Source organism: Pectobacterium atrosepticum (assembly GCA_019056595.1).
Lineage (GTDB): Bacteria > Pseudomonadota > Gammaproteobacteria > Enterobacterales > Enterobacteriaceae > Pectobacterium > Pectobacterium atrosepticum.
Genome location: CP036163.1, coordinates 1,845,489 through 1,903,159 on the forward strand (window position 1 = coordinate 1,845,489; position 57,671 = coordinate 1,903,159).

The 57,671-nt window shown below is 50.8% G+C and carries 58 protein-coding genes and 2 pseudogenes (1 of these 60 only partly in view); 32 read left to right on the plus strand and 28 right to left on the minus strand.

Translation table 11 applies throughout. The annotated features are described in order from the left end of the window. Positions 1-68: 68 nt before the first annotated feature. Positions 69-1,736, plus strand: coding sequence for an indolepyruvate decarboxylase (ipdC, locus tag DCX48_08970; protein ID QXE14617.1), 1,668 nt, complete (start codon positions 69-71; stop codon positions 1,734-1,736). 102 nt (positions 1,737-1,838) lie between these two features. Beyond that, positions 1,839-2,504, plus strand: coding sequence for an iron-sulfur cluster repair protein YtfE (gene ytfE, locus DCX48_08975; GenBank protein QXE14618.1), 666 nt, complete (start codon positions 1,839-1,841; stop codon positions 2,502-2,504). A gap of 108 nt (positions 2,505-2,612) precedes the next feature. Here the strand turns inward: ytfE and DCX48_08980 are convergent, their stop codons facing one another. Further along, positions 2,613-3,233: a peptidylprolyl isomerase gene (locus tag DCX48_08980; GenBank protein QXE14619.1), complete on the minus strand. Its 621-nt coding sequence runs from the start codon at positions 3,231-3,233 to the stop codon at positions 2,613-2,615. Between the two features lie 402 nt (positions 3,234-3,635). Between DCX48_08980 and DCX48_08985 the strand changes: the two genes are divergently transcribed. Then, positions 3,636-4,349: an Opacity-associated protein A gene (locus DCX48_08985; protein ID QXE14620.1), complete on the plus strand. Its 714-nt coding sequence runs from the start codon at positions 3,636-3,638 to the stop codon at positions 4,347-4,349. Here DCX48_08985 and DCX48_08990 read toward each other — a convergent pair. From DCX48_08990 to DCX48_09015, 6 genes are all read right to left on the minus strand, one after another. Continuing rightward, complete coding sequence (locus DCX48_08990; protein ID QXE14621.1) at positions 4,346-4,708, minus strand: DUF488 family protein; 363 nt, start codon at positions 4,706-4,708, stop codon at positions 4,346-4,348. The two genes, DCX48_08985 and DCX48_08990, sit on opposite strands and share 4 nt — an antisense overlap. Positions 4,709-4,835: 127 nt before the next feature. Further along, positions 4,836-5,288 carry a 50S ribosomal protein L9 gene (locus DCX48_08995; GenBank protein QXE14622.1) on the minus strand — a complete coding sequence of 151 codons (453 nt, stop codon included), beginning with the start codon at positions 5,286-5,288 and terminating at the stop codon, positions 4,836-4,838. Between the two features lie 41 nt (positions 5,289-5,329). After that, the gene (rpsR, locus tag DCX48_09000; protein ID QXE14623.1) at positions 5,330-5,557 is read right to left on the minus strand and encodes a 30S ribosomal protein S18; all 228 of its coding nucleotides are present in this window, start codon (positions 5,555-5,557) and stop codon (positions 5,330-5,332) included. Positions 5,558-5,561: 4 nt separating this feature from the next. Next, positions 5,562-5,882: a primosomal replication protein N gene (priB, locus tag DCX48_09005; GenBank protein ID QXE14624.1), complete on the minus strand. Its 321-nt coding sequence runs from the start codon at positions 5,880-5,882 to the stop codon at positions 5,562-5,564. A gap of 5 nt (positions 5,883-5,887) precedes the next feature. After that, a complete protein-coding gene (locus tag DCX48_09010) occupies positions 5,888-6,280 on the minus strand; it encodes a 30S ribosomal protein S6 (GenBank protein QXE14625.1) in 393 nt (130 codons plus the stop codon). A 181-nt stretch (positions 6,281-6,461) separates the two neighbouring features. Beyond that, positions 6,462-7,214, minus strand: a complete 753-nt coding sequence (locus DCX48_09015; protein QXE14626.1) for an esterase — start codon at positions 7,212-7,214, stop codon at positions 6,462-6,464. A 294-nt stretch (positions 7,215-7,508) separates the two neighbouring features. Here DCX48_09015 and DCX48_09020 point away from each other — a divergent pair, with 294 nt between their 5' ends. The 3 genes from DCX48_09020 to prfH all read left to right on the plus strand — a co-directional run bounded on the left by DCX48_09020 (position 7,509) and on the right by prfH (position 11,425). Next, positions 7,509-9,449, plus strand: a complete 1,941-nt coding sequence (locus DCX48_09020) for a methyl-accepting chemotaxis protein (protein ID QXE14627.1) — start codon at positions 7,509-7,511, stop codon at positions 9,447-9,449. 234 nt (positions 9,450-9,683) lie between these two features. Then, positions 9,684-10,805, plus strand: coding sequence for an RNA ligase RtcB family protein (locus tag DCX48_09025; GenBank protein ID QXE14628.1), 1,122 nt, complete (start codon positions 9,684-9,686; stop codon positions 10,803-10,805). Beyond that, entirely contained in the window at positions 10,802-11,425 is a 624-nt protein-coding gene (prfH, locus tag DCX48_09030; GenBank protein QXE14629.1) for a peptide chain release factor H, read from the plus strand. Before DCX48_09025 ends, prfH begins: the two co-directional genes overlap by 4 nt. 36 nt (positions 11,426-11,461) lie before the next feature. On the opposite strand, the gene DCX48_09035 is transcribed toward prfH, so the two are convergent. Beyond that, entirely contained in the window at positions 11,462-11,923 is a 462-nt protein-coding gene (locus tag DCX48_09035) for a hypothetical protein (GenBank protein ID QXE14630.1), read from the minus strand. After that, positions 11,904-12,239: a hypothetical protein gene (locus tag DCX48_09040; protein ID QXE14631.1), complete on the minus strand. Its 336-nt coding sequence runs from the start codon at positions 12,237-12,239 to the stop codon at positions 11,904-11,906. Before DCX48_09040 ends, DCX48_09035 begins: the two co-directional genes overlap by 20 nt. Before the next feature lie 177 nt (positions 12,240-12,416). Here DCX48_09040 and bsmA point away from each other — a divergent pair, with 177 nt between their 5' ends. Beyond that, the gene (bsmA, locus tag DCX48_09045) at positions 12,417-12,725 is read left to right on the plus strand and encodes a biofilm peroxide resistance protein BsmA (protein QXE14632.1); all 309 of its coding nucleotides are present in this window, start codon (positions 12,417-12,419) and stop codon (positions 12,723-12,725) included. A 63-nt stretch (positions 12,726-12,788) separates the two neighbouring features. On the opposite strand, the gene DCX48_09050 is transcribed toward bsmA, so the two are convergent. The 4 genes from DCX48_09050 to nsrR all read right to left on the minus strand — a co-directional run bounded on the left by DCX48_09050 (position 12,789) and on the right by nsrR (position 16,971). Further along, the gene (locus DCX48_09050) at positions 12,789-13,187 is read right to left on the minus strand and encodes a DUF350 domain-containing protein (protein ID QXE14633.1); all 399 of its coding nucleotides are present in this window, start codon (positions 13,185-13,187) and stop codon (positions 12,789-12,791) included. A gap of 23 nt (positions 13,188-13,210) precedes the next feature. Next, the gene (gene rlmB, locus DCX48_09055) at positions 13,211-13,945 is read right to left on the minus strand and encodes a 23S rRNA (guanosine(2251)-2'-O)-methyltransferase RlmB (protein QXE14634.1); all 735 of its coding nucleotides are present in this window, start codon (positions 13,943-13,945) and stop codon (positions 13,211-13,213) included. A gap of 102 nt (positions 13,946-14,047) precedes the next feature. After that, the gene (locus tag DCX48_09060; protein QXE14635.1) at positions 14,048-16,504 is read right to left on the minus strand and encodes a ribonuclease R; all 2,457 of its coding nucleotides are present in this window, start codon (positions 16,502-16,504) and stop codon (positions 14,048-14,050) included. 41 nt (positions 16,505-16,545) lie between these two features. Further along, on the minus strand, positions 16,546-16,971 hold the full coding sequence (gene nsrR, locus DCX48_09065) for an HTH-type transcriptional repressor NsrR (GenBank protein QXE14636.1): 426 nt from the start codon (positions 16,969-16,971) through the stop codon (positions 16,546-16,548). Between the two features lie 296 nt (positions 16,972-17,267). On the opposite strand from nsrR, the gene DCX48_09070 reads away from it, so the two are divergent. Both DCX48_09070 and DCX48_09075 read left to right on the plus strand, forming a co-directional pair. Then, positions 17,268-18,839 (plus strand): HAMP domain-containing protein, encoded by a 1,572-nt coding sequence (locus DCX48_09070; GenBank protein ID QXE14637.1) that lies wholly within the window; start codon positions 17,268-17,270, stop codon positions 18,837-18,839. 530 nt (positions 18,840-19,369) lie between these two features. After that, a complete protein-coding gene (locus DCX48_09075; protein QXE14638.1) occupies positions 19,370-21,202 on the plus strand; it encodes a sensor domain-containing diguanylate cyclase in 1,833 nt (610 codons plus the stop codon). Here DCX48_09075 and DCX48_09080 read toward each other — a convergent pair. Continuing rightward, a complete protein-coding gene (locus DCX48_09080) occupies positions 21,171-22,187 on the minus strand; it encodes a type IV pilus twitching motility protein PilT (GenBank protein QXE14639.1) in 1,017 nt (338 codons plus the stop codon). The genes DCX48_09075 and DCX48_09080 overlap by 32 nt on opposite strands. 21 nt (positions 22,188-22,208) lie before the next feature. Between DCX48_09080 and DCX48_09085 the strand changes: the two genes are divergently transcribed. From DCX48_09085 to DCX48_09120, 8 genes and pseudogenes are all read left to right on the plus strand, one after another. Next, positions 22,209-22,922, plus strand: coding sequence for a YggS family pyridoxal phosphate-dependent enzyme (locus tag DCX48_09085; protein ID QXE14640.1), 714 nt, complete (start codon positions 22,209-22,211; stop codon positions 22,920-22,922). A 93-nt stretch (positions 22,923-23,015) separates the two neighbouring features. Continuing rightward, a complete protein-coding gene (locus tag DCX48_09090; GenBank protein QXE17198.1) occupies positions 23,016-23,837 on the plus strand; it encodes a pyrroline-5-carboxylate reductase in 822 nt (273 codons plus the stop codon). A gap of 50 nt (positions 23,838-23,887) precedes the next feature. Further along, the gene (locus DCX48_09095; GenBank protein ID QXE14641.1) at positions 23,888-24,442 is read left to right on the plus strand and encodes a YggT family protein; all 555 of its coding nucleotides are present in this window, start codon (positions 23,888-23,890) and stop codon (positions 24,440-24,442) included. Continuing rightward, positions 24,439-24,729: a YggU family protein gene (locus DCX48_09100; GenBank protein QXE14642.1), complete on the plus strand. Its 291-nt coding sequence runs from the start codon at positions 24,439-24,441 to the stop codon at positions 24,727-24,729. The genes DCX48_09095 and DCX48_09100 overlap by 4 nt, the downstream gene beginning before the upstream one ends. Positions 24,730-24,746: 17 nt before the next feature. Next, entirely contained in the window at positions 24,747-25,340 is a 594-nt protein-coding gene (gene rdgB / locus DCX48_09105; protein ID QXE14643.1) for an RdgB/HAM1 family non-canonical purine NTP pyrophosphatase, read from the plus strand. After that, positions 25,333-26,472, plus strand: coding sequence for a radical SAM family heme chaperone HemW (gene hemW / locus DCX48_09110; protein QXE14644.1), 1,140 nt, complete (start codon positions 25,333-25,335; stop codon positions 26,470-26,472). Before rdgB ends, hemW begins: the two co-directional genes overlap by 8 nt. 231 nt (positions 26,473-26,703) lie before the next feature. Continuing rightward, positions 26,704-26,964: a type II toxin-antitoxin system ParD family antitoxin gene (locus DCX48_09115; protein ID QXE14645.1), complete on the plus strand. Its 261-nt coding sequence runs from the start codon at positions 26,704-26,706 to the stop codon at positions 26,962-26,964. Next, positions 26,915-27,097 (plus strand): annotated as a pseudogene (locus tag DCX48_09120) (type II toxin-antitoxin system RelE/ParE family toxin). Before DCX48_09115 ends, DCX48_09120 begins: the two are co-directional and overlap by 50 nt. A gap of 120 nt (positions 27,098-27,217) precedes the next feature. Here DCX48_09120 and DCX48_09125 read toward each other — a convergent pair. Then, on the minus strand, positions 27,218-28,135 hold the full coding sequence (locus DCX48_09125) for a LysR family transcriptional regulator (GenBank protein QXE14646.1): 918 nt from the start codon (positions 28,133-28,135) through the stop codon (positions 27,218-27,220). A 103-nt stretch (positions 28,136-28,238) separates the two neighbouring features. On the opposite strand from DCX48_09125, the gene DCX48_09130 reads away from it, so the two are divergent. Both DCX48_09130 and DCX48_09135 read left to right on the plus strand, forming a co-directional pair. Further along, entirely contained in the window at positions 28,239-29,447 is a 1,209-nt protein-coding gene (locus DCX48_09130) for an MFS transporter (protein ID QXE14647.1), read from the plus strand. Positions 29,448-29,689: 242 nt separating this feature from the next. Further along, positions 29,690-30,304 carry a hypothetical protein gene (locus DCX48_09135; GenBank protein QXE17199.1) on the plus strand — a complete coding sequence of 205 codons (615 nt, stop codon included), beginning with the start codon at positions 29,690-29,692 and terminating at the stop codon, positions 30,302-30,304. Positions 30,305-30,743: 439 nt separating this feature from the next. Here DCX48_09135 and DCX48_09140 read toward each other — a convergent pair whose 3' ends face one another. Beyond that, entirely contained in the window at positions 30,744-31,130 is a 387-nt protein-coding gene (locus DCX48_09140) for a hypothetical protein (protein ID QXE14648.1), read from the minus strand. Positions 31,131-31,504: 374 nt separating this feature from the next. On the opposite strand from DCX48_09140, the gene DCX48_09145 reads away from it, so the two are divergent. After that, positions 31,505-31,633 carry an entericidin A/B family lipoprotein gene (locus tag DCX48_09145; GenBank protein QXE17200.1) on the plus strand — a complete coding sequence of 43 codons (129 nt, stop codon included), beginning with the start codon at positions 31,505-31,507 and terminating at the stop codon, positions 31,631-31,633. Between the two features lie 93 nt (positions 31,634-31,726). On the opposite strand, the gene DCX48_09150 is transcribed toward DCX48_09145, so the two are convergent. The 3 genes from DCX48_09150 to DCX48_09160 are packed head-to-tail and all read right to left on the minus strand — an operon-like array spanning position 31,727 to position 35,631. Next, on the minus strand, positions 31,727-32,182 hold the full coding sequence (locus DCX48_09150; GenBank protein ID QXE14649.1) for a GNAT family N-acetyltransferase: 456 nt from the start codon (positions 32,180-32,182) through the stop codon (positions 31,727-31,729). 12 nt (positions 32,183-32,194) lie between these two features. After that, on the minus strand, positions 32,195-33,418 hold the full coding sequence (gene lplT, locus DCX48_09155; protein QXE14650.1) for a lysophospholipid transporter LplT: 1,224 nt from the start codon (positions 33,416-33,418) through the stop codon (positions 32,195-32,197). Continuing rightward, entirely contained in the window at positions 33,415-35,631 is a 2,217-nt protein-coding gene (locus DCX48_09160; protein ID QXE14651.1) for a bifunctional acyl-ACP--phospholipid O-acyltransferase/long-chain-fatty-acid--ACP ligase, read from the minus strand. Before DCX48_09160 ends, lplT begins: the two co-directional genes overlap by 4 nt. 633 nt (positions 35,632-36,264) lie before the next feature. Between DCX48_09160 and DCX48_09165 the strand changes: the two genes are divergently transcribed. Next, positions 36,265-37,917, plus strand: a complete 1,653-nt coding sequence (locus tag DCX48_09165) for a HAMP domain-containing protein (GenBank protein ID QXE14652.1) — start codon at positions 36,265-36,267, stop codon at positions 37,915-37,917. Positions 37,918-37,980: 63 nt separating this feature from the next. Here the strand turns inward: DCX48_09165 and DCX48_09170 are convergent, their stop codons facing one another. The 5 genes from DCX48_09170 to DCX48_09190 form a co-directional block, all read right to left on the minus strand. After that, on the minus strand, positions 37,981-38,448 hold the full coding sequence (locus DCX48_09170; GenBank protein ID QXE14653.1) for a GNAT family N-acetyltransferase: 468 nt from the start codon (positions 38,446-38,448) through the stop codon (positions 37,981-37,983). 2 nt (positions 38,449-38,450) lie between these two features. Continuing rightward, positions 38,451-39,218: an FCD domain-containing protein gene (locus tag DCX48_09175; GenBank protein ID QXE14654.1), complete on the minus strand. Its 768-nt coding sequence runs from the start codon at positions 39,216-39,218 to the stop codon at positions 38,451-38,453. Between the two features lie 218 nt (positions 39,219-39,436). After that, the gene (locus DCX48_09180) at positions 39,437-39,754 is read right to left on the minus strand and encodes a PTS sugar transporter subunit IIB (GenBank protein ID QXE14655.1); all 318 of its coding nucleotides are present in this window, start codon (positions 39,752-39,754) and stop codon (positions 39,437-39,439) included. Positions 39,755-39,783: 29 nt separating this feature from the next. After that, on the minus strand, positions 39,784-41,220 hold the full coding sequence (locus DCX48_09185; GenBank protein ID QXE14656.1) for a glycoside hydrolase family 1 protein: 1,437 nt from the start codon (positions 41,218-41,220) through the stop codon (positions 39,784-39,786). 24 nt (positions 41,221-41,244) lie between these two features. Beyond that, the gene (locus DCX48_09190; protein ID QXE14657.1) at positions 41,245-42,582 is read right to left on the minus strand and encodes a PTS sugar transporter subunit IIC; all 1,338 of its coding nucleotides are present in this window, start codon (positions 42,580-42,582) and stop codon (positions 41,245-41,247) included. A gap of 286 nt (positions 42,583-42,868) precedes the next feature. On the opposite strand from DCX48_09190, the gene DCX48_09195 reads away from it, so the two are divergent. Continuing rightward, positions 42,869-43,213: a PTS lactose/cellobiose transporter subunit IIA gene (locus DCX48_09195; protein ID QXE14658.1), complete on the plus strand. Its 345-nt coding sequence runs from the start codon at positions 42,869-42,871 to the stop codon at positions 43,211-43,213. 133 nt (positions 43,214-43,346) lie between these two features. Beyond that, positions 43,347-44,372: a LacI family transcriptional regulator gene (locus DCX48_09200; GenBank protein QXE14659.1), complete on the plus strand. Its 1,026-nt coding sequence runs from the start codon at positions 43,347-43,349 to the stop codon at positions 44,370-44,372. A 23-nt stretch (positions 44,373-44,395) separates the two neighbouring features. Here the strand turns inward: DCX48_09200 and DCX48_09205 are convergent, their stop codons facing one another. Next, the gene (locus DCX48_09205; GenBank protein ID QXE17201.1) at positions 44,396-44,950 is read right to left on the minus strand and encodes an XRE family transcriptional regulator; all 555 of its coding nucleotides are present in this window, start codon (positions 44,948-44,950) and stop codon (positions 44,396-44,398) included. 184 nt (positions 44,951-45,134) lie between these two features. On the opposite strand from DCX48_09205, the gene DCX48_09210 reads away from it, so the two are divergent. After that, positions 45,135-46,091, plus strand: a complete 957-nt coding sequence (locus tag DCX48_09210; GenBank protein QXE14660.1) for an EamA/RhaT family transporter — start codon at positions 45,135-45,137, stop codon at positions 46,089-46,091. On the opposite strand, the gene DCX48_09215 is transcribed toward DCX48_09210, so the two are convergent. Continuing rightward, positions 46,088-47,350, minus strand: coding sequence for a diaminopimelate decarboxylase (locus DCX48_09215; protein ID QXE14661.1), 1,263 nt, complete (start codon positions 47,348-47,350; stop codon positions 46,088-46,090). The genes DCX48_09210 and DCX48_09215 overlap by 4 nt on opposite strands. Positions 47,351-47,485: 135 nt before the next feature. On the opposite strand from DCX48_09215, the gene DCX48_09220 reads away from it, so the two are divergent. Continuing rightward, positions 47,486-48,409 (plus strand): LysR family transcriptional regulator, encoded by a 924-nt coding sequence (locus DCX48_09220; protein ID QXE14662.1) that lies wholly within the window; start codon positions 47,486-47,488, stop codon positions 48,407-48,409. Positions 48,410-48,435: 26 nt separating this feature from the next. Here DCX48_09220 and DCX48_09225 read toward each other — a convergent pair whose 3' ends face one another. Then, positions 48,436-49,344: a LysR family transcriptional regulator gene (locus DCX48_09225; protein QXE14663.1), complete on the minus strand. Its 909-nt coding sequence runs from the start codon at positions 49,342-49,344 to the stop codon at positions 48,436-48,438. 107 nt (positions 49,345-49,451) lie between these two features. Here DCX48_09225 and DCX48_09230 point away from each other — a divergent pair, with 107 nt between their 5' ends. The 7 genes and pseudogenes from DCX48_09230 (at position 49,452) to pspG (ending at position 56,084) form a co-directional block, all read left to right on the plus strand. Continuing rightward, positions 49,452-50,333: an MBL fold metallo-hydrolase gene (locus tag DCX48_09230; GenBank protein ID QXE14664.1), complete on the plus strand. Its 882-nt coding sequence runs from the start codon at positions 49,452-49,454 to the stop codon at positions 50,331-50,333. Further along, positions 50,321-50,977 (plus strand): DsbA family protein, encoded by a 657-nt coding sequence (locus DCX48_09235; GenBank protein ID QXE14665.1) that lies wholly within the window; start codon positions 50,321-50,323, stop codon positions 50,975-50,977. Before DCX48_09230 ends, DCX48_09235 begins: the two co-directional genes overlap by 13 nt. A 193-nt stretch (positions 50,978-51,170) precedes the next feature. Continuing rightward, positions 51,171-51,464, plus strand: a complete 294-nt coding sequence (locus DCX48_09240; GenBank protein QXE14666.1) for a hypothetical protein — start codon at positions 51,171-51,173, stop codon at positions 51,462-51,464. Positions 51,465-51,577: 113 nt separating this feature from the next. Then, a pseudogene (locus DCX48_09245) lies at positions 51,578-52,313 on the plus strand (hypothetical protein). A 271-nt stretch (positions 52,314-52,584) separates the two neighbouring features. After that, entirely contained in the window at positions 52,585-54,276 is a 1,692-nt protein-coding gene (locus DCX48_09250; protein QXE14667.1) for a DUF262 domain-containing protein, read from the plus strand. Between the two features lie 346 nt (positions 54,277-54,622). Then, the gene (gene dusA / locus DCX48_09255; GenBank protein QXE14668.1) at positions 54,623-55,645 is read left to right on the plus strand and encodes a tRNA dihydrouridine(20/20a) synthase DusA; all 1,023 of its coding nucleotides are present in this window, start codon (positions 54,623-54,625) and stop codon (positions 55,643-55,645) included. A gap of 166 nt (positions 55,646-55,811) precedes the next feature. Further along, positions 55,812-56,084 (plus strand): envelope stress response protein PspG, encoded by a 273-nt coding sequence (gene pspG / locus DCX48_09260; GenBank protein QXE14669.1) that lies wholly within the window; start codon positions 55,812-55,814, stop codon positions 56,082-56,084. A 447-nt stretch (positions 56,085-56,531) separates the two neighbouring features. Here pspG and DCX48_09265 read toward each other — a convergent pair whose 3' ends face one another. Then, positions 56,532-57,671 carry the 3' portion of a cytochrome P450 gene (locus DCX48_09265; GenBank protein ID QXE14670.1) on the minus strand. The gene runs 249 nt beyond the window's last position, so the window shows 1,140 of its 1,389 coding nt (coding positions 250-1,389); its start codon lies off the right edge, out of view; its stop codon occupies positions 56,532-56,534.

Below are 57,671 nucleotides of genomic sequence, written 5' to 3' on the forward strand. Positions count from 1 at the left end.
ATTAGAAATATTCATCTTAGCGCTAATACTTAATATCAGAATATCCATCATGCACAGAGGGAATAGCCATGAGCGAAAATTATACGGTGGGCGATTATTTACTGGATCGCCTGACACAGATCGGCATTCAGCATCTCTTCGGCGTACCGGGTGATTACAACCTGCACTTTCTCGATCATGTCATCAGAAACCCAGATATTACCTGGGTGGGCTGCGCGAACGAGTTAAACGCAGCTTACGCTGCTGATGGCTATGCACGATGTCGCCCGGCAGCGGCGCTGCTCACCACTTTCGGCGTCGGTGAACTCAGCGCGATTAACGGCATTGCGGGCAGCTACGCGGAATGCCTACCTGTCATCCACATTGCCGCAGCGCCCTGTCTCGCTTCACAACGCAATGGCGAATTACTCCATCACACATTAGGAGACGGTGACTTTAGCCACTTTTCCCGCATGGCGGCAGAAGTCACCGTTGCCCAAGCCAGCCTCACCGTCGAAAACGCAACCGCAGAGATCGACAGAGTGATTGGTGAAGCCCTCGCTCAGCACAAACCGGTCTACCTGTTTCTACCAGTAGACGTGGCGGCAGCACCTGTCGGTGCACGACCCTATCCGCTGGTTATCCCTGAACCATTACACTCTGATGATTCGCTACGCGCCTTTACCACCGCTGCCACCGATATGCTGAGCAAGGCAAAATCAGTCTCGTTGCTGGCAGATTTTCTGGCTCAACGCTTTAGCCTCGCGGGGAAAATCCAACGCTGGCTTGATAAAACACCGCTTCCCCACGCCACTTTGCTGATGGGAAAAGGCACGCTAAACGAACAGCACCGCAGCTTTACCGGAACCTACTCAGGCAGCGGCAGTCACGAATCAATCCGAGCGCACATCGAAGATGCGGATGCCATCATCAGCATCGGCGTGCGTTATACCGATACGATTACCACCGGTTTTAGCCATCAGATTCCGATCGAAAAAAATATCGATATTCAGCCAACGCTGGCTCGCGTAGGGAATCAGGTTTTCCCCTCCGTTCCCATGTCAGACGCTATCGCAGTGCTGGAAAAAATCACAGAAAAATTCGCCTCCCGCTGGGATCACTGCACCATTACGCCTCCGGTTTTACCGCAATCGGAACACAGAAGCGCACTCAGTCAGCGCGAGTTTTGGCAACAGATACAGCGTTTCCTCCGCCCTGACGATATCCTCGTCACCGATCAAGGCACCTCCTGTTTTGGTGCCGCTACGCTCCGGTTACCAGCGGGCTGTCATTTCATCGTCCAACCGCTGTGGGGGTCGATAGGCTATTCTCTGCCAGCCGCATTCGGCGCACAGATTGCCGAACCCGAAAGACGCGTGGTTCTGTTGATCGGCGATGGCTCACTTCAGCTCACCGTACAGGAGTTGGGTTCTATCATTCGGGATCGCTTGAATATGGTCATTGTGGTGCTGAATAACGAAGGCTACACCGTCGAACGCGCTATTCACGGCTCGGAACAGCGCTATAACGATATTGCGGCCTGGAACTGGACACAACTTCCTACCGCGCTGGGCGCAAATGAAAACGAGATACTCTGCAAGCAGGTGCGTTCACCCATCGCGCTCGCGCAGGTACTTGAGCAAGTGAACGCGGAATCTCGCTTGTCACTCATAGAGGTGGTATTGCCGAGAATGGATATCCCAGCGCTCTTACACACCATCACGCAATCGCTTGAGACACGCAACACCGTGCAGTAATACGGAATGCATTTTACCGCCTACCTCGTAAGCGGTATATTCAACGCTAAAAGATGCATTTAAAATGCAATTTATAAACTGCATTTATTGAGAGGCATCATCATGGCATACCGCGATCAATCCCTGGGTGAGTTGGCTATCGCTATTCCGCGCGCCACTAAACTCTTTCGTGAACTCAATCTGGATTTCTGCTGCGGCGGAAAACAAACGCTAAGCCGCGCAGCTGGCAAAAAAGATCTCAATATCGACGAACTGGAAGCGCAGTTAGAGAAACTGGCCGCACAGCCTTCTGACGCACGAGACTGGCGTGAAGCACCGTTGGCTGACATCATCGCGTACATTATCCCCCGTTTTCATGACCGCCACCGTGAACAATTGCCGGAGCTGATTCTGATGGCAAAAAAAGTCGAGCGCGTGCATCACGACAAAGCAGACTGCCCGCACGGCCTTGCAAACCAACTGACCGCGATTTACAACGAGCTGTCTCAGCACATGATGAAAGAAGAGCGCATCCTCTTCCCAATGATCGGTCAGGGAATGGGCGCGAATGCTGCCGCACCGATTTCAGTGATGGAGCATGAGCACGATGACGCCGGGCGTGATGTGGAAGTGGTCAAAGAACTGACCCACGGCGTCGTACCACCGGAAGGTGCCTGCAACACCTGGCGTGCACTGTACTCCGGTATTAACGAGTTTATTACCGATCTGATGGAACACATCCATCTGGAAAACAATTTGCTGTTCCCACGCGCGCTGCGCGGTGAGTAATGTCGCTGTAGTAAAAAATAAGAAAGTCCAAAAAATAAGAAAGTCAGTAAAAACCATTTAGTAAAAACAACAAAGGCGCTCAGTGAGCGCCTTTGTTTTGTCTGGAACTTACAGAATTTCCAGCAGTTCCACTTCAAAAATCAGGGCGCTGAACGGCGGAATGGAAGCACCCGCGCCACGTTCACCATACGCCAGATTATGTGGAATATAGAGTTCCCACTTGGAACCGACTGGCATCAGCGTCAACGCCTCAATCCAGCCTGGAATCACGCCGCTTACAGGGAATTCAGCAGGTTGACCACGCTCAACAGAGCTATCGAACACACTGCCGTCAGTCAAACGACCAGTGTAATGCACACGTACACGATCCTGACGAGCCGGAATCGCACCTTCACCCTGTGTCAACACGCGGAATTGCAGACCAGACTCCGTGCTATCCACGCCTTCTTTCTGTGCGTTTTCAGCCAGGAATTGCTGACCTTCTACCGCCAGCTCTTGCTGACGATCGCGACGCACCGCATCAGCACGCTCATGAATTTCGCGCAGCGCACGATGAACCACATCCACAGGCACCGCTGGCGCATTACCTTCCAGCGCATCACGTAGACCAGCAAGCAGAGCTTCTGGGATCAGGCCTTCAAGACCTGATTCCTGTAACTGTTGACCAACCTGTAAGCCGATGCCGTAACTTGCCTGCGCCTCGACGCTATCAAAAGAAGGAGTTGTCATGGATGTTCCTTTTAATCTGTAAAAAACTGAAAGCGCAGCATAACAGCGACAGGGATTGGGGTAAAATCCTGTGTGCAGGCAATCACGTTAACTGGACGCTAGCCAAACCATTACCGGAAGCTGGCCTATACTGGTAGTTCTGATGTTTTTGGCGCACGGCTTGCCTTAATCATCAACGCGTTAACTGGTCAGTTCATGCAGATTATCGGTATACTGGATTGCGTTATCATCCTGATACTGTTTTTATGCCGACGCCGCCTTGCTACTGGTATAGCTTGGTTTGGCATGACGTGGTTAATCACATCATTTTTATCTGATGCGTTTTTTACACTGGCACTGTTTTTTATACTGATGTTTTTATACTGACTATTTTTATTCTGAATTGTAGTAAGAGAGGTCACCATGGGCAGAATTGCGCCCAGGAAGCGGAAAACCACCTGGGATTATCAAACGCTAGTACGCTTCTGTCAGCGAATTATCCAGCGGCAGCCCTCAAATGCTGTAGCGGTAGAAAACGACGAGGAGCGCGAAGAGCAGGAGCGACTGTCTCCCCCCTCCTTGCGTGAGCGTATTGGTGTCTCGCTGCGAAAAGTCTGGCATTTACCTGACGGCTACCACTGGATGGAACCGTTGCCGCTGCTCCATCGTCGCTGGATTTTAATCGCTATCGCAGTGCTGCTGATTGTGTTGCTCTGGCCTTACAATACGCAACATCCGCAACCTGCCCTTACCATGCCCGTTCCTCTTACGCAGGCAGATAATCAGGCTGCGATGCAGGCCGTGATTATTGAAAGCCAGCCTTCAACACCACAACAGCAGCCTGCCGCTACGCCGCCGCCGACACAGTCATCGGCGCCATGGCGACAGTATGAAATAGCCTCAGGGCAAACGCTGGCACAGCTCTTTCGCGATAACAATCTGCCCGTCAGCGATGTGTTCGCTATGGCTCAGGTGGAAGGCAGGGATAAGCCGCTCAGCAATTTACGGTCGGGTCAGGAAGTCAAATTGCAGTTGAATGCACAAGGCATGGTCGCAGAGCTGGAAATCGAAACCACGGCAAACCAGACGATTCGGTTCACCCGCGGTGCAGACGGCGCGTTTACCCGAACACGCTAACGAGCCAGCTGTTCCAACAGAAAATCGCGCAGGACGATAGCATGATTGTGCTGCGCGTCTTTGCTGCCATAAAGCAGCGTGATTGCTTTCTTTTGCTCGAGTAACGTCATCAGCCTGCCGCTCGCATCGCTCTGCGCCAACTCATTACGATAATAGTCCGCAAATTCCGCCCAGCGTTCAGACTCGGCGTGAAACCATTTCCGCAGCTCGCTACTCGGCGCAATGTCTTTAAACCACTCAACACCCTCCAGACGTGCTTTACTGATGCCACGCGGCCACAGGCGGTCAATAAGAAAAGTGTGGGAAGAGAAAGGGGCTTGCGCGTCATACACGCGGGTGAGGTGAATCAAGTCAGACATATGGCACCTTCTTTTCTAGGTAATAAGGTAATGATAGATCATTCCCGTATCCCTAAAATGCAAAACGCTGGCACAAGGCCAGCGTTTCACATGCTAACTAAAGTGTTAATTCAACGATAAACGTGAATTACGCTTCAGCAACAACAACTACATTCAGTTCAGCAAATACATCGCTATGTACCTGGAAGCTTACTACGTGCTCACCGGTAGTACGCAGAACGCCGTTCGGCAGACGAACTTCGCTCTTAGCAATGTCAACACCGGCAGCCGTTACCGCATCAGCGATATCGCGAGTACCGATGGAACCGAACAGTTTACCTTCGTCGCCTGCTTTAGACGCGATGGTAACGCTACCCAGTTCTTTGATCTTGGTGGCGCGAGCTTCAGCAGCAGTCAGAACGTCAGCCAGTTTGGCTTCCAGTTCAGCACGGCGTGCTTCGAAGAACTCAACGTTTTTCTTAGTTGCCGGCACAGCTTTGCCCTGCGGAACCAAGAAGTTACGAGCATAGCCCGCTTTAACGTTTACCTGATCACCCAGGCTGCCCAGGTTTGCTACTTTATCAAGCAGAATAACTTGCATTACTTTATCCTCTCAAAGTCTCGTTAATGGACAGTGGCCGATTACTGATGACGGTCAGTGTACGGCAACAAAGACAAGTAACGCGCACGCTTGATAGCGCGGGCCAGCTGACGCTGGTATTTTGCACGAGTACCGGTGATACGGCTCGGAACAATCTTGCCGCTTTCAGTGATATAGTTTTTCAGCGTAGCGATATCTTTATAATCAATCTCTACAACGCCTTCCGCGGTGAAACGGCAGAATTTGCGACGACGGAAATAACGTGCCATGTGGCTAGTCTCCAGAATCTATCAATTCAATCTGCTCGGCATGTAACACTATCTTGCTCAGACCATTACGCCCTTGATGGCAGCTAATGAATCCGTGCACGGTAAGTTGCGTGCCGACCGTTATACTGTGGGTAACTGCTTGTGACGATAGTCCGCTGACAATCACGGGCATACGACACCATGCTTGCCGACTTAATCCGGCTTCCTCCTGTGTCGAGCGGTGCTCAAGCACAAACTGACAGTGAGGAATACCTGACGGACTGACTTTACGAATAGGCGTTTTGCACACTGTGCCGGACAACACCAGACGATTCATCGTCACCACAACAATTACTCTTCAGAATCCCCTGCTTCCACATCATCGCCAGCTTCAGCGAAATCTTCACGACGCTCACGGCGTTCGTCTTTCGCTTTCACCATTGGAGATGCTTCAGTTACCGCGTGCTTAACGCGCATAACCATGCTGCGGATAACGGCATCGTTAAAGCGGAAGTTTGTTTCCAGCTCATCGATCGCTTCCTGCGGCGCTTCAACGTTCAGCAGAACGTAGTGAGCTTTGTGCAGTTTGTTGATCGGGTAAGCCAGCTGACGGCGGCCCCAGTCTTCCAGACGGTGGATCGTGCCCTGCGCACCAGTGATGGTAGCAGTGTAGCGCTCGATCATGCCCGGAACCTGTTCGCTTTGGTCAGGATGAACCATAAATACGATTTCGTAATGACGCATCGAATTGCTCCTTACGGATTATTCAGCCTCCTGTCTGGGTCAACCGCGGCCCGTGGAGGCAAGGAACGTGTATGTGTGCGGCTGAAAAAATGACGCGTAAGTATAGTGCTCGACATTAAAGAACACAAGGAAGAAACACAGGAGTTTTCTACGTTGTGATATTTGCAGAATTAGCGTGGGATTACAGCGTCCGCTGGAAGAAATCAGCACCCGCCTGTAACGCCGTCGGCGTAATACGATGCGCCACACCCGGCTCGGTCAGATACGTCAGATTGGCGAGTGTACCGCGTGCCTGTAATGCCTGATGGAGACGTGCACTTTCTGCCGCTGGCACGACATCATCCGCTTCGCCATGCCACACAAGCAGCGGCCGATTGGACAGCGCATCAAGACGTGTAGTGACATCATAATCAGCCAGTTTGGTCGCTAACGCCTGCAACACCGCCTGATTTTCCTCGTGATCGGCCGGAACCGGAGGAAATAACGTTGATGATAGCGTGGAGAAATAGCCGGAACCCATAAATGCAGCCACCGCAGTAATCCAAGGATAGCGAGCCATGCACCCAAGAGCACTCATTCCACCAAGCGACGCACCGCAAACGCCAACACGTTCGCCGTCGATCAGCCCACGCTGCCGATATTCCGCAACATAGTCGGGAAGTTCTTCAATATTCGATTGCAAAACATCCCAGAAATGCCCCAATCGATGCGCGTCATCCCCGTTATAGCGGGCACCGTGCATTGCCGCATCAGTCAAAATCACCCGAAACCCAGCCTGAGCCAGCGCGTAGCCAAAATATGAGTACACCTCCTTTGACGACATGTAACCATGGAAGAAAAAAATCGTCGGTAGAGGCTGTTCCCTTCTTCCCAAAGGCGCCGCGTGAATCGCTTCGATACCGCTACCGAGTTTATCCAGTGACATTTCGACCATATTTCCCTCGTTTCCAGTTCTGTCAGCCTATTTTTATGTAGCGAAATCGTATTTAGCAAAAAGGGGACAACCTTTTACGATAAATTCACTTACAGCCACCCTCTTATCTCAGTGTTTTCATTAATTCCTTACTGGTTTAATCGGCATATTTATGTAAATAAAAAAATCACATTGATCTAGATCAATAACAGAAATGAATGTTTACACTCCGTGATTAATTTTTTTTCATTTACTGCCGTTAACGCATGTGAAGCAAGACTAAAAAATAACCTTTTTATTATAAGAGACACACATATGTTGGGACTTTCCTTTAAACACTGGGGTTTGGGTATCAAGTTATCAATTATCGCCTCCCTGAGCGTGGCGATATTGTTCATTGCCTTCACTCTCACCCTTACCCGCTCCGCAGGCGATCAATTGAAAGCGTTGACCCTCAACGACATGCAGAGTCAGGTGAATGGAGTCACTGACATGATCAACATGTACGATACCAGCCTACAAGCCGAGGTCAGCAACTATACGCGGCTGCTGGCGAGCTTTCTGCCGACACAGTTTTCACTGGATACCGTTAACCGCACCCCTTTCAGCAACACCTCTCACCCAACACTAAAGGCTGGCGATACGGTATTGAACCTCAACACCGACGTGACGGATGACTTTCTGAGCCGTACCCACGCGATCTCAACGATTTTTGTCCGCGATGGAGAGGATTTTACGCGTATCACCACTTCACTGAAAAAAGAAGATGGATCGCGCGCGATGGGCACCAAACTCGATCGTGAAAGCCCAGCGTATGCACTGGTGATTAAAGGTGAAACCTACAGTGGGTTAGCAACACTGTTCGGCAAACAGTACATCACCCAGTATCAACCGATACACGATGGTGAAAATAAGGTTATCGGTATTCTGTTCGTCGGCGTCGACATCACGAAGCAATTTACCGAGATGCAGCAAACTATTCTGAACAAGAAAATGGGTGAGACAGGCCATTTCTTTGTACTTAGCGCGAAAAAAGGAAAAGATGCAGGTAACTATCTTTACCACCAAAGCAATGCCAACCAACGCCCTGACTGGTCAGAAGGTGCGTTAGAGAAAGTGCTGGCAACCGGTAATGGTACGATCGAATACGACAACAACACGATGAAAGGCGAAGAAAAAACCCGGATCATGGTGTACCGCAGTATTCCACAATGGAACTGGATTGTGGCAGGTACCATCAGCAAAGAAAGTCTGATGGCGGAGGTTAACCGCACCCGCAATCTGTTTTTGGGCGGTGGCATTATTCTGGTTCTGCTCTTCGCGGCATTCTTTGTCGTGCTGACGCGTAAATGGCTGAGCCAGCCGCTGGTTGAAATCGTCAAAGTGGCGGAGCAATTTTCTGCCGGTAACCTGACGGCCACGCTTTCCAGCAATCGCGGCGATGAAGTCGGCCGCCTGATCGATGCGATTAACGGCATCGGACAGGGGCTAACAACGATTGTGTCACAGGTCAGAAGCTCCTCCGAAGAAATCAGTGCCAGCACCGATGCGCTGGCTGCTGATAGCGAAAATATCAGTGAGCAGATTGCCCGTCAGGCCAGTAGCGTCGAAGAAACATCTGCCAGCATGGAGCAGCTATCCGCCAGCGTGAAGCAGAACGCCGATAACGTCTCTGCCGCCAAAGATCTGGCGGAGCAGAGCGCAGCCGCAGCGCGAAACGGCAGCCAGACCGTCACCGATTCGGTCTCTACGATGAGCGACATTAAAAACTCATCTCAGCGGATTGCCGATATCACGACGGTGATCGAATCTATCGCTTTCCAGACCAATATCTTGGCGCTCAATGCTGCGGTAGAAGCCGCTCGTGCGGGCGAACACGGCAGGGGCTTCGCCGTCGTTGCTGCTGAAGTGCGAGCACTGGCACAGCGTAGTTCTACCGCAGTGAAAGAGATCGAAACCTTGATTGATGAATCGCTGGAAAAGATCGAAGCGGGCTATCATTTCTCAGAAAAAACGCAGGCTGTAATGGACGACTTACGTAACCGCATCCTGCAGGTCAGCACCATCGTGAACGATATTGATATCGCCTCACGCGAGCAGTCCGCTGGGATCAACCAGGTAAACATCGCGATGGTACAGATTGGTCAGGCAACGCAGGAAAACGCCATTCTGGTCAACAATTCGGAAGATACCGCGCAGAGTCTACGTCAGAAAGGCCACCATCTCAGCGAGCTGGTCAGCGTCTTCCGTATTTAACATCCACACAGCGGTCATCGTGTTGCCAGTATTGCACGATGGCCACCACTTGAGTATTATGCCCGCGATTTTCCACTATTCCCCCACTGACAAAGGAGACGACATCATGACAACAATTACTCTGATTCTTTGCAGGACATCTCGGGACTAATTCCGCATTCTTTTCCGCTTTGCGTTATCCCCCCAGCTGTAGCCTGCCTTACCCTATTTTTAAATTGATCAGCAGGATGATCTATGGGCAATGCTATTCGCTCTATTTCGGCGCGCGTCAGTGTGATCGCGACGGAAAATACCTGGATTGAAGATAAAGCAATCCAACAGCTTCAAATTACATCACAACTTCCCGATATGGTACGCGTGGCCGGTATGCCAGATTTGCATCCGGGCCGTGGTTATCCCATCGGTGCCGCCTTTTTTTCACAACAGCGCTTCTATCCGGCGCTAGTCGGAAACGATATCGGCTGCGGTATGGCGCTATGGCGTACTGGCTTGAACGCCAAAAAAATCTCACTGGATAAGCTGGAAAAACGGCTTGGCAATATCGATGGGCCACTGGAAGACGATATCGATATTCCACCCGCACTGGCGGATTTCCGCTATTCGCTGGGCACCATCGGCGGCGGTAACCACTTTGCAGAATTACAGCAGCTTGATGAAATCTATCAGCCAGATGCGCTGAATACTCTGCACATTGATCCTAAACAGCTGCTGTTGCTCGTGCATAGCGGCTCACGCGGATTAGGGCAAACCATACTGGAAGCCCACGTGCGGGAATTCGGTCATCAGGGTATTGAAGCCAACACGCCAGCTGCTGAGGCCTATCTGGAACAACATCAATTTGCGCTGACGTTTGCCACCCACAATCGGCGACTGATCGCGCAGCGGATGCTGGAACGTTGGCATACGGAGGGCGATGCTGCACTGGACGTGAACCATAATTTGGTGACATCGGCAACGATTGAAAGCATTTCCGGCTGGCTGCACCGCAAAGGCGCGACACCCGCCGACTGCGGCCCAGTTATCATTCCCGGTTCACGCGGCGACTACAGCTATATTGTGCAACCCATTCCCCACGCAGACAGCCTCTATTCGCTGGCACATGGCGCGGGCAGAAAGTGGATGCGTACGGAGTGTAAAGATCGACTGTCTTCGCGTTATAGCGTCCAGCAACTGGCGCGCACGCGTTTCGGCAGTCGGGTGATTTGTCAGGACAGGCAGCTGATCTTTCAGGAAGCACCGGAAGCCTACAAACCGATAGACAGCGTGATCGGCGCGATGCAGCAGGCGGGATTAATCACGCTGATTGCCCGCCTGAAACCGGTGCTCACCTACAAAACGCGCGGGGAAGATAAATGATATTACTTCAACTCTCCGCCGCGCAGGGACCGGACGAATGCATGCTGGCAACGGCAAAAGCGTTGCACGCTCTGACGCGAGATGCCGCGCGGCAAGGCATCGAGTGCGAAATCATCGAAACAGAAGTAGGGAAACGTGCCGGTACATTACGTTCCGCACTGGTTCTGTTAAACGGTGAGCAGGCAGAACCGCTGGCTGCAAGCTGGTGCGGTACGCTTCAGTGGACGTGCAATAGCCCTTGGCGCAAAGGTGGCGGACGTAAGAACTGGTTTATCGGCGTCGCACGTTTTCATCAGGAACAGGCGTTTGCCGATGACGAGATTCGTTTTGAAACCACTAAATCCTCCGGCCCCGGCGGACAGCATGTGAATAAAACCGAGTCTGCCGTCCGCGCTACCCATGTCGCTAGCGGTATCACGGTGAAGGTGCAGAGTGAACGCAGCCAGCACGCTAACAAGCGTCTGGCGTGTTATCTCATCGCCTATCGTCTGGAAGCGTTACAACAGCAGCAGCACGCCGAACTACGGGCACAGCGGCGTCTGTTCCATCATCAGATAGAACGCGGCAATCCGGTAAAAGTCTTCAAGGGCGAAGATTTTACGTTGGCCACCTCGCGCTAACCTCAACTAACGGGTGGGCATCTCATTGCCCGCTCGTTATTTTTTCTCAGAAATGACCTTAAAGTATTGGGATAAACTGAACGGCACCTGTAGACCAGGCAGCTCGCCGAGTCGATTAAGTTCATCACGATGCGACTCTATCCATTGCTGCTGCAAGGGCTGCAACGTCGTTGTTCGCGCCGCAATTAGCGTATCCAAAAAACTCCGCTTCCCCTCCACTGCCAAATGGAATGCTTTTATCGCCAGTTTATCCACCTCACTTTCGGTACAGCGATTCATCGCTTTCTCATTCAAATAAATAAGAGCAGTGGCTTTATCATCATTGTTTAATGTCCAGAACCAATCGTTTGCAGACGGAAGCGTGACGGGACTCTTCTTTCCTCGCTCACGGCACTGCTGATAAATCGAATCTAGTTCGTGTAATGAAGATTCGACAGCGTGTGTATAGCCAGTAATAAAGAAGAAGAAAAAGATAAACCTACTTATTGTACGATGCATAAACACACTTCCAGAATTCGGACTCGTCTCCTACAGAAGACCATGCCATTGGCTCCACAACTTGATCCAATTTATGCCTGAGAATATTTGGTATACCCGCCATCGCTTGGCCGTAAAGTTCCCAATCATAATCGCTAATATTATAAGTTACGTCTTTAGCACTGCGAGGATCGCTGAAAATACTGTAAAGAGGGGTTGTTGAAACAGCGAATGCTAGTCGGTTTGCGCTATCAACTAGTGTGTTGATTTGTTCAATAGCTTCTACCGAACGAGCACTTAAGGTGAGTTCCTTGATCTGACAAGTGGCAATTCCCATGCCCTACTCCATCCAAGTAAATGATTACAAAAATCGGATCGTTTATTCCCGTACTCATACTCATGAAAAAATTAAAATAAACAATTAATAATAATCTGGTCAACCCAAATTAAGCCTTTATCGTAGATTTTGTAACGGTGCTACACTCCCGTTATCTATTCCTGTCAGGCTGAAGCGATGAACATCGTACGGATACTTTTCTTACCCTTAATATTGGCGCTGTCTGGCTGTCAGCTCATACAAGGGAAGCCTGTCGCGGCACCTCCACCTGCGGGGCACGCACTCGAAATTCGTTACGCGCAAACCAGCCTGTTAGAAAAGGTGGGTACGATCTCTGTTACCGTACGCGGGAATGGAGACGACGCCGAGCGAGCCATTCAGCAAAAAGCCGATGCCTCTGGTGCGCACTATTATGTGATTGTACTGAAATCCGAGGCTGCAACGCTCCCCGGTTTGTGGTCCGCACGTGCCGTGCTGTATCGTTGAATCCGCAGGGTATGCTGTAAAAAAATACCGGGAAGATTCCCGGTATCATCATGCTGAGACAGATTAATACGACATACACGCCGCATTCAGGATCCCACCGCTAAGCGAAGCGGCACAGAGGAAGGCGCCAGACGCAATATCGTTATTCTGGATATGCTGGCTGAGACGCGGCATATACAGACGCACCGCGAAATAAATCAGCAATTGCACCACCAGCGCAACCACGCCCCAGGTAATGTAATCCACCAGACTCACCGAATTAATCGCCGCGCTGGAAAGCGGGATCACATAGCCAATCAACGCCCCACCAAACCCAATAGCTGCCGTGCCGTTGTTTTCTTTAATCAACGCCCATTCATCATGCGGCGTAACGCGAGTGTAGATAAATAAAAAGGCCAGCACCATGGCAAACCCGATAAAGAAATAGGATGCAAACGCTAACAACGCATTGAGTATCGGCATAAATTCCTCTTAATGAATAAAATTCATCCGCCACGCTGGCGAACAGCTTCAAACAAACACACACCGGTAGCAACAGACACATTCAGTGAAGACACGCTGCCTGCCATCGGGATGCTGATCAACTCGTCACAGTGCTCACGGGTCAGACGACGCATGCCTTCCCCTTCCGCGCCCATCACCAGCGCCAACGGACCGGTCAGTTTACTTTGGTACAGCGTATGATCCGCTTCACCGGCCGTGCCAACGATCCAGATATTACGCTCTTGCAACAGGCGCATCGTACGGGCCAGATTGGTCACGCTGATAACCGGTATGGTTTCCGCCGCGCCACAGGCCACCTTCTTCACCGTCGCATTCAACTGCGCAGAACGATCGCGGGGCACAATCACCGCATGTACACCAGCGCCATCCGCATTACGCAGGCAAGCGCCCAGATTATGTGGATCGGTCACGCCGTCCAATATCAGCAGGAAAGGCATTTCCAGATTGTCTAACATCGCAGGCAGATCATTTTCCTGATATTTCCGCCCCTCTTTGACCTTCGCTACGATCCCCTGATGCACCGCGTCTTCAGCCTGCTTATCCAGCCATTGACGACTCGCCACTTGAATGACGATACCCTGCGCTTCCAGCTCGGCAATAACGGGCTGAAGGCGACGATCGTCGCGCCCTTTGAGAATAAAGACTTCCAGAAAACGCTGTGGATCGCGCTCAAGTAGTGCCTTAACCGCGTGGATACCGTAAATAATTTCGCTCATTGATACTCTTCAAATTAACCATAACAGGCAGAACCTGTTCATTAGAGATAGAGGTTTACCCTACTCCTCCTCTTCATCGAGGAGGAAGCAGATTAACTAACCTTACTCAGCAGACTTTTTCTTCGCGCGTTTAGCCTTGGTCGCGGCGGCGATTTTATTCGTCTTTTCCGCGTTCTTTTTCGCTTTATCGCGGTTCTTTTTCGGTTTGGCTTTTGGCTTATCCGACGTCGCGTTGCGATCGCCTTCTTTACGGACCGCAGCATCCGGCTCAAAATTTGCGGCCGCTTTGCTTGGGCTACGGCGGCGTCGACTTGGCTTAGCCTCACGCGAATCCGGTTTCTTCGTACGGTCACGCGCGGTTTTCCCTTCGCCACGCACCTTGCGCGTGCTGGAAATCAAGGCGAAATCAATGTTGCGCTCGTCCATATGCACGGCTTCAACGCGGATTTCCACTTCATCACCCAGACGATAAACCTGCCCGCGCGATTCGCCGATCAGTCGCTGACCGATATTATCGTAGCGGTAGTAATCATTATCCAGCGTAGAAACGTGTACCAGTCCATCGATAAACAAATCTTTCAGGCGCACGAAGAAGCCAAAACCGGTGACACTGGCAATAATCCCCGTAAAGACTTCACCAACGTGATCCTGCATAAAGTCGCACTTCAGCCAATCCGCGACGTCACGCGTTGCTTCATCCGCACGACGCTCCGTCATCGAACAGTGCATACCCAGCTGTAGCATCTCGTTAATGTCGCTATGCCAGCCGCCCGTTGACGTCCAACGTTCATGACGATCGCTTAACAGATACTTAATGGCGCGGTGCAGCGACAGGTCAGGATAACGACGAATTGGCGACGTGAAGTGGCCGTAAGACGTCAATGCCAGCCCGAAGTGTCCCCGGTTTTCTGGGTCATAAATCGCCTGTTTCATTGAACGCAGCAGCATAGTTTGCAGCATTTCCCGATCGGGACGGTCCGCCAGTTCATTCATCAATTCGGCGTAGTCTTTCGGCTGCGGCTTCATTCCGCCTTTCAGCGTCAGACCCAGCTCGCCCAGCACGCTGCGCAGGGCTAATACATGGTCTTCACTCGGTTGATCGTGCACGCGGAACAATGCGGGCTCTTCGTTCTTCTCCACAAATTTCGCGGCCGAGATATTCGCCAGAATCATGCACTCTTCGATCAGCTTGTGCGCGTCGTTACGCACCACCGCTTCCACACGGTCGATACGGCGTTCGGCGTTGAAAATAAACTTCGCCTCTTCAGTTTCAAACGCGATGCCGCCACGTACTTCACGCGCATGTTCCAGCGCTTTGTACATGTGGTGCAACTCTTCCAGCCCGCCAACCAATGGCTTGTAGTGCTCACGCAACTCGGCATCGCCTTGCAGAATATTCCACACTTTGGTGTAGGTCAGACGCGCGTGTGAACTCATCACCGCTTCATAAAACTTGTAAGACGACAGCTTACCCTGCGTCGAAACGGTCATTTCACAGACCATACACAAGCGATCGACCTGCGGGTTAAGCGAACAGAGCCCGTTCGACAGCACTTCCGGCAGCATCGGTACCACCTGCGATGGGAAGTACACCGACGTGCCACGCGCCCGTGCTTCATGGTCGAGCGGTGTATTCGGCCGAACGTAATAACTCACGTCAGCAATCGCAACCCACAAACGCCAGCCGCCGCCGCGTTTCGGCTCACAGTACACGGCATCATCGAAATCGCGGGCATCTTCGCCGTCAATCGTGACCAGCGGCAGCTTACGCAGATCCACACGGCCTTTTTTCGCGGCTTCAGGTACTTCTTCAGAAAGATCCTTCACCTGATCTTCCACTTTAGGTGGCCAGGTGTGAGGAATATCGTGGGTACGCAGAGCGATATCCACTGCCAGACCGGTGCCCATGTTGTCACCGAGGATCTCGACAATCTTACCGACCGCTTTCGTGCGGCGCGTGGCGCGTTGCGTCAGCTCAACCACCACCACGAAACCCATACGAGCGCCGTTAATTTCTTCTTTCGGGATCAGAATATCAAAGCTCAGGCGGCTATCATCCGGTACAACGAACCCGATACCCGCATCGACAAAATAGCGGCCGACAATTTGTCCGGTACGCGGTTCCAGCACGCGCACAATGCGTCCTTCGCGACGACCTTTACGATCCTCACCCAGCGGCTGCGCCAGCACAACATCGCCGTGAATCGCCCGTTTCATCTCTTCAGCCGACAGATAAAGATCGTCTTTGCGGCCTTCCACACGCAGGAAACCGAAGCCATCGCGATGGCCGATAACCGTGCCACGCAGTAGATCGAGCTTTTCCGGCAACGCATAGCATTGGCGGCGAGTAAAAATAAGCTGACCGTCACGCTCCATTGCACGCAGACGGCGGCGCAGCGCTTCGAGGGCTTCTTCTCCAGTTAATTGCAGATCGGTGGCCAATTCTTCTCGGCTGATCGGGGTATCGCGCTTGGCGATGTGCGCCAAGATATATTCACGACTGGGGATAGGAGATTCGTATTTTTCTGCTTCTCGTTCCAGGAATGGATCTTGTGACATTGCGGTTCCTCCGTTGTCATCAGCAGGAGGCTGAACAAAACTCATTCAACCAACAATAATTTATAAAGCGGCGGGTTTTCTTTGACCATATCAGCCAACGTGTATTGATCCAGCTCATGCAGGAAATTTTGTACCGCCTGTTGGAGCACCTGTTTCAAGCGACAGGCTGCAGTAATGTGGCAAAACTCATGGCTACAGTTGACCAACGTGAGCGGCTCCAACTCGCGCACGACATCGCCAATTCGGATTGTTTCTGCCGGTTTTCCAAGGCGGATGCCGCCATTCTTACCGCGCACGGCCATCACCAACCCAGCACGACTAAGTTGATTGATAATTTTGACCATATGATTACGAGACACGCCATACACTTCCGTTACCTCCGAAATGCTGGTCATTTTCCCGCTCGGCAGTGACGCCATGTAAATCAGCGCCCGCAAGCCATAATCCGTGAAACTTGTTAACTGCACATAAACCTCGGATACCTCTGGGTATCATTGACAGGCGTATTGAGTACGCCACTGAAAAACCAACGCTATTGACAGATAATAAACCAGGCACAAACACTACGGCTAATTATTTATACCCTTTGCGTTACGAGGGATTGTCTAGTTGTACCCTACTCACTCAACCCTTTTTACATCTGCCATATCTTTTTAATTTTATCTCACCGCAACACAGATAACGTATTCTCTTTAGTTGCACTCACCAAATCTAACGATCGATATGCTATCACCCACGAAGGCGGCGTAAGGAAAAGGACACCATGGGGTTGAAAAATATTTCTATTCGTACCGGCTTATTAACGTTGTTGCTGCTAACCACCCTGTTGCTGCTTATCGTCAGCGGCATGGGCGTGGTTGCCATTAAGAAAGACAGGGAAACGCTGACAGCACAAAACCAGATTCAAGGCATTGAGCTGGGCAATCTGATGAGTGGCTATAACCAAACGCTCAGCGCGCGCGCCTCTGCAACGCTCGCCGTCAGGAAAATCGAAATCGGCCTGCTGGACGACGGCGTTAAGGAAACTGGGCTCGTAGAAAAACATCTCCGCCAGTCACAGGAAGACATTCAACGCGTGATCAAATCGGCCAAGGCCGATCCGAAGCAGCAAGCGCTGGCGCAGGAAGTGCTGAAAACCTATCAGGCCTATTTTCAGCAGGGCATGACCCCGATGCTGAACGCGCTGCAAAAACAGTATACCGACGAATATTATGAAGTCCTGGAAAAACAGCTCGGCACGCTGAGTGAAGCCTTTGATTTATCGATCCAAAATTTCCGTCAGTATGCCCAGCAGCTTTCCGAACAGGGTCTGGCACAGTCCGAACGTAATGAACGCATTATGCTGTTACTGATTGCGATTGCCAGCCTGTTATCTATCACACTGGTCGCATTAGCCTGGGTCGCACTGCGGCACATGCTGCTCAAACCGCTGGATTATGCCATTGAGCAGTTGGAGCAGGTCGCCGCTGGGAATCTGACGCGCCGTCTGATTCAAGGCGGAGACAACGAACTGGGCCGACTCAACGATGCCATAGGCCGCATGCAGGGTGCGCTGCTGGAGTCGGTTAGCCAAGTGCGCGATGCCAGCACGCAAATCGATCTCGGTAGCCGAGAACTGTTTGAAGAAAACGTCCAGCTCTCCCAACGTACTGAAGAATCCGTTGCAGCACTGGAACAAACCGCGGCCAGCATGGAGCAATTGAGCGCGACCGTGAAACTCAATGCCGATCACGCCGAACTGGCCCATCAACTCGCCAATAACGTCTCGAACACCAGCAGCCGCAGCAACGAATCTGTCGGTTATGTTATTGAAAAAATGCAGGAGATCGCTACCAGCGCCAAACGCATCAATGACATCCTCAGCGTAATTGACGGCATCGCGTTTCAGACCAACATTCTGGCGCTGAACGCTTCTGTCGAATCTGCCCGCGCAGGAGAACAAGGCAGAGGCTTTGCCGTCGTCGCCGGAGAAGTGCGTAATTTGGCGCAGCACAGCGCGAAGGCGGCGAAAGAGATCCGTTCGCTGATTTTGGATTCCCAGACGCGCGTATCTGAAGGACTTGAGCTGGCTTCCAAAGCGGGTGAAACCATGGACGACGTGACCGATGAAATCATCCGTATTACGCAACTGATGCGAGACATTTCTACCGCTACGCAAGAACAGCATCGCGGTATCGAGTTGGTGAATGTCGCCTTCACGCAGATTGACAAGGTCGCTCAGCACAATGCGCAACTCGTCAAAGCCTCATCCGCGACTACGCAGTCGTTGGAGCAGCAGTCTCAACAGCTAATGCGGTCCATGGCGCTGTTTCAGGTAGAACCTCGCCTTTCCTAATTTTGCACCGCTGGTGGTCAACTCCCATGCTGACCACCAGCATGACGCAGAATAGCCTCCGTTCCCCTTTTATTCCCTCCGTACATCGCCTAAAAAACCGAATAAATAATGAGAACAGGCAGAAAGACACTTTAAAAAAAACACATTTCACACGTTATACTTTCAGATAATTTGAGTATTATTTTTTTACCGCTATTCTCTGTTTTTACATATAAGCGTATAAATAGGGTTTCGGCATAAAAGCGATCAAAATAATCGCGTCAATGCATTGAATAAAAAGACAATAAGATAAATTTCTTATTGATAACAGTAGTCATGCGTTTCAGATCATTAATTACTTATTAATAATATATTTATTATATTAATTAATAGCACGCTATTTTATTAATTCTGCCCATTGATTTCAGCGCAAAGAAAAAGGGGGACCGCCAATCACCCGATAACACCGCAGACGGCATCATGGTAAAACAAATGCCTCTGACAACAGCGAATCAAGGGTAAAGACAGAAAGAATATAGGCAGAGATAAACATGAATAATCAGTCAGTCGATGTTGATTTGATTACCAGGTTTGACAATGAAGCCAAACTGCACGCGCTCGATTCCGTCTATGCTATCGCCGAATTCGATCTGACAGGGAAACTGATTGAAGCCAATCCTCTTTTTTGCAAAATGCTGGGCTATAAAAAAGAAGACATTATTCAGAAAAGCCACACGCTTTTCCTGCCAGAAGCACAACGTCAAAAACACGACCATTTCTGGCACGATGTCATCAAAGGGAATATCAATGCGGGGGAATTTCAACGAAAAACCCAAAAAGGGGACATTATTTGGCTCCACGCCGCATATACGCCAATTATTGATCATTCAGGTCGTCGGATTGGTGTAATAAAACTGGCGCTTGATATTACTCAGGAAAAACGTCTGATGTCGGAACATCGAGCACAGCTAGATGCGATTGAAAATGCACAGGGCGTGATCGAATTTGATAAAGACGGCTATATCACTCACGTCAATAAACACTACCTGATACTGACAGGCTATGAAGCAAAGGAAATTCTCGGTCTACATCACAAATCACTCTGCGATCCCATTTATACCGAACAGGCCGACTATCAAACATTTTGGGAAACCTTGCATCGCGGCCACCCTATCAGCGGGCGCTTCCACCGACTGGGCAAAGGCAACCATTCATTCTGGATACAGGCAACTTATAGTCCGGTCATGGATAGTGATGGTAATGTGAGAAAAATCATTAAATATGCTCACAACATCACGCAAAACGTCGAAACCGAAAAGAAAGCCCATCAGCAAGGTATCATTCTCGATATCCTGCTGTCAGTTCATGACAGCTTTCTGCTCGACCATAATCTGCCTTCAGCCTGCGATAAAGTCTTCGAGCGGTTGCTTGACGTGACCAACAGCAGCTTCGGTTTTATCGCCACGTTGCAGGAAGATGAAGACGGCCAATCACTATACCTTCCTGCGATTTCCAACCTTGCCTGGGATGAAGAAACCCTGACATGGTACAGACACCAGCGCAGAACCCACGGCGGCCTGAGGCTGCGTAAACTTGATAACCTGTTTGGCCATGTTGTGACTCACAACACGGTGGTGTGCACCAATAGCCTACTGAGGCAAAAGGCCGGTCGGGACCTTCCCCCCATACATCCTGCACTACATTCCCTGCTCGGTATTCCTATCACCCACAACGGCAAAACGGTCGGGATGATCGCACTGGCCAACCGCCGGGAAGGTTACGATCAAACGATGATCGAGTTACTGGCTCCGCTGGTAAAAACGCTCGGTATCATCATTCACGCGCGTTTGCTTGAGGATGAACGCACACAGATAGAAGCGTCTCTCCGCTTTAACGCAGGACATGACTTTCTGACTGGCCTGCCAAATCGCAGCAGCTTCTTCGAGCAAGCCAGCGCATTTTTCCTGCTCAGACAGCAAAACCAGCACGCAGATAAAAGCTGCCTGGCGATTATTGATATCGATTTATTCAAAAACATTAATGACCAATTCGGCCATCTGGCTGGCGATGCCGTCCTCAAAGAACTGGCGATGCTGATGCGTATGTCATTACGTCAGGAAGATCTGGTCGCCCGTATTGGGGGAGAAGAATTCATCATCCTGCTAAAAGATGTCCCTTATCAAACCGCCGTCATGGCTATCGAGCGTATTCGCAAAGCGATTGAGCAACATACGCTGGAATACGATCGCCAGAATCTGAATTTCACGATCAGTGCAGGGATCGCAGCTTACCGTTCCGATCTCGCTTCCGTTGAAGACTGGATTCAGTTAGCCGATGAAAATCTCTACGCAGCTAAACGGCAAGGACGCAACTGTGTGAAATAAGCCCATCCCGGCAGCGCTGCTGGTAGCTTTGCTCGAACGTTTGCATTCCCGCAGCGGCTCCGGTTTGAATCAGGCCAGGAAGCTGGTGCGTTTTTCCCTCACGAATCAGGTTGCTGACTGCCGCTGTAGCAGTCAGCACTTCATAAAGTGCAATTCGACCGCCTTGCGCTGCGGGCAATAGCTTTTGCGTCACTACCGCCTGCAAACAGGTCGATAACTGGCTACGAACATAGGCTTTCTCTTCACCGGGAAAAACATCAATCAAACGGTCGACTGCCTGTGATGCACTGCGCGTATGTAGCGTTGATAACACCAAGTGGCCAGTTTCCGCTGCTGTCAGCGCCAGCCGAATCGTCTCCGTATCGCGCAGTTCTCCCAGCAGAATGACATCAGGATCTTCCCTCAATGCCGCCCGTAGCGCCTGCGCAAAAGAAGCGCTGTGCGCACCGATTTCTCGCTGTTGAATCAGGCAACGTCGGCTGACATGAATAAACTCGATCGGATCCTCCAGCGTAATCACATGGCGATCGCTGCTGTCGTTTAACGCCCCGACCATCGCCGCTAGCGTCGTGGATTTACCGCTGCCCGTCGCGCCGGTAATCAGGATCAGTCCGTTTGGTTTCTCCAGCAGCGTCGAGAGCACGGGTGGCGCATGTAGCGCATCCAATGAAGGTTGAACAGATGGGATAATGCGTAGCGCCGCAGACAGTCCTTCCCGCTGACGAAACACATTTACCCGCAGGCGCTGTCCGTCAGGCAACATTAAGGCGCCGTCCACCTGCCCTGCCTGCCGCAGTTGCTCTTGCTGAGTCGGTTCTAGCCAGACATCGCACCATTGTGCCACCTGCTCCGGCGTTAAACATGGTAAGGTATTTTCAGGCTGTAGCCGCCCATCCACACGCAACACCGGAGGATGCCCGCTACAAAGGTGCAGATCCGAGGCATTATGTTTTACACTACGCGCCATCCACTCATCCAACTCCATAGATTAACCTCCTGAATAACCATGACGACAATCCAGCAGAATCTACAGGACATCCAGCAGCAAATCACAGCCGCCGCGACGCATTGCGCACGAGCGCCAGAAGAAATTACGCTACTTGCAGTCAGTAAAACCAAACCTGTGAGCGCGATCGAAGAAGCCATTGCGGCAGGTCAGCGTGCGTTCGGCGAAAATTATGTCCAGGAAGGCGTGGAGAAGATTCATTATTTCCAGGAAAACCAGCCGAACACACCGTTGGAATGGCACTTTATCGGCCCGTTACAGTCAAATAAAAGTCGGCTGGTAGCGGAGAACTTTGACTGGTTTCACACCGTGGATCGCCTGCGTATCGCACAGCGTCTGAGTGAACAACGTCCAACCACGTTGCCGCCGTTAAATGTTCTGTTGCAGATTAATATCAGCAATGAGCCAAGCAAGTCCGGCATTATGGTGGATGAACTTACGGAACTCGCCGCCAGCGTCGCCGCCTTGCCTAACCTGCGCCTGCGCGGGTTAATGGCCATTCCGGCACCGGAAACCGATCACGAACGGCAGCTTGCTGTTTTTAAACAAATGACAGCGCTGTTTCAAACATTGTCAGTAAATTATCCGCATATTGATACACTCTCTATGGGGATGACGGACGACATGCGTGCAGCGATTACCGCAGGCAGCACGTTGGTGCGCATCGGTACGGCAGTCTTTGGCGCGCGCGACTATTCATCCCTAAAAGCATGAGCAGTCAAGAGCGCAGAAACAGCAGGCACACCCTGAACAGCACGTCATCTTTAGACAGAATACAAACGGAACAGGTGATCAGCGATAATGCAGATGCAGCAACGTAAAATAGCGTTTATTGGTGCCGGAAATATGGCGCAGGCCATTATCGCCGGGTTGGTCAACGGCGGTTATCCCGCTCAACACATCAGCGTCTGCGCACCTTCGGGTAAAAACCGTGATGCGCTGGCTGCACAATATGGCGTCATCAGCAGCGCGGATAATGTACGCTGCGCTCAGGAAGCGGACGTCATTGTTTTGGCCGTCAAACCGCAAATGATGGCGACGGTTTGCGAACCGTTAAATGAACAGGTCAACTTCGCGGGCAAGCTGGTGCTCTCGATTGCAGCGGGAATCAACATCGCCCGTTTTCAGGCGCTGCTGGGTGAGCCGCTGAATATCGTGCGCATTATGCCCAATACGCCGTCTCTGGTCGGAAAAGGGATGAGCGGGATGTACGCCCCCGCGTCCGTCAGTCAGGCCGATAAAGACTTCACCGCACAGCTGATGCAAAGCGTCGGTAAAATTTGCTGGGTGGATAGTGAACAAGGCATTAACAGCGTGATCGCCGCAGCGGGCAGCGCACCGGCCTATTTCTTCCTGTTTATGGAAGCGATGCAGCAAGAAGCCATTCGCCAAGGGTTCGATCAGGAAACCGCTCGCCTGCTGGTGCAACAGGCTGCCTCGGGCGCTGCTGCGCTGGTTGAGGCCAATCCCGATACGCCGCTGTCGACCTTGCGGGAAAATGTCACCTCCAAGGGCGGCACCACGGCAGAAGCCCTACGGGTGTTTAACGAACAGCAGTTGACGCAAACCGTGGCCGAGGCCATGCAGGCGGCAATTGCTCGCGCACAGGAAATGGAAACGCTTTTTTAATCAAAAGCGGCATCCCCGATTCTTTATCTTATTAAGGAAAAGACGTACTTATGCTCACCCTGACTTTTCTGGTCAAAACACTGGTCGACCTCTATGTAATGGTCCTGCTGCTGCGCATCTGGATGCAGTGGTCACGCAGTGATTTCTATAACCCACTATCGCAGTTTGTCGTCAAAATCACTCAGCCGATTGTCGGGCCATTGCGCCGGATTCTGCCGTCGCTGGGGCCGATTGACAGCGCCTCACTGCTGCTGGCGTTTGTCCTTACGACGATCAAATACCCGTTACTGTTGTTGATTCAGGTTGGCGCAATTTCCCTTAGCCCAATGAACCTGCTGGTCGGACTCATTTCGCTGATCAAATCCGCGGGCTATCTGGTCTTCTGGGTCATCATTATCCGCTCCATCATGAGCTGGGTCAGCCAGGGTCGTAGCCCGATTGAATATCTGCTGCATCAGTTGACCGAACCGCTAATGGCACCGCTCCGCCGCATTATTCCTGTGATGGGCGGCATTGATTTCTCTGCCATGGCCGTGATTCTGATTCTGTATATGCTCAACTATCTGGGCATGGACCTGTTTCCGGGGCTGTGGTTCCTGCTGTGAGTGCGATTACCCGCCACGGCGATGCGCTGGTGATTCGGCTGTATATTCAGCCGAAAGCCAGCCGCGATCAGATCGTGGGTTTGCATGGAGACGAACTGAAAGTCGCCATCACCGCTCCACCGGTTGATGGGCAGGCTAATGCCCATCTAACCAAATTCCTCGCCAAACAGTTTCGGGTCGCCAAGAGTCTGGTCGTGATTGAAAAAGGCGAACTCGGGCGGCATAAACAGATTAGAATTACCCATCCGCAGCACATCCCGGCTGACGTCGCGGAATTCATTGAATAAACACGCAGGACAAGACGATGCAAAAAGTGGTTTTGGCTACCGGAAACCCCGGTAAAGTGCGCGAGCTCGCCAGCTTGCTGGCCGATTTCGGTCTGGATATTGTGGCTCAAACCGAGCTGGGCGTGGATTCCGCCGAAGAAACCGGCCTGACCTTCATCGAAAATGCCATTCTGAAAGCACGTCATGCGGCGCAAATCACCGGGTTACCGGCCATTGCCGATGATTCCGGTCTGGCTGTCGATGCACTGGGCGGCGCGCCGGGCATTTACTCAGCACGCTACGCGGGCGCAGAGGCCAGCGACCAGCAAAATCTGGATAAGCTGCTGCTGACAGTAAAAGACGTACCGGATGAACAACGCCGCGCCAGTTTCCACTGCGTGCTGGTGTATCTGCGCCACGCTGAAGACCCGACACCGATTGTCTGCCACGGAAGTTGGCAGGGTGTGCTGACACACCACGCCTCTGGCTGCGGTGGCTTTGGCTACGATCCCATCTTCTTCGTACCTGAGCTGGGTAAAACGGCAGCAGAATTAACGCGTGAAGAAAAGAACGCACAGTCCCATCGTGGTCAGGCGCTACGCCTGCTGTTGGATGCGCTACGCAATGCTTAAGCTCCCCCCGCTCAGCCTGTACATTCATATTCCGTGGTGCGTACAGAAATGCCCGTATTGCGACTTCAACTCGCATGCGCTGAAAGGCGATGTGCCGCATCAGGAATATGTCGATCATCTGCTGGCGGATCTGGATGCCGATTTGCCGTTGGCGGGTGGCCGCGCACTGCACTCGATTTTTATCGGCGGTGGCACGCCTAGCCTGCTAAGCGCGGAAGCGATGCAGGCGCTGCTGGACGGCGTTCGGGCGCGAATCCCGTTAACGCCGGATGCCGAAATTACGATGGAAGCCAATCCCGGTACGGTCGAAGCCGACCGTTTTAGCGGTTATCAGCGCGCAGGGATTAACCGTATCTCCATCGGCGTGCAGAGTTTCGATCCGCAAAAGCTGACGCGTCTTGGGCGTATTCACGGCCCAGAAGAGGCCAAACGTGCGGCACAGCTAGCGACCGGTCTGAAATTACGCAGCTTTAATCTGGATCTGATGCACGGCCTGCCGGATCAATCGCTGGACGAAGCGCTGGACGATCTACGTCAGGCTATTGCACTCAATCCGCCGCATTTATCGTGGTATCAGTTAACCATCGAGCCCAACACGCTGTTTAGCTCACGCCCGCCTACATTGCCGGACGATGACGCACTGTGGGACATCTACGAGCAGGGTCACGCGCTACTGAGCGCAGCGGGTTACCAGCAGTATGAAACCTCCGCCTATGCCAAACCGGGCTACCAGTGCCAGCACAACCTGAACTACTGGCGCTTCGGTGACTATCTGGGGATTGGCTGTGGGGCGCACGGCAAGCTGACCTTCAGCGACGGCCGCATTCTGCGCACGGTAAAAGTCCGTCATCCGCGTGGCTATATGCAGGGCACGTACATGGATAAGCAACACGATGTTGCCAACGACGATCGACCTTTTGAGTTTTTCATGAACCGCTTTCGCCTGTTGGAAACCGCCCCGCGAGTGGATTTCACGGCTTATACCGGTCTGGAAGAGCACAGCATCCGTCCGCAATTGGATCAGGCTCTGGCACAAGGCTACCTCACGGAAACCGCCACCCACTGGCAAATCACCGAGCACGGCAAACTGTTTCTGAACTCCCTGCTGGAGCTATTTCTGGCGGAAGAGTAATAATAATTAAGTGGGCAGGTTTCCTTTGGTAAATCTGCCCACCGCTTTCCCTTCTGTTTCTCTTTTTGCAACGTTTACAACGCTTATTGCGAACCGCCTCCCTTTCCTATCAAGCGCTGCTTGTACGCGGTGCGGAAATCCTTTTTCCTTGTACTAGACGACGATTTCATCTTTAAGTACGCTACTCGTTTATGATAAGAATAAATCTTACATCTGAGAATCGGAGGCATAATGGCCAGAACCATGACAATTGACCTTGGAGATGAACTTCGCCATTACGTGGAATCGCTGGTTGAATCAGGCGATTACCGTACGCAAAGTGAAGTCATTCGGGAAGCGCTGAGAATGCTACGGGAAAAACAGGCGGAGTCAGATCTGCAAACATTGCGTCATTTAATCGCTGAAGGGATAAGCAGCGGAGAGCCACAGGAGTGGAATAAAGATGAATTCTTGCAAAAAATCAGAAACAAGACGCGAACGGCCACCCGATAAAATCAAGCTAACACCGCAAGCACAGCGCGATCTGGAAGCCATTTATCTTTATGGCCTGCGGCATTTTAATGAAGAAAGGGCTGAAGCCTATCTGGAAACCATCGAACACGCATTTATCGCTATCAGGCACAACAATTTTCGCGGACAGAATACAATCAAATTTGGCAGGCCGTAATGAGCGAACAGCGGGCGTTCCGTGTTAAGTAGGGATTCATTGTGACAACTGTACTCTCTGTGGCGATTCAATGCTGCCTTATGTTGCTAAGGATATATTGCTCAATTTCTGATGTATGAAATCAATGAGCGATCTTGTTTTGGCGGGCAAGTAACGCCGATCTGAATAAATTGCGAACAATTGTAATGGGGCTACCGATTGTTCAAACTCAACCTCGATTAACCGTCCATCGTCAATGTAGGGTTGGCAGGCTTGTTTCGATAGAATTGCAAAACCGACACCTGATACCGCAGCCCGTCCAGCCATCTCTCCGCTATTTACCCGATAATGCCCTTTAACCTTAATTGTCTCGAATCCCCCCTTTGTATTGACAAACTGCCAGGGAGCGCCTTTCAGCGCACTTACCGTTGTAATACAGGGTAATTCTTCAAATTGCTGGATATGAGAAGGGGTGCCATAACGCTGAATAACGGAGGGGGCTGCAACAATGGTGCAAGGAATAGTCACCAGATGACGAGCTATGTAGTCACTGTCATCCATCTGACCGCGGGTAATAATGATAGCTAAATCCAGATCATCCCGCAGGGATTCGAAACCAGACAAATTTGTGACACAGCTAATCTCTAGATCCGGGTACTGACAGGCAAAATCGGCAACGACAGAACCCAGCAATGCAGGACCTATTTCATTGGGAATACAGATACGTAATGGGCCCTTGAGTTGCATTTGCCGCAACGTTAATTCTGTCTCAGTTTGCTCAAGCGCCTCCAGTAATGGCTTCGCTCGGGTATAGAGTAAGTGCCCCGCTTGGGTGAGTTTCATATGTCGAGTGCTGCGCTCAATAAGCTGAAGATTCAGTTTTTCTTCTAACTGAGAAATACAACGACTAACATTTGATGTCGGCATTTCAAGGACTTTCGATGCCCCAACAAAACTTTCTCTTTCAACCACAGCAGTGAACACTTTCAGGGTATTAAAATCAAGAGCCGGACGCATCAATTATCCCATATATGATAATAATGAGCACCATTTTTACCATGTAATGCACGCCATTGATATCGATTAAACTCAGATATCTTTCATCCACAGGTTGCTTGCTATGCCACTGGTCACACAAACGTTTAATCATAAAGCCCTCATGCGGATAGCTATTGTAATGGCTTTTATCCAGTTCACTAATGCGCTGGAGTATATGGCGTTAACGCCTGTTTTTACTTTTATGGCAGACGAGTTTTCGGTTCCTGTATCATTTTCTGGTTATGTCTCTGGTATGTACACACTGGGTGCCGTCCTTTCTGGAATTATTGCTTTTTATTGGATCGACCTGTTTAATAAAAAACAATTCTTGATCAAGAATATGGTGCTCCTGGGAGCACTAACATTTTTGTCCACACTCACTACTCATTTTGGCACGCTTCTGGTACTACGATTTTGCGCAGGGTTGGTTGGTGGTACGACAATGGGTGTGGGTACGAGTATTTTGATAAATTGTGCCCCAGCAAACTTGCGAGGAAAAATACTGGCAACGGTGATTACATCATTTTCGATGGTAAGTATCGTCGGAATGCCAGCTATATTATTTTTGTGCACACACTATGGTTGGCATACTGCGTTGTGGTTAATCAGTTCACTTTGCCTGCTGTCTTTACCGTTGATAGTATTTATTATTCCCAAGGATACGGTTCAATCAGGCGTGAAAGCCAAACTATCTATTGATGCTCAAACCTTACTTTTCGCCTCTTGTTCTGCACTGGTACAATTTAGTCCAATGCTCATTATTCCCATTTTGACTCCATTAATGTTGCAGTATATGGGAGCACAACAAACCCTATTACCCTTATTGTTCTTAAGTGGGGGGATTGCAGGTTATCTGTCTACAAAAATAACAGGTGTTCTGACATCGCATTTATCTGCTCTGATGTTGGCAACAATTTCAACGCTATTCTTTGTAGCAAGTTTGCTGATTCCTGCAATGGGCTATCATAATGCCGTTCTATTTATAACCTTATTTCTTGGAGCCTCATATAGCCGACTGGTTTCCGCTTCGTCGGTTGCTGTCCAGTATCCTGAGAATGAACAACGAGCCAGTTTTTCTTCACTACAGACAGCAATGATGTTCCTGATAACAACTCTCGCATTCTTTTTGTCTTCCTTATTACTACCTGATCAGGGAATAACAACGCAAAATCTAAACAGACTGTTGGTTGTAAGTGCATTAGCCGCATCTGGATTTCCCGTAATGGTCATAATACTTCAAAAGAAACTGGCTAAACGTACTCTCCAGCCTGACCGCCCCATCATTGATTAGCATAACGTCCGCTCTTGCGCGAAGGACACAGGCTCACTGAGCTTAAGGACAGCGTTGAGCGGAAGCGGACATTCCGTATGCAATAATCTTTAATAAATCTCAACAAAATTATGCCTCTATGCGATCGTCTTCAAACAAACATTCATTTATGTTAAATTATTTAACATTGCCTCAAGTCGTGGAGGGTTCCCGCAATTTTGATGCAGAAAATGAATGTTGAAATCAATCTCAAAGGAAAGAAGATGAAAAAAAATTTATTAGCATTGTCTCCAGCAATCTTAATAGCTCTGCCCTATCTTGTTCCTCCAGCCTATTCCGCGCCGTCCGTTCGTTCTGTTGATGTAAAATCCTTCGATGTCGGCGGCGTAAAGACCGGAATGAGTGTTGAAGAAGCTCGCACGGCAATGCAAAAAAATTTCGGTGTTTCAGCAGATAAAATTCGAGCCTCTAAGTCCATGAAAAATCAGTATGCTACCATTATTTACGGTAGCCCGCAGATTCAGGATCTTGTATATGAAAACAATGGCACCCGCATGCAGGTGAGTTTCGATCCTCGTATTCCTTATAATAAATCTAATCCGATGGCTGTTTCGCAGGTCATCTATGAAATACCTTGGACGAAAGAAAATGAAGACAACATGGTCAAGGCTGCCCTGAAAAAGTACGGACCAGTATCAACTGGTGGAGTATTTCCTGTGTGGTGTGAAAAACCGATGCCTAGTTCAGGAATGGGCTGTGAGAGTGGCACGGCAAGCCTTACTATGGGAAATACAAAAATTAAGCTGATTGATCCTGCCTGGCAAAATGCTACTAGCAAATATATGGATCAGCAAAAGGCGACTAAACCACAGTTTTAGCGTTGGCAGTAAATTTCATCTCCTTTGCCCTGCAACTGGCGCGGGGAGGGAAATGAAGTCCCAGAAGGAAGTATTGAAGTTTATCAACTTTTCAAGAGTGTGGCTGGCCAGCCACACACCTATTCTGTTAATGAACACATTATAAATGACTACTACATCTGCTCCTGGCACTAAGCGGAAAAAGAATGTAAGAATATCAGGGCTGCTGATATATATTGGCTTTTGTTAAAATGTCTCCCACCTGCACAGCTTAAATACAACGTTTAGGGAATTTCCGTAATATGCTATCTGTTGGCGGATGTACAGAAAACAACAACGCGATAGCTATGCCCAATGAAATAAGGGTCAATGCCGTTGAATAGTTATTTTAATTTTGTATAAGAGATTGAAAAAATATCCGGGGAAAATAATATGCCCCGGTTAGATGTCTGTATTGATATTATGTCGGCATCGAGAATGTCGTGACTTTATTAGACTGTGGATCGATAGAGATGATGCAAATTGCTAAGTTACCACCGAAGCGATCTTTACGATCGGATATTTTAAGATTGTAAGTCTCAGAGAAGGACGTGTAGCCGGATGAATTACTTTCATTAAGCTTAAATCCAACTAATTGTTCGAAGTAAGATCGCGTTTGCCCAACGCTGTTTTTGCATTGGTCATTAGTGATAGTGCCGACTTTTCTTGTGGACGTCGTCTGTACAGCGTTCGACGTTTTAGGCGTGAGTGCCTCATTCACTGCTTTCATCTGATCGCCAATATTTTTCGGAAAGTCAGCACATGAGGAAGTAGCCAGTACAAGCCCGCACAGTAAAATTTTTTTCATTAAAATCCTCATAATATTAAAGGGGTTGCTAATTTTAGATTCCATTTTTTACAAAGTGTTAACCATATTTTACCTGTTTGTATCTGTCAATACGAATCATCGATTATAGAAGCTGACCAGCCCCCGCAGATTAGTACATTCAGATGTTAGCAACATCCGCTCCAGGCAATAGCTGCCGTTCAAATTAGGTTTAGCTCTGTGCATTAACAGAGTCAGATCAGAGCTCATACCCATCAACAGCAACATAATTTCAAACGATATCAGCTGGTTCAGGCTATACGAGGATTGAATTTTTACCTGCGGTTATGACACAGTAGAAACTTATCACACTCTATTTATCACACCTGTTTATCAACCACCTGCGGGTAACGATGATGAAACGTATAACAACAATCGTAGTAGCGCTGCTGGTCACAGCAGCATTGAGCGGCTGTAACACCACGCGCGGCTTTGGCCAAGACGTGCAGAAACTGGGTAGTAAAATTTCACACGCCGCTAGCTAACCCACCGTAAAATAACAAAAAACCGGCCATACTCAGCCGGTTTTTTCGTTTACGCCGCGATCTCTACTCTTTCCGCAGTTGGCTCAATATCCCTCAGAACGCCGACAGCATATCAATATGCGGGATACCGTCTTCGTCATATGCCTCACCGGTCGCCACAAAGCCAAACGCGCCGTAGAACGCCTGTAGATGAGCCTGCGCAGACAGGAAAAGATGCTTTTGCGGCCAGTGGCGTGCACAGGCAATCAACGCGTGCTCCATCAACTGATGGCCCAGATGTTGCCCACGAGCGTGAGGAGCCACAATCACGCGTCCAATCGTCACCACATCGTTGTTCGGATGAGGAGCGAGTAACCGAGCATACGCGGCCAGCTTGCCGTCGCGATATGCTGCGATGTGGCGATTACCGTCCACCAGATCGCGGCCATCAATATCCAAATAGGGGCAGGTTTGCTCAACCACAAATACCTGACTGCGCAGCGCCAATATGTCATGCAGTGAATACACGTTAAGGTCTGCCACATCCCAGTCATGCCATATCAGACTCATTTTCACCCTTCCCTATTTTGCACCGGCGGAACGTGCACGGCGCTTAGTCAGGATTAGCGATGCCCACAGCAGCGCAATCGCCAGCGCAAACAAAACGCCAAAACCAATCCCGATCGCGATAACCGAGACGCCCAGTTTCACCACCAGAGAATAGAGCCCCAGCATTAACAGCATAGCGCCGTTCTCACCCAAATTCTGTACGGCAATCGCATTACCCGCACCGACGCTGGCTTTTCCCCGTTCCTGCAACAGTGCATTAAGCGGAACAATGAAAAATCCACCCAACGCCCCCAGCAAAATCAGCAGGGAATAGGCGCTAAGGAGATTATGCTGAAGAGTGAAAATCACTACGACCACGCCGATCAGGAATCCCGCAGGCAGGCAGCGTCGTACATTATCGAGCGTAACCAGTCTGGCAGCGCCCCCCGCCCCCAGCACGATCCCCACGGCGACCATCGCATTAAGCAGCGTCGGCGTCGCGTTATCGGTAATGCCGAGCGCATGCGGCACCCACAGTACCAGCAGAAAACGCAGCGTCACGCCCGCGCCCCAAAACATGCTGGTGCCAATCAACGAAAGCCGGGCATCGCCATCGCGCCACAACACACGACAGGCAGAAAAGAAGCTGCTCGCCATCTGCACCGGATGCCACGGCTGCCCTGGACGTGCGGCGTTGAGATGTGGAATCAACATATTCGCGCCCAGCGCCACGCCATAAGCCACCGCACAAATCGATAGTGCCGCGTAAATATTCCAGTCCGCCAGCACGCCCCCCGCCACAGATCCGGTCAGGATCGCCGCAATGGTCGAGGCTTCCATCAAGCCATTGGCTTTGACCAACTGATCGCCACGCGTGATCTCACCCAGAATGCCGTATTTCGCGGGTGAATACGCAGCGGCACCAATGCCCACCAGCGTGTATCCCAGAAACGGATTACCACCCACGCAAATCAGCAGCGCTCCGGCCAGTTTCAGGGTATTGGCGAACATCATCACCCGCCCTTTGGCGAAGCTATCCGCTATTTGTCCGACAAATGGCGCTAACACGATGTACGCGGCCACAAACCCCATCTGCAAAAACGGCTGACTCCAGTCGGGATACACCAGCTGTTTGATCAGCGCTAACGTAGCAAACAGCAACGCGTTATCACCAAACGCGGAGAAGAACTGCGCGATAATCACCGCGCTCATACTACGCGACAGCAAAGGCGTCGCGGGTTCAGTCTGTTGACTCATGCACGAGGCTCCGACGCGTTAGTAATAGGTTGTTTGACGATCGATTGTTCGATGATCGATTGCTCGGAATTAGGCTCTTCAGCCATTTGGCGTAGCGTGACAAAATCAGGCTTGCCGCTGCCGAGTAACGGTAACGCTTTCACATAGCGAATATCACGTGGTACTGCCAATTCTGGCACCCCGCTGCTGCGGGCCTGTGCAAGCAGCACATCACGGGTTATCTGGCTGTCCGTTGTAAACAGCACCAGCGCTTCGCCTTTGCTGCTGTCGCTTTTCGCACTGGCTGCATGCTGCGCCTCCGGCGACACTTTAACCGCCAGCTGTTCCACGCTTTCGAGCGAGACCATCTCCCCCGCGAGCTTGGCAAAGCGCTTCACGCGACCGATGATGGTGCAGAACCCTCTTTCGTCGAGTTCGACAATATCGCCAGTGTCATACCAGCCCTGCTGCAATTCACCTTCTGCGTTTTCTGCAGCAGGCGTCTCGAGCACGCCGGGATTTTCCACCCTCAAATAGCCTTTCATGATATTCGGCCCGCGCAGTTGCAGCCGACCACCGCGCGTAATACCCGGCACCGTAATCAAACGCGACTCCATTTCCGGCAGCAGCAGGCCGACGGAATGGATTTTCGTCGCCATCGGCACGTTGATCGCCACTACCGGAGCGCACTCGGTCACGCCATATCCTTCCAGAATGCGGATACCGAATTTGTCCTGCCAGACCTGACGCGTCGTCTCAGACAGCTTTTCAGCCCCAGCGACCACATAGCGCAGACGAGCAAAATCATACGGGTGGGCAAAACGCGCATAGTTGCCTAAAAACGTAGACGTGCCAAACAGCACGGTACAGTTCTGGTCGTAAACCAGTTCCGGCACGATGCGATAATGCAGCGGGCTGGGATAGAGGAACACGCGAGCGCCTGTCATCAGCGGTGTTAACAGACCAACCGTCAGGCCAAACGCATGGAACAGCGGCAGTGCAGACATAAATCGATCGCGCGGGGTGAAATCCGCCACGGTACGAATCTGCTCAACGTTTGCCAGCAGGCTGTCATGAGAATGCACGACGCCTTTCGGATTCCCCTCAGAGCCGGAGGTAAACAGCACGATAGCCGCATCGTCGGGTTTCTGCGGCAGCATCGCGCGAGCAGGAAATAGCAGATGAAACAGGATCCACAGCTTATCCGTCAGCGTCACGGTGTCTTTCAAATCTTCCAGATAAACCCAGTTGGCCTCACTGACCTGCTTCGGTAGATCCGTCAGTTTGCCCTTTTCAAGAAACTGGCGAGAGGTGACGATCGTTTTAATCCCTGCCGCTTTCATTGCGCTTTGTAGCCCTTTCGCGCCAGCGGTGTAGTTCAGCATGGCAGGAATACGGTTACGCAGCGATGCGCCCAGAATGGATGCCGCAGTAATGGTTGCGTTGGGCAGTAGCATGCCAACATGTTCATCGGCGCGAGTGAAGCGCTGCAAAATGCGCGACACGCCCAGCGATTTTTTCAATAAGCCCTGATAGCTGTCTTCGTTAAATGAAATATCCGCAATGCTGGCAGAATGCCGTCCATAGCGGGATCTCGCCGCCAGAAATGCCTGATACAGCGTATGCTGCGGACGCGTTTCCATCCGCGCCTTCATCATAATCTGGTGCAAACGTTCACCGGCCAGTGCGCGACGCGCTCTGGCACTGCTGGCTTCCGGCATCGGTAATGTGGTCGGTGGCAAATAGGTGATAGTAACCTGTGGGAGGCAGCGGCGTTTAAACACGCCCGCCAGCCGACCAAACGGCGAAAGCTCGATCCCATCAATACGCACGGGAATAATTGTTGCCCCGGATTTCGCTGCGACAAACGCCGCGCCGCTGTAAACCTTCATCAGCGATCCCGTTACGCTAATACGCCCTTCAGGGAAAACCACGACAGGCTGGCCGCGCTCGATCACCTTGATCAGCCCTTTGATCGCCAGAGGCTTGGTGGGATCCAACGGCACAAAGTCGATATAAGGCTTCAACCAGCGCATAAACCAGCGATCGGAAATAGAAGAGTACACGGCAAAAACCGGTTTTATCGGTAAGAATAACGCCAGCAGGACACCGTCAAGGAAAGAGACGTGATTGGGGGTGATGAGCAATTTGGATTGCTGAAACTGGCTGCTGTCGCCCTCGATCCGGATGCGATACAGACGCTGGAACACCCAACGTAACAGGGTATGAATCATGCCTTCTCCCAATAGACAGATAAACGGGCAGCTTGCTAAAGCGCAAAACCACCAAACGATACGTCAAAATACTATATACACGCCATAGTTCAAGCGACGGTGCGCGGCTTAACGCGAAGATTGTCGTCAGCACATCATTCGCATAGCATTAAAATCGCTGGAGATAGCAAAAGCGGGAAATTCAGGCAAAAAAAAACCTACGCATCCGCGTAGGTTGGTGTAATCAAATGATTTCAATGTACAGAGTACATCGATGTATCACCAATCAATACCTCTGGGACTTGTTACTCTAGGGATCGCGACTTATCTTCACCAGCGATGAATCGAAAGAGTTATTCTATAAGTGCAACCAACTGTAAAATTCTAGCGAATCATGTAAGCCAACCACCTTCTTACCGCCTTTTCACCAGATAAATACCGCTATTTTCCCTTAAAGACTCCTTTTCTCTCCGATCCCTCTTTTTCACCCTTTTCCCGTCCGATCACATTTCCTGATTTTTTATGTATAAATGACCACTCAAACACAGGGGTATTAGTCCACTTTTTCAACAGAATCAATCAGAAAGTGAGGAGTAGGATCGCGGAGTCTGCATAGGGCAGACGCTGAATTTAACCAGGTGTGTGTAACGAATAATGAAGAACTACAAAATAGGTACCCGACTGGCCGGCGGCTTTGGCCTACTTATTGCGCTTTCGCTGGCCATGCTGACCAGCGGCATTTACCAACTTAACCAGGTGTCCAGCAGTACACAACAGATGATGCAAGAGCCGCTACGCAAAGAACGGCTGGCATCGGACTGGCATGCCACGCTCGTCGCTGGTGTCCAGCGCAGTATGGCGGTAGCACGCAGCAATGACGATTCGCTGGTTGAGCTATTTGCCGCAGAAAACACTCGGGCCAGTAAAGAAAGCGGTAAACGGCAGGAGGATTTTGCCAGCCTGATCTCTACACCAGAAGAAAAAGCCTTATTCGACAAAGTTGGCGAATATCGTCAGTCCTACATCAAAAAGCGCGATGCGATTATCACAGAAAAAGGCGCGGGTAATTTCGACAGCGCCAGAACGCTCTTCGACAATGAGTTCGTTCCGGCTTCCAATGGTTATCTGGCTAGCGTGGAAGCGCTGCGAGACCACCAACGCGCCAGCATCGATAAAATGGGGCAAAACATTAACGCTGGCGCAAGCCGTGGCGATCTCATCCTTGCCGTCACGGGCGTGCTGAGCGCCATCATCGGCGTCCTGATCGCCTGGGTGCTCACCCGCAGTATCGTGCAGCCACTGGCGCGTGCCGTCCGTGCGACACAGGCCGTCGCGGCGGGCGATCTGACGCACAATATTCAGCCGGAAGGACGCGATGAAGCAGCCCAGCTACTGCACGCGCTGCAAGATATGACGGTGCGTCTGCGTTCTATCGTTGGCGAAGTTCGCCAAGGGTCTGAATCCATCGCGGGGGCTTCTTCACAGCTTGCCGCAGGTAATATCGACCTTTCCAGCCGCACGGAAGAGCAGGCCAGTGCGTTACAGGAAACCGCCGCCTCCATTGAGCAGTTAAGCTCGACGGTCAGGCAGAATGCCGATAACGCCCGTCAGGCCAATCAACTGGCACAATCGACCACACAGCAAGCGCAATCGGGTGGCCAGTTGGTGACAGAAGTAGTGGAAACGATGGGCGCGATCGACTCTTCCTCGAAGAAGATCGTCGATATCATCGGCGTCATCGACAGCATCGCGTTCCAGACCAACATTTTGGCGCTGAATGCCGCTGTAGAAGCCGCACGAGCCGGTGAGCAAGGTCGTGGTTTCGCCGTGGTCGCCAGTGAAGTGCGCAGTCTGGCACAGCGCAGCGCCTCTGCGGCCAAAGAGATCAAAGAGTTGATCGATCGCTCCGTTCAAACCGTCGAAGCGGGCAACCGATTGGTGGTACAAGCGGGTGTGTCGATACAAGATATCGTCAATGGCGTGCGCAAAGTCAGCGATCTGGTCGGAGAGATCAGTTCTGCCAGCAATGAACAAACGATGGGCATTGAGCAGGTGAACGTTGCGGTGAACCAGATGGAAGTGACCACCCAACAGAATGCCTCGCTGGTGAATGAAGCGTCGGCCGCCACGCAGTCTCTACAACAGCAGGCCGCACAGTTGGCCGAGACGGTCAGCCAGTTCCGCTTAGGCAACGGCCATCAGATCGCCCGTACACCAGCGGCGGCGCCGTTAACCCTTAGGCCTGCGCTGGCAGCACCGGGCAAGAGCGGTATCGCAGCTGGTGAAGGAGACTGGACATCGTTCTGATGTCCCCGATACTTCTCGGGTTTGCTGTCTCTGAGTCATTTTTTATGCAAACTAAGAGACCGCCTACAGCGACTGGTGATACAGCCGCACGGCTTTGTCTGGGTAGTCCAGTCCATCGCCGATGTAACGCCAGCCGTGTTTTTCGTAATAGCCGCTAAACGTGGCGTACAGATAAAGATCGTCAAAACCTGCGCGGCGGCAGAAGTCCAGTACGTGCCGTTGCAGTGCCACGCCCAGACCTTTATCACGATAACTTTCTTCCACATACAGCGACGCCAGCCAAGGCGTCAGATCCTGTCGGCTGATTAAATCGCAGCGCCAAAGCCCCACCGTCCCAACTAAACGATCACCATCCAGTGCAATAAACGTCAGCGGCAGCGCCGCAGGGTTCAGGCTATTGCGCACCACGCTGGCAAAGAATTCACGGCTATTCTGGCTACCGAATGCCTGCCATATCCAGTCGATCACCTGTTCCTGATGCTGGGGATAATCAGCCAGATAAACAATGCTCGCCAAAGCCGTGTCCGCCATGACTACACCAGTTTCCCTTGAAAAATCGGCACAGAATCAAATAAATAGCCGTCGAACTCTGGCGCGTCGGCGTCGGAGATTTCCATCAGCGTATTTTTGACATTTTCAAGGTGTTGCCACATCGCCTGATAAGAGCCAGACACATCGCGACGCCGCAGTGCCGCCAGAATAGCCTGATGATCCGCCAGCCATTTCAGGCGATAACCCTGCGTACCAACGTGGGTATAAAGCTGCTGCCAGAGCGCATTATCGTCCCGGCACGCCCAAATATTGCTGACCGTTTCCAGCAGCATCTGGTTTTGCGTCGCGCCAGCAATTTGCAGGTGGAACAAGCGATCGAAATCACCGCGATAATCTTTTACGGCAATCGCGGCTTGCTCTTGCTCCAGTATTTTACGCAGGTTTTCGATATCCGCCCGCGTTGCCATGCGTGCCGCAAATGCAGCAATATTGCTTTCCAGCAGTTGGCGCGCTTGTAGCATTTCAAACGCGCCGATATGATTTTTGGCGCTGTCTGCCGCATCGTCTTCATCGGGAATACGCAGGACATAAACCCCGGAGCCCTGACGAATATCAACCGTACCTTCCAACTCAAGCATCAATAGTGCTTCGCGCACTATCGTCCGGCTAACGCCATAGGTTTCCGCAATATTTCGTTCAGGAGGAAGCCGCGATCCGACAGGGTAATCCCCTGACTGAATCTTCTGGCGCAAATCACAGCCGATTTCCTGATATTGCTTCTTCTCTTGCAGAACCACATCCTTCGCCACGCTTTCACCCTACATACACTGTCGCACTGAATGCGGGCGTCAGGCCCGCACCGATTTATGCCCGTCATACTTCAAGCTGCATGTACGTTGGCTTCTCTTACTCACCCCAGTCGCTTACTTGAGCAAGCTCCTGGGGATTCCTGCGCTTGCCGCCTTCCTGCAACTCGAATTATTTAGGGCATGCGCCCAGCCACACGTACTGACGTTGCGGTGGGGCATTAGTCTACCAAACTCAGCGCCTGATCCAGTACTTTTGCGCCATTTAATGTGCCGTAGGCGACAGAGTCGATCACCGCGATAGGAATCTGATAGCTGTCCGTCAGCTTTTTATTTTCGTTAAGTTTGAAACGCACCTGCGGCCCCAGTAGAACCGCAATAATGTCGCTGCCGAACTCCTGCAATTCATCCCGCAGATTTTGTTCCGGGATCGCGTAGATCTTAAACGCCATTCCCCGCGCTTCCGCTTCCTTCTCCATCTTGGTGACCACCAGTGAGGTCGACATGCCTGCCGAGCAAGCCAGTACGATTCTTTTCATATTCCGTTCCTCATTTTGGTTATCTGTGTCTATTTCTCTTCATCATCCAGCGTCAATTCAAGCCGACGCGTGTCGTGTAGCTGACGAAACCAGGCGGCGGATTTTTTCGGCCGCCGTTGCCGATCCTGTTCCAGATCGATTTCGATCAATCCGTAGCGGTTTTTAAACGCATTCATCGGCGAAACATTGTCGGTAAACGCCCACAGCATATAGCCTCGGCAGTTTGCCCCTTCTTCCTTCGCCTTCAGCGTCCAGTAAAGATGCTCCGCAATAAACGCAATGCGGTAATCATCCTGAATCACGCCCGCATCGTCTTTAAAGCGTGCCTCATTCTCAATACCGATGCCGTTTTCCGCCACAAACCACGGCACATTGTCGTATTCACGCTCTATACGCTTCGCCATGTCGTAAATGATTTTGGGATTGATCTCCCAGCCGCGCGAGGTGTTCATACGGCGTCCCGGCAACTCAAAATGCTCGTAGTAATAAGCAGGATGGAAAGGCGTTTCCTTGTTCCATTCACGGCTGGGCGCTTTTACCCGGTGCGGGTAATACAGGTTGATTCCCACCTCATCGACCGTGTTATCGCGGATGATCGCCAGCTCTTCTTCCGTGTAATCCCACTTCACCTGATGCTGCGTCAGCAGCGCGATCAGTTCCGCTGGGTATTCCCCTTTCAACGCCGGATCGAGGAAAACGCGGTTATAGAACAGATCGTAAAGGTGTGCCGCTTTCACATCATGCGCCGCACGAGATCGCGGATACGTCACTTCAGGGTTGAGGATCACGCCGATCGAGCCGCCGTCTCGGTCATAACCCTTCTGCCGAAACCGCTGCACCACTTTTGCCGTCGCCAGATTCTTATGGTGATTCCACTGCATCCACGTGTGCGTGTTCTGCTCATAAGGGTAGCGTAGCGCGTCCAGATAAACGCGCGTCTGCACCACAATCGGCTCATTGAAGGTAAACCAGCGCTTCACTTTTCCGGCATAGCGGGCGAAAACGGTATCGGCATACAGCACAAACCATTCCACTACCTGCTTTGATGACCAGCCCTGATACTTCTCCAGCAGGCAGGCGGGCAGTTCGTAATGTTCAAGGCAGATCATCGGTTCGATCCCCTGCCGGTGCATTTCATCCAGCAGATTATCGATGTAGGCTGCGTACTCCTCATCGACGATGCCCTTCTCATAGTCCAGCATAAAACGTGACCAGTTGATCGACGTACGATAGTGCGTCAGCCCCGCCAGCTTCATCAGCGCCACATCTTCTCGATAACGGTTAAAGAAGTCTGTCGCTTTCGCCGGACCATACCCGTTATGCCACACCTGACGATCCTGCTTGTACCAGAGATCCAAATAGGAATCCTGCCCTGCCTTCTTGCCGCTCCATCCTTCCGTTTGCCATGCCGATGCCGCCGCACCCAGAATAAAATCTGGGGGAATAGTCAGTGCAACCTTACTCATGCGTTACCTCTCTTCTCGTCCGTTTCAGGCTTTTTTCGCTGCGGCCTGCTTTTCCGCTTCCAACTGCGCTAACTCAGCTCGGCGAGACGCAACTTTGACAAACGGCAGATAGATCAGCATCGCAACGATGATGCACACGATCTGTGTCGCGACCGCCCCCATGGAGCCCGCCGTCGACAGCCAGGCGTTAATGATTGGCGGCGTCGTCCACGGCACCATCACCACCGCTTTACCGGCAAACCCCATACTGGTGGCGAAATAACCAATCGTACCGGTGACTAACGGTGTGATAATGAAGGGAATCGCCAGAATCGGGTTGAGCATAATCGGCATACCAAAAATCACTGGCTCATTAATATTGAACACGCTGGGGCCGAAAGAGATTTTGGCAATCTCTTTCATCTCTTTGCGTTTAGACGCGATCATCACCGCCATCAGCAGGCCAATCGTCAAACCGGAACCACCGATGCTCATGTACACATCCCAGAACGGCATGGTGATAATGTTCGGCACTTCCAGTCCCTGTTCGAACGCCGTCATGTTGACGGCAATCGCCCCCAGCAGCAGCGGTTCACGAATCGGTTTAATCATCTGGTTACCGTGAATCCCAATCACCCAGAACAGCTGGGCGACGAACATCAGCACCAATAAACCGGGTAGGCTTTGTACGACGGATTCAAGCGGCTGTTGCACCACCTGATAAACAGCGTCATACAGGTACATGCCCGTCACGCGGTGAAACACAAACCCAAAGGTGGCAATAGCAACCACCGTGATGATGGAAGGAAACAGCGCAGAAAAAGAGGCTGCAACATTAGGCGGCACGCTGTCAGGCATTTTAATCCGCAGCCGATCGACGCTTTCTAACCGGGTATACATTTCTACCGACAGGATGGCGATGAACATCCCCAGAAACAGGCTTTTGGTATCGGAAAACTGTTTCGCCAGCACGTCTTTGACCACCATCATCTGCCCGTTGACGGCCATTTCGATCGTGGTTGGCGTAACGGCAATAAAGCAGATCACCGCCAGCAGGCCGGGAAACAGCCCGCGTGAACCGTTAATCTTCCCAAGCTCGATACCAATCAGGAAGACGGCACCGATAGTCAAAAAGCTGAGCGTGGCGTAGTTAATGCCGCTCATGATCGGCTTGAGCTCCGCCAGAAACGAGAACATGGAGAAACTGGCCAGACCATTTTTAGGGTCCATCACCATGTTGGAAATCAGAACGGAAAACGCGCCGACGATAATGACGGGCATCAGCGTAATAAAGGATGCCTTAATCGCCATGATGTACCGCAGGCTATTAAATTTATTGGCAAATGAGCCCAATGAATCAATCAGTTGGTCCTTAAATGACATAACACCACCTCTTTGATCATCATATTGTTATATCGCGTGTTATACGCGGGATGGCCGTTACGCGCAGGGTAAATGCAGGTACCGCGCTTTCGCGTTTGGCATACCAAAAATCAACCATAATGAATTATTTTTCTGTGACATGATTCTCACAAGACAATATTGGAATTCCAATATGATGAAAATGTGATTTTTGGCATACCATAAGCGTTTGGCTATATAAATTCTTAGCTACATAAATTCTCAGCCAACTTAGGCTGTTTTCCTGACCGCGATAAGGAAACCTACGATGAAAGACACAGAGAACCTCCCTGAATTCGATATGGAACAAACCGTGATGGAGTTGCTGATCAACGCGGGTGAAGCCCGCTCAAACGCCATGATGGCAATTCAGGCCGCGCGTCAGCGAGAGTGGCAACAGGCCGACGCGCTGCTTGCCGCGTCACAAGAGACGGCGCGTGCCGCTCACCGCGTTCAAACACGGCTAATCGGTTTGGATGAAGGAGAAGGAAAGGTGCCCGTCAACCTGATCATGGTACATGCGCAGGATCATCTGATGACCGCCATGCTATGCCGGGATTTGGCGGAAGAGATTGTCTTGTTACGGCGAGAAATGGCTACATCACAAAACTGACAAAAATCGGGTTGAGAAACGAGCATCAGCCGTTAAATCCGACAATATGCCTGTGGTATCATGTCGCATGATGTTCGTAACAAGGATGGATTGGCTTTTTCAGCCCGTCATCATACTCAATTAAGGTGCAGCCATGAAAACCATGCTTGAAGTGGCGAAACGCGCAGGCGTGTCCAAAGCGACCGTGTCCAGAGTGCTAAACGGCATCGGCCAGGTCAAACAGGCAACGCGCGATGCAGTATTTCAGGCAATGGATGAGCTCGGCTACCGCCCTAATTTTCTGGCGCGTTCGCTGGCTCGCCGTACCTCAAACAGCATCGGTCTCGTTATCTCCAATTTTGACGGCCCCTATTTTGGCCGCCTGCTACGTCGTGCCGCAGAGATAACGGAAAGCAGCGGGAAGCACCTGATCGTCACCGACGGGCACGATACGCCCGAAGACGAAATGCGCGCGGTGCAACTTCTGTCTGACAGACAGTGTGACGCCATTATTCTCTACACCCGCTATATGTCCGAAGCGGATCTCATGACATTGCTCAACACGCAGACCATTCCAATCATGGTGATGAATCGCGATCTGCCGCAGGCGCGGGAACGCTGTATTTTCTTCCGCCAGCAGCAGGCCGCGTTTGACGTGGTGAATTACCTGATCGAACAAGGCCATCGCGAAATCGCCTGCATTACCGCACCGATGCAAACGCCGACGGCACGAGCACGCCTCGCGGGCTATCAGCAGGCATTAATCGACCACCAGATCGACGTTGACCCGCGCCGGGTGGCGCACGGAACCAGCATGGTCGCCAGTGGCTATCAGGCCGCACGCCAGTTGCTGGATAACGGCATCAGCTTTAGCGCGCTGTTCGTCAGCAACGATGATATGGCGATTGGCGCGATGAAAGCGCTATACGAAGCGGGGAAAAGATTGCCGCAGGATGTCTCCGTCTTCGGCTTTGACGATGAACCCTGCGCGACCTACCTGCACCCTTCACTTTCCACCGTCTATATGCCGATTGAAGAAATGGCCGCTACCGCGATTACGCAAGTGCTGGATCTGATTGCAGGCAAAGACGTCAAACCGCTGCAACCTTTTACCGGCGAACTTAAGCTGCGCGAATCGGTACAGAAAGGGCCGTATTACGGACAGCAAAACTCGCGGTAAAACCGATCGCCTTCTCCGTGTTATCAGCCGTGTTCAATCAACATTACCGCTGTCGTGTCCGCCTCCAGCGCGTCAAACAGGTGCGGCACATCAGCGGAATAGCTGATGTAATCCCCCGCGCTGAGTTCAATGGGCTGTGCAACAGGCCCGATTCTGGCGCGACCGTGGCCCAGAATCACATGCTCTATCGTTCCCGGTTTGTGCGGCTGGGAGAGTCTGACCTCGCCCGGCTGCACTTTAAGCCGATAAATATCACGCTGCACGCCAGCCGGACACGCGGCCAGCAGCGTCGCGGCATAGTTTGCCTGCTCTGAATAGGTCGCCGCCCCCTCGTTAGCCCGAATCACCTGCACATGCTGGCGAGGTTGCCCAATCAGCTGGCTCACCTGCACATCGAGCGCCATCGCCAGCGCCCAGAGCGTTTCCAAACTCGGGTTACCGATTCCACTTTCCAGTTGCGAAAGGGTTGATTTAGCCAGCCCCGCACGCTTTGCCAGCTCGGTTACTGACAGGTTTAACCGCTCACGCTCACGCCGGATAGAGACAGCCAGCCGTGCGATAGGCGTAGCGACCTGCATACCCTCTTGTGCGCTATTTTCCTGATTATCAATCATCATATCGTTCACCATAACGGCCGATTGTTCGACTTGACGAACAATCGATTCGTGTTCATTATTTCACTCTATTGTTCATTATAAAAAATTTCGTTCGATATAACAGCACTCTCGCACTGATTTTTTCACACTGACAGGCAGGAAAAAGATGACACCACAGACTCGCGGCACGATAGAAATGGCTATCGCGATGATCATTTCCGGTACGGTTGGCTGGTTCGTCCTGACGGCAGGGCAACCCGCGATGACAGTGGTTTTCTGGCGCTGCGCGTTCGGCGCATTGACGATGCTGGTGGTATGCGGGCTATTGGGCTTATTGCGGCGAGGCATCATTAACAGGAAGCAGACCGGCATTGCCGTACTCGGCGGCCTGGCGCTGGTACTCAACTGGACGTTGCTGTTTGGCGCTTACTCACAGGCGTCTATTGCCGTCGCCACCGTGGTTTATCACACGCAGCCCTTTATGCTGGTGGGACTTGGCGCGATCTTTTTCAGGGAAACACTGACCCTCAACAAAACCTGCTGGCTACTGTGCGCCTTTGGCGGCATCGTCCTGATCGTCAGCGCTCAAACAGGGGCTGACAGCGATGACAAAGACTATCTGTCTGGCGTACTGATGGCACTGGGTGCGGCATTTTTTTATGCCGTAGCAGCCGCCATTACGAAAAAGCTCTCAGGGATCCCGCCGCACGTGCTTGTGCTGATACAGCTACTCGTTGGCGTTGTTGTTCTTGCCCCCTTTGCCGCTATTTCCACCTCTCCGACAGTGTCGCAATGGGGAATTCTCGTGGCTATCGGCGTGATCCATACCGGCCTGATGTCGACACTGTTATACAGCGCGATCCAGAAGATCCCGACCGCGCTGGTTGGCGCACTGTCGTTTATCTATCCCGTCATTGCGGCGCTGGTCGACTGGGCAGCCTTTGGACATAAACTGGATGGGATGCAGCTTGCCGGAGCGGTTGCGATTCTGCTGTCCGCCGCAGGGATGACGTTCGGCTGGCGCATCAGGTTCAACCGACAAGGGAATAATCTGCGTCATGCACCACGTTCAGGGGAAAAGCAGGACGCCTTTCCCCCGACACAGTCGAACCATGTCGATTAAAGCGCTTCCAGCGCCAGCAGCTCTTCCAGCGTTTGGCGACGGCGGATCAAGCGCGGTTCGCCATTTTCAAACAGTACCTCTGGCAGCAACGGACGGCTGTTGTAGTTAGAGGACATAGATGCACCGTACGCACCGGTGTCATGGAAGACCAGATAGTCGCCAACTTGCGCATCCGGCAACGAGAAAGTTTCCACGCCACCGCCCGCCTGCTGGGTAAACACATCGCCGGATTCACACAGCGGCCCCGCAATCACACTGTCGCGCAACGTGGACTGGCTGATATCGCGGCCATCGCCCGACAACAGAGAAACATGGTGATAGCTGCCGTACATCGCCGGACGCATCAAATCGTTAAACCCAGCATCAACCAGTACAAAGTGGCGGCTGCCCATGGATTTTATCGCTCGAACTTCCGCTACCAGCACGCCAGATTCAGCGACCAGGAAACGCCCTGGCTCAATTTCCAGCGTAATGGGATGACCGAGATGCGCAGCAATTTTCTCACGCGCCGCGTTCCACAGCCCGTAATAGTGTTCAGTATCAATCGCTTCTTCACCGTGACGATACGGAATCGACAGCCCGCCGCCCGCTGAAATCGCCTCGATATCCTGACCCAGCTCAACGACCTGCTGCACCATCGCCTCGCACACCTGCTCCAGATGGCCGTAATCGACGCCAGAGCCAATATGCATGTGAATTCCCACCAGCTTCAGCTGATAGCGCTGAATGTGCGCCAACGCCAGCGGCAAATCGCCGTACCAAATACCGTGCTTACTGTTCTCGCCACCGGTGTTAGTTTTCTGGCTATGACCATGACCAAAACCCGGATTCACGCGCAGCCACACCGGATGCCCCGGCGACTGCTGCCCAAGCTGTTCCAGCATATCGACCGAACCGGCGTTCACCGGAATGTTCAATTCGGAAACACGTTGCAGCGTCGGGCGATCCAGCAGATCGGCAGTAAAGACGATCTCGTGAGCATCGGTGCCCGGCACAAATCCTGCGATCAGAGCCCGTTCAATTTCCCCCAGCGATACCGAATCGACTTTCACACCTTGCTCATGCATCAGGCGCAAAATGTGCGTGTTGGAACACGCCTTCTGTGCGAAGCGAATCGTATCGAATTGGCGCAGTTGGGTGATGCGATTAACGATAGTCTGGGCGTCATAGGCCCACACCGGGCAGCCAAAACGGACAGGCAGTTCACGCAAACTTTGCGCGTTGAGAGCGTGTGTTACGTCATTCAGATCATGAGGCATAAATAATTACCGATTTACAGGGTTAAGCGTGATTGAACATCACTATAAAAATAACCTTAAAGGTAAACAAATATCGTTTTAGGCAGACTTTATTCATTTCTGATATGGTTTATCTCAATGAATCGAGGAGGCGATATGGCAGCAATATCCTTACGACACATCGAGATTTTCCATGCGGTCATGACCACGGGTAATTTGACGGAAGCAGCCGCGTTGCTGAACACGTCGCAGCCGACCGTTAGCCGCGAGCTGGCGCGCTTTGAGAAACTGATTCAGATGACGCTGTTCGAGCGGCTGCGCGGCAGGCTTTACCCGACAGCACAGGGGTTACAGCTGTTTGAAGAAGTGCAGCGTTCTTATTATGGATTAGATCGGATCATCAACGCCGCCAGCGATATTCGCCGTTTTCAGCAGGCTCAGCTTTCTATCGCCTGTCTGCCCGTGTTCTCACAGTCGCTACTGCCTGATGCCTGCAAGCCGCTGCTAGTGCGCTACCCACTGCTTAATCTGCACATTATTCCGCAGGATTCGCCACTGCTGGAAGAGTGGCTGTCCGCGCAGCGTCACGATCTAGGCTTAACGGAAAATAGCCTCACGCCAGCCGGTACAGAACGACAAACATTGATGCTGTTAAATGAAGTCTGCGTGCTGCCTGTCGGGCATCCGCTGGCGCAAAAATCCGTGCTTACGCCGCAGGATTTTGCCAATGAACCTTTTATTAGCCTGTCGAGCGCCGACAGCTATCGCCAGTTGCTAGACACGCTGTTTCAGGAACAGGGCGTGTCGCGCCGGATGGTGCTGGAAACCCACAGCGCAGCGTCGGTGTGTGCAATGGTACGGGCGGGTATTGGGCTTTCGATCGTCAATCCACTCACTGCGTTGGATTACGCGGTGTCTGGCGTGGTCGTGCGGCCTTTTAGTATTGATGTGCCTTTTACCGTCAGCCTGATTCGTCCTCTGCACCGCCCGGCTTCGTCACTGGTCGATACTGTCATTGATCAACTTAAACAGTACGCCGCAGGCGTGCCTTCGCGTCTAGAACAGGTTTTGCAGCAGTGACGATCCGATCTTGATTTGCTCACTTATCACTGTGTTAACCCCCGCCAGCGCGGATCGTGAGCAAACCATTCCACCAGAAAATCCAACAGAGTACGCAGCGCGGTTGGCATCTGACGGCGTGACGTGTAGATGCCATAAATCCCCATCATCTGTGGACGATATTCCGGTAACAGCGCCACCAACTGCCCACTGGCGAGATAAGACGTCACAGAATAGCGCGGTTGCAGCGCAATCCCTGCGCCTTCCAACGCGCCCGACAGCAGCACCAGCGATTCATTGCCACTGAGGTTTCCGCTTACCGGTATCGTAAATTTTTCATCACCACGGGAAAAATGCCACAGGCTTTTGCCAAAATAGGTGTAGGTCAGGCAGTTATGGATAGAGAGGTCAGTCAGCTGTCGTGGAATACCGTGCTCATTCAGATAAGAGGGGGAAGCACACAATACTGACTCACAGTTTGCCAGCGGTCGAGCGATCAGATTGGGATCCAACTCGTTGGTAATGCGCAGCGCCAGATCGATACGTTCCTCGACCAGATTCACCGATCGATTATTCATTTGCAGATCGATAGCGACCCGAGGATGGCGTCGTAGGAAAGCGGTTATCGCTATACCGAGAGCCCCCTGCGCCAGCGACTGCGAGCAACTGAGACGCAACAAGCCGCTTAGCGTGGCATCATCGGTATTGGCCTCGACGCGCATGTCCGCCGTCAGCGCCAGCATCTCCCGGCAGCGCACCAGCGTTTTTTCACCCGCATCCGTCAGACTCAGCTTGCGCGTGGTGCGATGTAATAATCGCGCCCCTGCCCATGCCTCCATTTCCGCTAGATAGCGTGTCACCATCGCCCGAGACATGTCTAGCGTCTCTGCCGCCGCAATCATGCTACCGCGGTCTATAATAGTCACAAACACTTCAGCAGCCGTAATGCGATCCATAAATTAGTCCGTTTTATGCAACAAACAATTGCCATTTTTGCGGTTTTTCGTACGATTAATGCAACATAACATGAAGCCACTTTCTGTCATACCCGTGGAGTATCACCATGTCTAAATCTATCGCTTTTACCGTATCTTTACTCGCTGCATCGCTGGGCCTGGCGTCTGTTGCTAACGCCGCTGAGTTAAAAATCGATGTGTTTAATCCAGGTGAAGCCAGTGTATTCCCCGTTTCCTCTGAAATTATCAGCGGCGATAAAGAAGTCGCCCTGATCGATGCCCAGTTCCAGCGTAACGATGCCCAAACGCTGGTTGATCGCATCAAAGCCACCGGCAAAAAACTGACCACCGTCTATATCAGCCACTCCGACCCTGACTACTACTTCGGTCTGGACGTGATCAAAGCCGCATTCCCAGACGCTAAAATTGTTGCGACCCAAGCAACCATCGACGCCATCAATGCGAGCAAAGACGGCAAAGTGGCACACTGGGGCCCCGTTCTGAAAGAAAACGCGCCGAAAGAAATCGTCGTTCCTCAACTACTGGCAGGCGATAGCTTTACCGTTGACGGCAAAAAACTGGAAGTGAAAGGGTTGAAAGGGCCAACGCCGGATCGGACTTTCGTCTGGATCCCGTCGCTGAAAGCCGTTGTCGGCGGTATTCCCGTGTCTGCGAACATCCACGTCTGGCTTGCTGATACCCAAACGCCAGAATCTCGCGTTCACTGGCGTGAAACGCTGAAATCTATTGAAGCGCTGAAGCCGACCACCGTCGTACCGGGCCATTTCATCGCGCCAACGGATTACACCTTGAAGAACGTGACGTTCACGCTGCAATATCTGGATACGGTGGAAAAAGAGCTGGCGAAAAGTAAAGATTCTGCCGAGCTGATCGCCGCAATGAAGAAACATTATCCGACACTGAAGGAAGAATCTGGCCTTGAACTGAGTGCCCAGGTCCTGAAAGGTGAAATGAAGTGGCCACAGTAAGACTGCATTACATTTACGATCCCTTGTGCGGCTGGTGCTACGGCGCCGCCCCACTCGCGCTAGCGGCGCAGGAAATCGACGGGTTGGAACTGATCCTCCACGGCGGCGGTATGATGACGGGCAGCAATAGCCGAACCATCACCCCAGAGTGGCACGATTATGTGATCCCGCACGATCGCCGTATAGCGCAATTGACCGGGCAAACTTTCGGGGAAGATTATTACGAAGGGCTGCTGCGCGACACTAGCGTTGTACTGGATTCCGCGCCGCCGACGGCTGCCGTGCTCGCTGCGGAAGCGATGGATGACAAAGGCATGGAGATGTTGCACCAGATTGAGCGGGCGCACTACGTTTCCGGACTTAAAATCGTCGATGCCGCCGTGCTGCGTCAGTGTGCGGAAGAAATCGGTCTGGATGGCGACGCCTTCTGCACGGAATTCGCCTTTATTCAGGCAGAAGCGCTGTCCAAGCATATCAACGCCAGCCGAGAATTACTGGCGAAAGTGCGCGGACAAGGCTTCCCCACGTTTGCGCTAGAAGATGCCAACGGGAACTTCCAGCAAATCCCAGCGGCAAACTACCTCGGTCAGGTAGAAACGTGGCGCAAGGTGCTGACACAGATGGTAAACCGCGCAGCCGCATAAGCGTTCTCATCGACCTTATCAAGGGAGCAAGCCAACAGTTTGCTCCCTTTGTTTTTTCGTTCCTGATACCGGCTGTATCTCATACCCTTAAACCGCTAAAGTATTTCCTTCGTGATAAATCAGCGTGCTACCGCGTTTATTCATCAATCTCGTTGAGGATGCGCAACGTAGTCAATAACGGAAGCAAATTACCATGAAATTAAGCCACAGTTTTAGCAGCGCATTAAGAACCTTCGCCTATTTCATGGCTAGCGGTACCCAAAATACGCTCGAAGGCATTGATTACCTTTCACTGTACGGTGAAGAGCCCAGCGCGTTTGAACAGGTCTTCGCGATCTACGCCAATGTGTTAGAGCTGGATGAAGATGGCAACGTACTGAACGCCAAATATGCCGAAAAACGAGCTACAGACTATTTACGACAATACTGCGACCCCAGTTTCACCGTTGAACCCCCTTATGAAGACTGGGAAGTTGAGCTGCATTGATTTATCCAGAGGACGTCTTCAAATGAAAAGCGCTGTTGACCACCAGCAGAATAAGATATGTGATACGTTATTTTAAATTTCAATGTCATCCTTTTTCTTTTGAGATCATTTACATGAATATAATTTACCCCAGTGATTACTTCGATAGTTCAAAAGCGGATGAGATTTTTGAGGCGGAATATCATTCTGCGAAAGAAAGTGGCTTATCGTGTCTATTGTTATCCACACAACATGCATCCAATGGAAAAGACAAATTTTCAAAAGGCTTTGAACTGAACGCACCTGTCATTTGGCGAGGCAGGATGCTCAAATCGGATGAGTATAAGAGTTTGAGCAATGCGGTGGATCAAAATGGCCGTAACATGCTCGTATCCTTAGAAGACTACCTCTCAAACCATCATATTACGGGATGGTATAAATCATGTGAGAAATACACGCCGGACACACTTTTCCTAAAAGAAGGTGATGGCTTCGAGCAGATTATTAACCAGCTAAAATGGCCTGCTTATTTCGTTAAAGACTATGTTAAATCGCTAACCACATCCAGAGTCTCTATCGCTACAAATGCTGAAGAGATCCAAGAAATAATATCCTCTATTAAAAAATTTCGTGGAAACATTGAGGAAGAAATTAGCCTAAGGAAGGTTGAAGATATTATAAAAACCAGTGAAAGACGCTATTTTTATTTAGAAATAACGTGTATTCTTCTGACGACATTGTTCCTGATCTTGTTGTTGAAATAGCACAGAATATCAGTTCACCCTTTTCTCGATTGATATGACTGAAAACGTTTCTGGTGATCTTCGCCTGATAGAAATTGGTGATGGACAAGTCTCTGACACCAAATAATGGAGCATCAATAAATTTATTAACATATTTATTAAATCAGAGTTTGGCTGATGATATTTTTACTAATCTCATACTTAATCTGACAAAATACTTAGTGCTAGGAGCGTAATTTACTGGTATTTTTATTAAATAATTATCCATGACATAAATACAGATTCTTCACTTTTAAATTGCCTTATACTTTAACAAGATGGTAAAGATTTGGCCGGATCAATATACATTACTTAGTACTCATAAAGTCAAAAAAACCATATCGATAAAGGATTATAGGATGTCAAAAAATATTACAGGTGCTGAATATTCCCTATCTAAAATATTCAGTTCAGATTTTGACTATGAAATACCACCTTATCAACGACCGTATGCTTGGACACCCGAAGAGGCTGGCGAGTTGTTTGATGATTTGAACGATTTTTATCACTACGAAAAAGAAGAAAGTTACTTTCTTGGTAGCATTGTACTCATCAAGCAAGAGAACAAACCTCATTCCCAAGTCATTGATGGTCAACAGCGTTTGACGACACTGACGATTTTAATCGCAGCACTTACTTCATTAATTGACGATAAAGAGGCTAAAGATGAATGTTTTTCTTATATTCAAGAGCCGGGCAAACGTCTACAAGGCATTCCAGCTAAACCTCGTTTAGCGCTGCGTCAGCGTGATAGGACGTTTTTTGCAACAACAGTTCAGGCACTCGAATTTGAAAATCTTGCAAATATTGACACTGCCCAATTAGAGAATGAATCGCAAGTTAATATTCAACTGAATGCTTTATTGCTACAAAAGAAATTACAGCAGACATTTTCTAATACAGAAACCTTAATCAATTTTGGTGTTTTTTTGATGACACGCTGTTTTTTGGTGGCAGTGACATCACCAAGTCAGCAGTCTGCATTCAGGGTATTTTCGGTACTGAATAATCGAGGCATGGATTTACTACCGTCCGATCTGATAAAGGCTGATGCAATCGGTAAAATTATTGAGTCAAAACGCGATATATTCAATGACAAATGGGAAGAAATTGAAGTCAATACCGGACGAAGTGGGCTAAATGATCTTCTTACCTACATTCGAATGATATATGCTAAAACTAAAGCAAAACGAGTATTATTAGAGGAGTTCAAAGAGCATGTTCAATCAAAAATAAATGATCCTGAAATTTTGATCGATAAGGTAATTTCACCTTATGCAGATGCTTACTTGATAGTACGAGATAGCAACTATGTTGCATCTACGAATGCAGAAAATGTTAATCAGATTTTGTATTGGCTTAATCGAATAGATAATTCAGATTGGCAACCAGTTGCCATCCAGTTCTTAGCTAAATTTGGTTCTAATAGTTCTGCTTTTTTGGATTTCATGTTCCGTTTAGAGAGGTTAGCTGCAAAATTACATATTTGTTCAGCTAATATTAATGAGCGTATTGATCGGTATGCAAAAGTACTTACTGAGTTAGAGACATCTTCACGCCCCAGTATTGAATCAGTAAACTTGTCTATTCAGGAAGCAAATGATTTTATTAAAGAAATTGATGGAAACATTTATTACCTGACAGCTCGAAGACGTAATTATATTATTTTACGCGTTGACTCATTTTTGACGGATAAAGCTGCAAAATATGATCACTCTATTTTGACTATTGAACATGTACTCCCACAGACTGTGGAGGACGGGAGCGAATGGCAAGCTAATTGGCCTGATGAGGAGCAACGAGAAATATGGACGCACCGTTTAGCTAATCTTGTCCCCTTAACACAAAGACGAAATTCCCAAGCATCAAATTTTGATTTCTCACGTAAAAAACAAGCGTACTTTGTGGGAAGCAGTGGTGTGTCATCATACATTTTAACAACTCAAGTGTTAAATGAGTCTGAATGGATACCGTCGGTTCTGGAAAGACGACAACTAAACTTAGTTGAATTATGTAAGGAAAACTGGAAGTTAGATGTGATATTTTCATAAATTAATAGAATTGAACAGATTCGTGGCTCTGTAAACTGACCTTCTCTCATTAACTAATATAAATATCTGCACGACCTATCAGCCTTTGCTGGTAGGTCTGCTCATATCTACCTGATTGTATCTCTGTATGCCGCTCAGTTCTTATTACCGACAGTCAAATTTAATCGTGTTCGAACACAGCTAAGCCAATACACGTAATAGGTAGCCAATAGCGTCATAATTCATATTTATTGAACTCCGATTATCGCGCATGCGGGGCGCATGTTCCCTGTGCTATAGTCGGACGCCAGCAAAGATAACCTCAGACAACACCGCCAGAAACACACGAAACGATGACTGACAAACCATGACCGACGTAAAATCAGATAAAAACAACACAATATCCGCCGACTCTCGCGCCTCTAGCCTTAACCGCTTTTCCATCGCGCCGATGCTCGACTGGACCGATCGTCATTGCCGTTACTTCCTTCGCCAGCTGACTAGCCAGACGCTGTTGTATACAGAAATGGTGACGACTGGCGCGATTCTTCACGGAAAAGGTGACTATCTGGCCTACAGCGAAGAAGAACATCCGCTGGCGCTGCAACTCGGCGGTAGCGATCCGCAAGCGCTGGCGCAGTGTGCCAAACTGGCAGAACAGCGCGGCTATGATGAAGTTAACCTAAACGTCGGTTGTCCGTCTGACCGTGTGCAAAATGGCCGTTTCGGCGCCTGCTTGATGGGCGACGCGGCGCTGGTGGCTGACTGTATCAAAGCGATGAAAGACAGTACCTCAATTCCGATTACGGTGAAAACCCGCATCGGCATCGACGATCAAGACAGCTATGAATTTCTGTGCGAATTTATTCAAACCGTAGCCGAACGCGGCGAGTGCGATACCTTTATCGTCCATGCGCGCAAAGCCTGGCTATCGGGCCTTAGCCCGAAAGAGAATAGGGAAATTCCACCGTTAGATTATCCGCGTGTTTACCAGCTCAAGCGTGATTTCCCAGCACTGACTATCGCTATCAACGGCGGTGTCAAAACGCTGGAAGAAGCCAAAATGCATTTGCAGCATCTCGACGGCGTGATGATGGGGCGTGAAGCCTACCAAAACCCCGGAATTCTGGCGCAGGTTGACCGCGAACTGTTTGGTATCGATGCCGCCACGCAAGATCTGGCTGGTGTAGTACGATCCATGTATCCCTACATCGAGCGTGAACTCTCTGGCGATGCCTCTTTAGGCCACATCACGCGCCATATGCTTGGCATGTTTCAGGGCATCCCCGGCGCTCGTCAGTGGCGACGCTACCTGAGCGAGAATGCCCACAAACCTGGAGCAGATTCTGCAGTGGTAGAACGTGCGCTGGCGTTGGTTAATCTGGTTTAAAAAACACTAATAGTTAGTATTTTTCATCAACACTCTTTTCTTTCTCTTCCTCGCGTCGCTGATAAATCAATCACTTATCAGCGACGCATCTTGGCACGATTCTTGTTATAGCTTATGTAGCACGCAGACTCATTTTTCTGCGGTTTAACCGCTACAGGAGCGCACCATGTTGGAAATTTTCTTCGTTATTGGCTTTTTTATCATGCTGATGTTGACGGGCGTGTCACTACTGGGCGTGATTGCAGCACTGTTTGTAGCGTCCCTTTTTATGCTGATTGGTGGGCTTTTTACTATGGCGATAAAAGTGTTGCCATGGCTGATTCTAGCTGTCGCAGCCGTGTGGCTATGGCGCAAGTTTAGCGGGCGACCTGTATACGACTCGCACCGTAATACCTATCGGAAAGACACCTACCGCCAGCGCAATCGAAATGAGTGGTAATGCCAGAAAAGGGAAAAACCTGAATTACGCGCGAAAATGACGGGCAATACCGTATTTAACACGACCTTGTTTTAGTAATACTTTGTATTCGCTCTACTTTATTTTAATACGATCTGTTTTAGTACAAAAGTGTGCGCCAGCAGATATTTTTTCCCTGATCTGGCTGCTAGGATGACGCCACAGCTTGACACCCTATTGCCGTTTAAAGGGTGACCATGCTAAGTGGCAAACAAGCCACACAATTTCATCATCGTCAGGGAAATAATAGCCGCACAGCGGCACTTTCGTGACGATCACCATGCTGTACCCTACATACAGTCTGATGAAATTAGAACGGCCAAGGCCTTTCAGGCAATAATACCGACTCTTCACGAGTCGGTATTATTGTCAGGTTCTACTTCTCAGCAACAACCTTCACCTCAGCAGACTCACACCACACCAGCCTCACTACTGTTGCAGCTCGCGTTTATGTAGCTTCACGCGAAAACCTGATGGCGTCACCGTAAAAGCAAAGCTCTCGGTGACTGCCGACGCAACCTGCAGTGCCTCTACGTGAAACCCGCTACACAGCGCGTGAAAACCCAGTTTGATCTCCATTAATGCCAGCGACCGTCCGGGGCACATACGCGGCCCGCCGCCAAAGGGCTGGAGATCGGAAAAAGCCGCCTTTCCGCGCTCAAGCCACCGCTCAGGCATGAAATCATAGGGCTGCTGAAATAGCTCGTCATTGAATCCGCTCGCATTCAGCATTAGCAGTAGAGGCGTGCCCTTTTTGATCAGGAAATCATCAATGACGGTGTCTCTGGTTGGCTCAAGGTACAGCAACGGCGCGACGGGCTTAAGCCGCATCGATTCATACATCACCGCAGTAAGCCAGGCCATACGCGGCAGCGGCCACGGAAGGATCGCCCCAACCCCCTCAGCCGCCTCTTTACACTCCTGAAAAACGCACTCTTCTACCGAAGGCGCCGAGCAAAGTAAAAAACTCATCCAGGTAAGCGTATTCGCCGTCGTGTCCTCCCCTGCAATAAGCAGCGTAATCGCATTCGCCACAATATCGTCGTCTTTCAGCGTCCCGTCTTTTTGCTGCTCAGCGAGCATCACTTGCAGCATATTTTCAGGCGCCTCCAGTAACTGCGGGTTCAGTTGGATGCGTTGCCGCTGGCGAGAAATAAATCCATCAACATATTCGCGAATCAGGTTCAGACTTGCATCAAACTGCTTATCTCGCGCCCTCCGGATGTAGCGCCATACGGGTATTGGGGACTCGCAGCGCTCATGAATGATGGGAAATAAGTGACGTAAGCTTTGCGATAGCGGGTTATCGCCTTGTTCGAGGGTATTAACGTCTTCGCCAAAAGCCAATAATGACGTGATATCAACCGTATAGCGCTTAAATTCATCTACCAGAGCAATCGCTTCTCCAGCTTCAGCCAGCATCGTAAAACGCTCAGATAATCGAGACGTAACCTTCCTGAGGCTGGAGTAAAAATACTTTAGATGGGCGGGCTGAAACATCGGCTCCGTCAGTTTTCGTTGGAGTTCCCACCGTTCCCCTTCAGATGAGAAAACCCCGTTTAACCCGGC

Excerpts from the sequence above, each read along its gene's own strand:
- ipdC (QXE14617.1), top strand. The coding sequence starts at position 69 with ATGAGCGAAAATTATACGGTGGGCGATTATTTACTGGATCGCCTGACA.
- ytfE (QXE14618.1), top strand. The coding sequence starts at position 1,839 with ATGGCATACCGCGATCAATCCCTGGGTGAGTTGGCTATCGCTATTCCG.
- DCX48_08980 (QXE14619.1), bottom strand. The coding sequence starts at position 3,233 with ATGACAACTCCTTCTTTTGATAGCGTCGAGGCGCAGGCAAGTTACGGC.
- DCX48_08985 (QXE14620.1), top strand. The coding sequence starts at position 3,636 with ATGGGCAGAATTGCGCCCAGGAAGCGGAAAACCACCTGGGATTATCAA.
- DCX48_08990 (QXE14621.1), bottom strand. The coding sequence starts at position 4,708 with ATGTCTGACTTGATTCACCTCACCCGCGTGTATGACGCGCAAGCCCCT.
- DCX48_08995 (QXE14622.1), bottom strand. The coding sequence starts at position 5,288 with ATGCAAGTTATTCTGCTTGATAAAGTAGCAAACCTGGGCAGCCTGGGT.
- rpsR (QXE14623.1), bottom strand. The coding sequence starts at position 5,557 with ATGGCACGTTATTTCCGTCGTCGCAAATTCTGCCGTTTCACCGCGGAA.
- DCX48_09010 (QXE14625.1), bottom strand. The coding sequence starts at position 6,280 with ATGCGTCATTACGAAATCGTATTTATGGTTCATCCTGACCAAAGCGAA.
- DCX48_09015 (QXE14626.1), bottom strand. The coding sequence starts at position 7,214 with ATGGTCGAAATGTCACTGGATAAACTCGGTAGCGGTATCGAAGCGATT.
- DCX48_09020 (QXE14627.1), top strand. The coding sequence starts at position 7,509 with ATGTTGGGACTTTCCTTTAAACACTGGGGTTTGGGTATCAAGTTATCA.
- DCX48_09025 (QXE14628.1), top strand. The coding sequence starts at position 9,684 with ATGGGCAATGCTATTCGCTCTATTTCGGCGCGCGTCAGTGTGATCGCG.
- prfH (QXE14629.1), top strand. The coding sequence starts at position 10,802 with ATGATATTACTTCAACTCTCCGCCGCGCAGGGACCGGACGAATGCATG.
- DCX48_09035 (QXE14630.1), bottom strand. The coding sequence starts at position 11,923 with ATGCATCGTACAATAAGTAGGTTTATCTTTTTCTTCTTCTTTATTACT.
- DCX48_09040 (QXE14631.1), bottom strand. The coding sequence starts at position 12,239 with ATGGGAATTGCCACTTGTCAGATCAAGGAACTCACCTTAAGTGCTCGT.
- bsmA (QXE14632.1), top strand. The coding sequence starts at position 12,417 with ATGAACATCGTACGGATACTTTTCTTACCCTTAATATTGGCGCTGTCT.
- DCX48_09050 (QXE14633.1), bottom strand. The coding sequence starts at position 13,187 with ATGCCGATACTCAATGCGTTGTTAGCGTTTGCATCCTATTTCTTTATC.
- rlmB (QXE14634.1), bottom strand. The coding sequence starts at position 13,945 with ATGAGCGAAATTATTTACGGTATCCACGCGGTTAAGGCACTACTTGAG.
- DCX48_09060 (QXE14635.1), bottom strand. The coding sequence starts at position 16,504 with ATGTCACAAGATCCATTCCTGGAACGAGAAGCAGAAAAATACGAATCT.
- DCX48_09070 (QXE14637.1), top strand. The coding sequence starts at position 17,268 with ATGGGGTTGAAAAATATTTCTATTCGTACCGGCTTATTAACGTTGTTG.
- DCX48_09075 (QXE14638.1), top strand. The coding sequence starts at position 19,370 with ATGAATAATCAGTCAGTCGATGTTGATTTGATTACCAGGTTTGACAAT.
- DCX48_09080 (QXE14639.1), bottom strand. The coding sequence starts at position 22,187 with ATGGAGTTGGATGAGTGGATGGCGCGTAGTGTAAAACATAATGCCTCG.
- DCX48_09085 (QXE14640.1), top strand. The coding sequence starts at position 22,209 with ATGACGACAATCCAGCAGAATCTACAGGACATCCAGCAGCAAATCACA.
- DCX48_09090 (QXE17198.1), top strand. The coding sequence starts at position 23,016 with ATGCAGCAACGTAAAATAGCGTTTATTGGTGCCGGAAATATGGCGCAG.
- DCX48_09095 (QXE14641.1), top strand. The coding sequence starts at position 23,888 with ATGCTCACCCTGACTTTTCTGGTCAAAACACTGGTCGACCTCTATGTA.
- rdgB (QXE14643.1), top strand. The coding sequence starts at position 24,747 with ATGCAAAAAGTGGTTTTGGCTACCGGAAACCCCGGTAAAGTGCGCGAG.
- hemW (QXE14644.1), top strand. The coding sequence starts at position 25,333 with ATGCTTAAGCTCCCCCCGCTCAGCCTGTACATTCATATTCCGTGGTGC.
- DCX48_09115 (QXE14645.1), top strand. The coding sequence starts at position 26,704 with ATGGCCAGAACCATGACAATTGACCTTGGAGATGAACTTCGCCATTAC.
- DCX48_09125 (QXE14646.1), bottom strand. The coding sequence starts at position 28,135 with ATGCGTCCGGCTCTTGATTTTAATACCCTGAAAGTGTTCACTGCTGTG.
- DCX48_09130 (QXE14647.1), top strand. The coding sequence starts at position 28,239 with ATGCCACTGGTCACACAAACGTTTAATCATAAAGCCCTCATGCGGATA.
- DCX48_09135 (QXE17199.1), top strand. The coding sequence starts at position 29,690 with ATGAAAAAAAATTTATTAGCATTGTCTCCAGCAATCTTAATAGCTCTG.
- DCX48_09140 (QXE14648.1), bottom strand. The coding sequence starts at position 31,130 with ATGAAAAAAATTTTACTGTGCGGGCTTGTACTGGCTACTTCCTCATGT.
- DCX48_09145 (QXE17200.1), top strand. The coding sequence starts at position 31,505 with ATGAAACGTATAACAACAATCGTAGTAGCGCTGCTGGTCACAGCAGCA.
- DCX48_09150 (QXE14649.1), bottom strand. The coding sequence starts at position 32,182 with ATGAGTCTGATATGGCATGACTGGGATGTGGCAGACCTTAACGTGTAT.
- lplT (QXE14650.1), bottom strand. The coding sequence starts at position 33,418 with ATGAGTCAACAGACTGAACCCGCGACGCCTTTGCTGTCGCGTAGTATG.
- DCX48_09160 (QXE14651.1), bottom strand. The coding sequence starts at position 35,631 with ATGATTCATACCCTGTTACGTTGGGTGTTCCAGCGTCTGTATCGCATC.
- DCX48_09165 (QXE14652.1), top strand. The coding sequence starts at position 36,265 with ATGAAGAACTACAAAATAGGTACCCGACTGGCCGGCGGCTTTGGCCTA.
- DCX48_09170 (QXE14653.1), bottom strand. The coding sequence starts at position 38,448 with ATGGCGGACACGGCTTTGGCGAGCATTGTTTATCTGGCTGATTATCCC.
- DCX48_09180 (QXE14655.1), bottom strand. The coding sequence starts at position 39,754 with ATGAAAAGAATCGTACTGGCTTGCTCGGCAGGCATGTCGACCTCACTG.
- DCX48_09185 (QXE14656.1), bottom strand. The coding sequence starts at position 41,220 with ATGAGTAAGGTTGCACTGACTATTCCCCCAGATTTTATTCTGGGTGCG.
- DCX48_09190 (QXE14657.1), bottom strand. The coding sequence starts at position 42,582 with ATGTCATTTAAGGACCAACTGATTGATTCATTGGGCTCATTTGCCAAT.
- DCX48_09195 (QXE14658.1), top strand. The coding sequence starts at position 42,869 with ATGAAAGACACAGAGAACCTCCCTGAATTCGATATGGAACAAACCGTG.
- DCX48_09200 (QXE14659.1), top strand. The coding sequence starts at position 43,347 with ATGAAAACCATGCTTGAAGTGGCGAAACGCGCAGGCGTGTCCAAAGCG.
- DCX48_09205 (QXE17201.1), bottom strand. The coding sequence starts at position 44,950 with ATGCAGGTCGCTACGCCTATCGCACGGCTGGCTGTCTCTATCCGGCGT.
- DCX48_09210 (QXE14660.1), top strand. The coding sequence starts at position 45,135 with ATGACACCACAGACTCGCGGCACGATAGAAATGGCTATCGCGATGATC.
- DCX48_09215 (QXE14661.1), bottom strand. The coding sequence starts at position 47,350 with ATGCCTCATGATCTGAATGACGTAACACACGCTCTCAACGCGCAAAGT.
- DCX48_09220 (QXE14662.1), top strand. The coding sequence starts at position 47,486 with ATGGCAGCAATATCCTTACGACACATCGAGATTTTCCATGCGGTCATG.
- DCX48_09225 (QXE14663.1), bottom strand. The coding sequence starts at position 49,344 with ATGGATCGCATTACGGCTGCTGAAGTGTTTGTGACTATTATAGACCGC.
- DCX48_09230 (QXE14664.1), top strand. The coding sequence starts at position 49,452 with ATGTCTAAATCTATCGCTTTTACCGTATCTTTACTCGCTGCATCGCTG.
- DCX48_09240 (QXE14666.1), top strand. The coding sequence starts at position 51,171 with ATGAAATTAAGCCACAGTTTTAGCAGCGCATTAAGAACCTTCGCCTAT.
- DCX48_09250 (QXE14667.1), top strand. The coding sequence starts at position 52,585 with ATGTCAAAAAATATTACAGGTGCTGAATATTCCCTATCTAAAATATTC.
- dusA (QXE14668.1), top strand. The coding sequence starts at position 54,623 with ATGACCGACGTAAAATCAGATAAAAACAACACAATATCCGCCGACTCT.
- pspG (QXE14669.1), top strand. The coding sequence starts at position 55,812 with ATGTTGGAAATTTTCTTCGTTATTGGCTTTTTTATCATGCTGATGTTG.